The organism is Dactylosporangium sp. NPDC049742, from assembly GCF_040674675.1.
Taxonomy (GTDB): domain Bacteria; phylum Actinomycetota; class Actinomycetes; order Mycobacteriales; family Micromonosporaceae; genus Dactylosporangium; species Dactylosporangium maewongense.
In genome coordinates this window covers 114811-168488 of sequence record NZ_JBFANF010000008.1, presented here as the reverse complement: position 1 = coordinate 168488, position 53678 = coordinate 114811, and the positions used below count along the sequence as shown (strand labels likewise).

Genomic DNA, 53678 nt, shown 5'->3' with positions numbered 1-53678 from the left:
GGCTCCGGGGTGGCGGCGCGGTGCCGGTACGCCAGCGCGATCGCCGCCGTCAGCGCCACCTGCCGATCCGGATGGCCGAGCCGCCGCCGGAGGTGCGCGTCGACGGCCGGGTCGTCGACCGGCAGGTGGGCGAGGGTCAGGTTGGCGGCGGCGCTCACCGTCGCCAGCAGCGCCGCCACCGCCAGCGGGGTGGGCGGGAGCCACGCCAGGAGCCCGGCGGCCAGCTCCGCGACCGCCGGGTCCGCGTCACCCACCCAGCCGGTGACGGTCCCGGCGTGAGCGGCGAGGGCGTCGTAGGCGTCCCGGGCCCAGCGGTCGGCTCCCGCGTCGCCGGCCTCGTCGTCGCCCGCCTCGTCGTCGCCGGTGAGCCACAGGTTCAGCCGCAGCAGCTGCTCGTCGGTGACCCTGTCCGCCGCCGGGTACGCGGCGCGCGCGTCGAACGGCAGGGCGTCGTCGCGGTGGTCGCCGATCGCCACCCTCCTGAGCATCCGCAGGAGGTCGGCCCGCTCCGGGGTCGCCGGGTCGTCGGCGAGCGCGACCAGGAACGGCACGACGACGGCGCTGGCCTGCCACCGGGTGCCCTGGTGGTACAGGTGCGCGGACAGCTCGTTGCGGGCCCGGCCGCGGGTCTCCGGCTCGGCCGCCGTCAACGCCTCCAGCAGGGCGGGGACGTGCTCGGAGGTGCCGTCGCAGCCGTACACCCGCTCCCAGGCCACCCCGGTCACGCGGGGTAGTAGCCCTCGACGGCCGCCCGCGCCGCGTCGAGCAGGGCCGGCCCCTCCTGAGGGACCTGCGGGAAGCCGCCGGCGGGCTTCAGCGCGTCGAGCTGCCCGGCGGACAGGGCGTACACGACGCGGCCGAGGCCGGAGCGGTCGATGGCGCCGGTGCACATGCCGCAGGGCTGGCAGCTGGTGTACATCGTGGTGGCGGCGGCGTCCTCGGCGGTCAGGTGGCGCGCGGCCCAGCGGGCCAGCTTCAGCTCCGGGTGGGCGCTGATGTCGTCGTCGGACAGGACCGTGTTGTGCTCCTCGGCGAGGACCCGGCCGCCGGCGACGAGCAGCGACCCGAAGGGCGCCTCACCCGCCGCGCGGGCCTCGGCGGCGATCGCGATCGCCCGGCGCAGGAACCGCTCGTCGTCCGGTGTCACGACGCCTCCGGCAGGGTCATGGTGCCGCGGGCGACGACCAGGCCGGAGCCGCTCACCCGGACGCGGGGCCCGGCGACGGTCACGGTGATCCGGCTGGGCCGGCCCATCGAGTGCCCCTGCTCGACGACGACGGTGACCTCGCCCGGTGCTGCGTGCTCGCCCGCCAGCAGCGCGGCGAGGGGGCCGGCGGCGGTCCCGGTAGCCGGGTCCTCCGCGATGCCCATCGCCGGGTTGAAGAACCTCGCGTAGGCCGTGGCGTCCCTGTCCACGGTGTCGCCGGTGTACAGGTAGCAGCCCTCGCCCCCGACCTGCCGGAGCGCGGCGGTGAGCCGGGCGTCGTCGGGCGCGGCCCGGTCCACGGCGGCGCGGTCGCGGACCGGCACGAGCAGGTGCCCCGCGCCGGTGGAGACCACTTGGGCGGGCCGGTCGGCGACGAGGTCCTCCTCGCGCAGCCCGAGCGCGGCGGCCAGCCCGGCCCGGTCGCTGACGACGGCGCCGAAGACGGGCGGCGACTGTTCCATGGTCACCACCACCCGCCCGTCGTCGGTCCGCACGTGTACGGGCAGCACGTCCTCGCCGATCTCCTGCGTGAAGTCGCCACCGCCGTCGAGCCCGCCCGAGCCGGCGAGCCACAGCCAGGCGCCGAGGGCGTTGTGGCCGGCGCCGTACACCTCCTCCCCCGTCGGCGTGAAGGACCGCAGCCGCCGCGTCGCCCCCGGCCGCGTCGGCGACTGGACGAACGTGGTCTCCGACTGGTTGAACTCGCGGGCGATCGCCCGCATCTGCGGCTCGGTGAGCCCGTCGGCGTCGGTCACGAGGGTGAGCGGCGCGCCGGTGAGCGGGGCCGAGGCGAACACGTCGACATAGACGAACGAGGTTTCAGGCACACCTCGACGCTACGGCCCGCCGCCACCCGGGTGGAGGCCGTTTGTGCGGCATCGCGGGCGGTTCGCCGCAGGATCTGCGGTAGCCTGCCGCGATGACCGCACCCGGGCTCGACGAGGTGGACCGGCAGCTGCTCGCGGCGGTGCAGCGGGACGCCCGCGCGTCCCTGACGGCCCTCGCGGCCGCGATCCACCTGGGCGTGTCCGCGACGCGGGCCCGCCTGCGCGGCCTGGAGGAGCGGGGCGTCATCACCGGCTACACGGCCAGGGTCGACCCGGTCGCCTGCGGCCTGCCGCTGCGCGCGGTCGTGCGCATGAAGGTGCACGGCGCCCTGTACGACAAGGTCGCCGCCGTCCTGGACCGCGAGCCGCAGATCGTGCGCTGCGTCCGCGTGACCGGCGAGGCGTGCTACGTCGCCGAGATCGTCGCCGCCGACATGCCCGACCTCGCCCGCATCACCTCCGAGCTCGCCCGCGTCGGCTCCATCACCACCGACATGGTCTACGAGGTCGTCACCGACCGCGCGATCCCGGCCCGTTAGGTCTGGTCTTCCCGGGCGAGGCGGCGGCGGCCGGCGAAGCCGAGGTCTGCGCGGTGATACCAGGCGAGGTCCCGCTCGCCCTCCAGCCAGCACAGCAGCACCGGCACCCCGTCGAGATCGGACGGGAAGTCGAGCAGCAGCGGCGCCACCCCCTTCAGGTGCACCCCGCTCTGCTGCACCTCGGTCACCAGCTCGTCGAACCTGGCGGACCTGGCCTTCCACTCCGGCAGCCCACCCAGCGTCGTCGCGGCGCCGCCGGGTGCGAGCGCGGCCGCCAGCTCCGCCGCGTCCGCCCGCACGGCGACGAGCTCGTCGAGCAGCGGCCGGAGCTGGGCGAGCGCCGCCCGCGCCGCCGCCACTGTGTACAGACCCATGTGCCAAGTCTGGCACCGCCCACCCGCACCGGGTGAGCCGGACCGGGTCAGCCCGCGCCGGCCGTGTCCGGCGTGCGGGAGTGGTCGCCGGCCCGGGCGCGGACCACGACGACCGGGCGGTCGGACTTGTGCACGAGGGTGTCGGAGGTGCTGCCCAGCAGCAGCTCGCTGAGCTTGCGGTGCCCGTGCGCGCCGACCACGATGCCGGGGCTGTCGTGCTCCCGGGCCACGCGCAGCAGCGTGTCGGCGGGGGTCAGGTCGTCGGCGACGGCGAGCGCGGTGGCGGCGGTGAAGCCGGCCTCCCGGGCGAGCTGCGCGCCCTGCCGGGCGGTCTGCTTCGCCGACTCGTACGCGGCCTCGTCCATCTCGGCGGCGCTGCGCAGGTCCAGGGCGGCCGGTGGGAGCTCGAAGCCCGGCACGGGCAGCGTCATGGGTTCGAAGCGCCGCCCGGCCTCCCACACCGTGACGACGAGCGCCGGCTGCGGGCCGAGCAGGTCCGCCGCGTCGCGCACCGCCTGCCGTGCGGCCGAGGAGCCGTCGAAACCGAGGATCACCGGTCCTCCTGTGGTCACCGTTCCCACCGTACCGACGGATCCACCGCCCGCCGGGTGAGCCCGAGGTGGTCCGGCTCCTCGCCCGGGAAGCCGCCGACCGCGCGCTCGTCGACGCGCTCGCCGGCGGCCGCGAGTGGCGCGCGGGCGACCCGGTGCCGGAGCTGACCGTCACCGGCCCGGGCCCCGGCGGCGGCACGCACACCGTCGCCGCCCCGCTCACCAGCCGCGACGGGGTGCCGCTGCCGCCGGAGCAGTACGCCGCCCTGGCGGCGGCCTTCGGCACGAACCCGGCCGCCGCCGACGCGGTCGCATGGCTGCGTCGCTCGGCGGCGGCCCGGGTCGCCGGGATCACCCCCGCACTGTCCTGACGGAGAGCTTGGGGTCGGCGGCGATCGACGCCTCCGAGTAGCGGCAGTCGCGCAGCTGCTTGTTGCGGAACAGCAGCGTCTGGTCGGTGTAGTTGGGCGAGTACGGGTCGGTGGACTCGCTGTAGGTGAGGATGCAGCGCGCCGACGGGCCCGAGGACGTGTACGCGAGCGTCAGCAGGAAGCTGGTGCCGTAGTTCACGACGTACCCGCGGTCGGTGAGGTCGCTGCCCTCGGCGAAGGTGCCCGGGTTCATGAACGGCTCACGGGACGAGCCCGGGAACGGTTCGTACTGCGCCATGTTGGCGATGCCGACGTTCTCCGTCGAGCCGGGCACCGGGATCCGCTGGCCAGCCTTCACGGTGTACTGGACGGACTGCAGCTGCACGTTCAGCGGCAGGCCGACGGCGCGCATCCGCAGCATCGCGCGGGCGAGCCCGGTCAGCAGCGGCGCCGGGTCGGCCGGTGCGCCGCGCGGGGTGCGGCCGGGGTCCGCGGGGTTGAACGCCACGCCGAACAGCGGACCCGCGGTCGTGAGCGCGTCGGGGTGCTCGGCGAGGACCGCGCCGATCGTCTCCCGCCACAGCACCGCGCCGCGGCTCGGCAGGTCGAACAGCCGGTCCCAGGCGGCGAGCGCGGCGCAACCGGCGCTGATGTCGACCGGCGTGCCGTCCACGTTCACGGGCCGGGTGCCCTGCGCGCGGCAGGACGCCACCGTGTACCCGGCGAGCTCCGCGGCCGTCAGCGAGTCGCCGGAGAGGATGGCGGTGCCGAGGCCGGCGAGGTCGAAGCGGGCCGTGCCGTTGATGAGCCGCAGGTTCTGCCGCGACCGCGCCGACAGCGGCGTGCCCTCCGAGCCCTGCAGCGGCGAGAAGCCGGTCAGGAACACGTTCTGGTTCGGCACCCAGTGGCTGTCGTTGGAGTTGAAGACGTAGTCGCGCCGCTGCAGCTGCGGCTGCTGGGCGAACGGGATCAGCCCCGGCGAGCGCGCTCCCGGCTGCACGACCCATGCGTTGGCGCTGTCGCTGCCGTTCAGCGCGCCGAGCGGGTGGTTCGCCATCTCCGTCAGCGACGCCACGGACAGGTTCGGCGTCGGCGACGAGTCGGTGTACCAGGCGTTGCCGGCCGAGTCGGTCGCGATCGTGTTCACCCACGGGATGCCCTGGTCGCGGCCGATCGACGCGCGCAGGCTCGCGACGTCGGTGGCGCGGGCCATGTTCATCCACACCCGCAGCAGCCGGTCGTTGTCGATGTTGGCGTCGCGGTACGTGTACGCCGTCGTCGCCGTCCACCCGAACGCCGGGTCGATCGCCGACAGGTCCAGCACCGGCCCGTACCGGGTGAACCACATGGTGCGGGTGACGGTCTGCAGCGCGCCGCCCTGGTTGACCCGGATCGTCACCTGCTTCGACGTCATCGCCTCGGGCTGCCCGTCGACGAGGTACGTGGTCGGCGAGCCGGGGACGAGGTCGACGGAGTAGAACGTGAAGCGCGACCCCTCCGCGACCGTGTGCGTCCACGCGACCTTGTCGGTGAAGCCGATCTGCACCCCGGGGATGCCGCCGAGGCTCGCGCCGTACACGTTGAGACTCCCGGGGACGGTCAGCTGCGACTCCCAGAACTTGAGCTCGCCCTCCCACGGGAAGTGCGGGTTGCCGACCAGCATGCCCCGCCCGGTCTGGGTCTTGTCCGCGCCCAGCGCCCAGCCGTTGCTGGACAGGGCCTTCTGCTGCCGCAGCGCGGCCAGCCCGTCGGTGGTGACCTTCGGCGCGATCGCGAGCGCGGCGCTCACGCTCCCCGGCGGGGTGGCCGAGGCGATCGGGGCGAGCAGCGCGCCGCCGCTGGCCAGGAGCGCGATGTCGCGCTGGTACGCGAGGACGTCGACCGCGGAGATCGGCGCGATCCACGGCTGGCCGGCGCACCAGCCGGGCACCCTGGCTGGGCCGGCGGCGGCCAGGAACGCGTTGAAGCCGCGCACGTAGCCGTTGAGCACGTCGCGCTCCTCGGGCTGCAGCCTGGTGAGCTGCTCCCGGGCGCGGTCGACGAGGCCCAGCGACTGGTACGCGAAGTCGGTCGCCAGGTTGGCGCCGTCAGGCCCGGGGCCGAACCACCGCGACCGCTCGCTGCGGACCTTGACGACCTGGTCTGCGAGGTCGCAGAACCGGTCCTCGGCGTAGGCCCAGCCCTGCCCGAACGCGGCGCCGCCGACGCTGGTGGCCAGCACGTGCGGCACGCCGTAGCTCGTGCGCCTGATCACCGCGGTGTAGGCCCCGGAGGTGACGGTCTCCGCGGCGGCCGCGCCGGCGGGCACGCCGACGAACGCCGTCGCGAGCAGGCCTGCTGCCGATAACGATGTGAAGATCCGACGGACGCGGTGCACGGCTCCTCCGATGTGACGCAGCTGATTGACGGTGGCTCGAATCTGCGCTTTTCACCATGTGCAAGAAGACGCGTTTCAATGACGAATGCGGCGTTTCCCCCGGTCGCCGGGGGTGCGCGACACGTCAGGCCACCATATTGCAATCAGTGACCTTTGTACTACCGTCAATGCCGGATCTATCGAGATTCGCTGATCAACTCGGAAATTGATCGAATTCGCCGGTCCGCCGGTTCATGCTGGGCGGGTGGCCTTGCCGTCCAGCCACAGGGTGTCGCTGTCGTCGCGGTGGTTGCCGGTCGTGCCGACGTGCTTGCCGGGGATCTTCGGGCCGTTCTTGATCACGTGGACGAGCGCCATCGCGTGGCCGCGCCCGAGGTCGAAGTCCGCCTTCAGCCAGTCGACGATCGCGCCGGCCTTGACCCCGGGCGCGTCGAGGCCCCGGTCGGCGGCCAGGGCGAGCAGTTCCCGCGGGGTCTTGCCGGTCTTGGTCTCGATGTTGTCGAGGTACGCCTGGAACGACATGTCGGTCTCCTCTGTCACCGGCACGCTCACCGTGCCGCTACAGACGCGTCGAACGGCTCGCCGCGCTTTCGACATCCGCCCCGGAACTTTTTCCCCGGCCTCAGTCGTCGAGGTCGACCCCCTTCGCCACGGCCAGGGCGACCGCCTTCCTGGCCTGCTCAACGTCCGTGACGACGGGGGTCAGCAGCTTCGACAGGGCCTCGAGCGCGCCCCGGTCGGTCCCGTACGCGCAGAACATGCCGGCCTCCGGGTCGTAGGAGAACCGCCCGCCCAGGTCCGGCGCCTCGACGCTCACCAGCAGCCGCGCGATCGCCGCCCAGAAGTAGCCGTGCGGTTCGTGCCCCAGGGACTCGAGGGCGGTGTCGACCGGGGTGCTCCCGGCGTTCAGCAGCAGCGAGTACTTGCCCGGCGACGTCTCGATCAAGCGCAGAGGGTTCATCCGCACATCCTCGCAGGCGCCACCCGCGGGGTCAGAAGAGCTCGGCGAGCAGGGCGGCGGCGCGGGCGGCACCGTCGGCCGGCACGGCGCGGTAGGCGACCGGGCGGTCGATCTCCTCCGCGATCGCCGCCGCGAGCGAGTCGGGGGTGAGGGTGTCGTAGTCCATCCGCCGCCCGGCGCCGTGCCGGCGGAGCCGGTGCGTGACGTGGAACTGCTGCTCGAAGTGGTTGCGCAGCGGCACGTAGATGAACGGCCGCCCCGCCGCCGTCAGCTCCATGCACGTCGTGAGCCCGCCCTGCACCACCGCCAGGTCGCACGCGGCGAGGTGCCGGTCCAGCCCCGGCACGTACGGCAGGACGTCCAGGCCCGGCGGGGCCGCCACCGTGGCCGGGTCGATGCGGGGGCCGGCCACCAGGATCATCCGCAGGCCCGGCACCCGCCTGGCCGCCTCCGGGAACGCCGCGGCGACGAGCCGGAGCAGGTGCCCGCCGACCCCGGACCCGCCGACGGTGACCACGCAGACCCGCTCGCCGGGCCGGTACCCGAGCGATGCCCGCAACGCGCCCCGCTCCTCTCCAACTGCCGCGCCGGTGACGTAGCCGGCGTAGTCGTAGTGCTCGTCGGTCCAGTCCCGGATGCGGGGCAGTCCGGGCCCGAACGGCTCGTCGATGACGTCGCCGGGGTCGCCGACGAAGATGGACCGGTCGCGCAGGCGCGGGTACCGGTCGATGTGGCCGATCATCTCGGCGTTGTAGTCGGCGGCGACGAGGGCCTCCCGTTCGCCGCCGGACGGCATCGGCAGGAAGCCGACGAAGTCGGTGAGCCACGCGTACGCCGAACGCTTCAGCTCGGGGTTCTCGTGCAGGAAGTGGTCGACGTCCCACGCCTCGTCGCCGACGACGAGGTCGTAGCGCTCCGACTCCAGCAGGTCGTGGAACACCATGAAGTTGGCGACGAGGATCTCGTCCATCCTGCGCAGCGCCTCGAAACAGTGCAGGTCGTGCTCGCCGGACTCGCTCTCCACGTGCGCGGACTCGTTGGCCAGGAAACGGCTCGCGGGGTGGACGCGCTCGCCCGCGTCGGCGAGCATCCGGGTCACGGGGTCCTGGGTGAGCCAGTCGATCTCGACGCCGGGCCGCAGCTCGCGCAGCTTCGCGGCGATGGCGAGGTCGCGCCGGGCGTGGCCGAGACCGATCGGCGAGGACAGGTAGAGCACCCGGCGGGGCCGGGACTGCCAGCGGCACCATTCGCGGCGGGCCGGCGCCGCCGGGCGGAACCGCTCGGCGAACCCACGCACCAGCAGGTTGACCTGGACGGGGTCGCGGGCGAGCGGGATGTGGCCGCCGCCGTCGATGACCACCAGGTCGCCGCCGGTGAGCTCGGCGAGCGCCTGGCCGCGGGCCGGCGGGGCGACGCGGTCGTCGCTGCCGTGCAGCACCAGCACCGGGCCGCGCAACCGGCCGCACCAGTCCTCGATCTCCTCGCGCCCGGGCCGGTCGGCCTGGCTCTCGACGTCGAGCACGGCCCCGGTGGTTTCGAGGGCCCAGGCGACGCCGTCCTCGACCTGCTTCGTGGAGTGCGGCTCGCTGAAGCACTGCCCCATGAAGAACCAGGCGAAGTCCTCGTACCGCGACCGCCAGTACCGCCGGTTGTACTTGCGCCAGTGGCTCGCCGGGTCGGCGCCGAGCCGGGGCACCGCCGACGGTGGCAGGTCGGGCGCGGTCCGGTCGTCCAGCCCGCCGGAGGCCGCGCGGGCCTGCGAGAGCGGCGTGAGCGCGATCGAGGCGCCGATCGCGACCGTGCCGTGCACCCGCCCGGGATGCTCGGCGGCGAGCTCCAGCGCCCAGTTGACCGCGCGGGACAGCCCGACGACGACGGCCTGGTCCGTGCCGGTCGCGTCGAGCACGGCGAGCGCGTAGGCGACCTGCGCCGCCTGCCCGTACGCCCGCGGGGTCAGCGGCCGGTCGGACCGGCCGTTGCCGGGCCCGTCGTACGTGACGACGCGGAAGTGCCGGGCCAGGTACGGCACCTGCAGCTTCCAGACCCGCTTGTGCACCAGCGTCCACGTCGGCAGCAGCAGGATCGTCGGGCCGCCGGCGCCGTGCACCTCGAAGTGGACCTTGACGCCGTCGTGCTCGACGAACCCCTCGGCGTCGGCCTGTCGCGCCCGCATCGCCCGTACCCCTTCCTCAGCTTCCTCAGCGCACCGGGCGGGGCACGAAGCGCGGCACCCGGCGCAGGTAGTCCTCGTAGGGTTCGCCGAGCTGGACGCGCAGGTCGCGCTCCTCCAGGCGGACACCCACCATGATGTAGCCGGTCGACGCGAGGGCGAAGACCAGGCGCCCGACGCTCAGGTCCGGCGCCGCCCAGAACGCGATCAGGAAGCCGACCATGAGCGGGTGCCGGACGAGCCGGTAGACGAGCGGCTCGCGGAGGCCCGGCTCGGCGTAGTGCCGGTCGCGGGCGCGGGCCAGCACCTGGCGCAGGCCGAAGAGGTCGAAGTGGCCGACGGCGAACGTGCTGAACACCAGGATCGCCCAGCCGAGCGCGTAGACCGCCCAGAGGACGCCGCGGGCCCAGGCCGGGCCGACGGACCAGACGGTGGTGGGCAGCGGCTGCCACTGCCAGAACAGCAGGACCAGCACCGCGGTCGAGGCGAGGACGAAGGTGCTGCGCTCGATCGCGGCCGGGACGAAGCGGGTCCACCAGCGCTTGAACCACGGGCGGGCCATGACGCTGTGCTGGACGGCGAAGAGCGTCAGCAGCGTCGCGTCGACGAGCAGCGCCCGCCAGGCCGGGCCGGCGGTGCCGTCGTCGATGCCCTTGGGCACGCCGACGCCGGCCAGGAACCCGATCGCGTAGAGCAGCGCGGCGACGAAGGCCAGGTAGGCCGCCGCGCCGTAGCCGACCACCGAGATCTTGCGAATCATGGTGCCACCTCCCTTGTTCGGTCGACCGACCGATAATCAGCAAGGTAGCATTCGGTCGACCGACCGAACAAGCACGCATCGATTGGGGACGGTTTGAACACGCAGGGCCGCATCATCGAGGCGGCGCGGACGTGCCTGCTCGCGGACGGATACGCCGCGCTGTCCACCCGCCGGGTCGCCGAGCGGGCCGGAGTGCCGCTCAGCCAGATCCACTACCACTTCGGCGGGAAGCAGGGCGTCATCCTCGCCCTGCTCGACCATGAGAACCAGCAGCTCGTGGCGCGTCAGGTCCGCATGTACGGCGCCGAGACCCCCCTCTGGAAGCGCTACGAGCAGGCGTGCGACTTCCTCGACGACGACCTCGCCTCCGGCTATGTGCGGGTGCTGCAGGAGATGATCGCGGCCGGCTGGTCCGACCCGCAGGTGGCGGCGCGGGTGACGGCGATGCTGGAGGCGTGGTTCGCCGTGCTGGTGCAGGTGGCGACGGAGGCCGAGCAGCGGTTCGGGTCGCTCGGGCCGATGCGCCCGGGCGACGTCGCCGGGCTCATCGGCCTGTCGTTCCTCGGCGGTGAGGCCGTCGTCCTGCTCGGCAGCGAGGACTGGAGCGGGCGCGTCCGCGGCTGGCTGCGCAGCGTCGGCGACCTCATCCGCCACTTCGAGGAGGGCGACGTCAGCGGGCCGTCCCGAAGTTGATGCTGAAGTTCGCCGGGTTCGGGTCGGGGTCGTCCCGGCCGAACCGGGCCGGACGGTAGCCGCGCACGGCACCCGAGAGGTAGACGAACAGGGCGCCGACGAGCCACGGGTACAGGACCGAGACGAACATCAGCGGCAGCATCATCCCGGCGGGGAGCCAGACCATCAGGCTGGCCACCGCATAGACGGCCAGGCGCTTCAGGCCCCGGCTGAGCGGCTTGTCGCCCGGCGTGAGCCCCCTGAGCATGTTGATCAGCGACTTCACCAGCAGCACCAGGCCGACGAGGATCGCCAGCAGCGCGGCCTGGAAGGTGCGCGGGTCGAGGACGTCCACCTTCGCGTCGGACGCGTCGGCCTGGATCGCCTCGGCGAAGAGCGTGCGGGCGCCCCGCAGGTCCGCGCCGCCGAGGTCGGCCTGGGTGAGCGACGCGCCGGTGAAGTCGGCGCCGCGCAGGTCAGCCTTCGGCAGGTCGGCCTGGCCGAGGTCGGCGTCGGCGAACGACGCGTCGCGGGCGTCGACGAGGTCCAGGTGCGCCTGGGTGAGGTCGGCGCCGTCGAACCGGGCGCCGCGCAGGTTGGCGCCGGTCAGCGTGGCCTGCACCAGGTCCGTGTCGCGGAACGAGGCGCCGTGGGCGTCGATGCCGGACAGGTCCTCCTGGCCCAGGTCGAGGCCGTCGAGGACGGCGCCGTGCAGGTCGGCGCAGGTGAGGTCGGGCAGGCCCTCGGTGGTGGTGATGTGCTGCCCGGCGAGCTGCGCCCGGGTCTCGGGGCAGTCGGGCCCGCGGGTCGGCTCCGCGGCGGCGGGGGCGGCACCGACGAGCAGGGCGATGATCAGCAGGGCGCCCGCGGCGCGGGCGAGGCGGATGGTCGGCACGCACAACAGCATCGAGCGTCATGCACCCCCGCCGCCGCACTCCGTCTGGATCGCGACACGGTAGCGCCGGTCACGCCCGCCCGGGCGCTCTCATGACCACTTCAGGGATGCGCGGTGGGCCCAGTAGGCCGCGGGGGTCTCGGCGGGCGGGAGCGGGCCGGGGTCGGTCAGGTCCAGGGCGCGCAGGTTGGCGGCGAGCTGCGCGGTCGTGGCCGCGCCGGACAGCACCACGCCCGCCCACGGCTGGTGCAGCGCCGCGGCTATTGCCGCCGCGTCGCAGCCGGCGAGCCGCCCGTTCGCCAGGGACTCCTTGACGATGACGGTGCGGCCGTCCGCGTGCGCCTCGGCGAGGGCCGGCCCGGCGGACGGCTCCAGCGGGTTCCACGTCGCCTGCACGGTGCGGAACAGCGGCTCGCCGCCCACCTCGACGCGCAGCGCGGCCCGGATCGCGTCGGCCTGGCGCGGCCCGCTGGTGGACAGCCCGACGGTGACGCCGGTGGCGGCGAGGTCCGCGAGCCGCCGGTGCAGGGTGGCGTCGGTGAGCGCGGCGCTCTCCGGTGTCACGGAGTGGATCTGGTACAGGTCGAGCCGGTCCCCGAACAGCTCCAGGGTCTCGGCGACCTGCCGGTCGAACGTGGCGACGGAGTGGTCCTTCGCCTCGTGCACGGGCGCGTCGACCCGCCACCCGGCCGTGTACGTGTAGCCCCACTTCGACCCGGCGACGGCGCCCGCCTTCCCGGGCAGCCAGCCGGCGAGGAACTCCTCCGCCAGCCCGTAGGAGCGAGCCACGTCGAAATACCGGACCCCGGCGGCGTACGCGGCGTCGAGCAGCTCGTGGCTGCGGGCCCGCAGCGCCTCGACCGATCGGTCCGCGGGCAGGTCCCGCTCCCGGCCGAGGTTGATGTACCCGGGCCGCCCCACGGCGGCGAGCCCGAGCCCGATCCTGTTTTCCGGTGGCGCGAACGGCATGACCGATCATAGGCTGTGCCCATATCGGACCACGCGCCTGACGCCCTCGCCGGGCTCGACGACATCGACTGGCCACAGCTGTTGCACGCCTACGGAGCGGCCGGCGACGTGCCCCGCTGGCTGCGCGCGCTGCCCGACCCGGAGCACGCCCCCGCGGCGCTCGACGACCTGGACGCCGCCGTCTACCACCAGGGCGGTGCGGTGTACAGCGCCGGGGCCGCCGCCCTGCCGTTCCTGATCGCCCTGGCCTGCGATCCGGCGGTGCCGCACCGGGCGGCCGTGCTGGAGCTGGTCGGGCGGTTCGCGGCGCTGATGCACGAGATGCGCGAGCCGTGGCGCTCGGCGCCGTCGGCCGAGGAGTGCCGCGAGCACCTCCGCGCCGGGACCGGCCGGCTTCTCCGCCTGCTGTCCGACGCCGACCCCGCCGTCCGGCAGACCGCCGCCGGCGTGGCGGTCTCGCTGCGGAACGCGGCGGACGACGTGGTGTCAGCGCTGGGCCGGGCGGCTTCGGACGCCGAGGAGGCCGTGCGGGTGGCCGCCGTGCTCGCGCTCGGCGCTCTCGCGCCGTGGCTGGACCCGGCGGGCACGGCGCTCGCCGGAGTGCGGCGGCAGCTGGCGGCCGGACCGGAGTCACTGGCGCTGCTCGTGGCCCGCAACCGCCTGGCGCCGGGCAGTGTCGGTGCCGCACAGTTCGTCGCGGCGCTGTCCGATCCGGCGCTCGTGCCGGCGCTCTTCCCGGTCAACCTGGTGGTCTGGGTAGGCACCGAGATCGGCCAGGCCCCGTCAGCCAGGACGGACCGCACCGCGCTGGCGCGGCACATGCTCACCACCACCCTTCCGCGCTTCGCCCGGTCGGCGTCGCCGATGCAGGACGTCGGCGCGGCGATGCTGCGCTGGCGGTCGGTGACGGCGGACCTCGTGCCCGACATCGTCCGGCTGCTCGACGACCCGGTCGCGGAGCGGCGGGCCGCAGCCGCGCACCTGCTCGCCGCGGCCGGCGAGGTGAGCCGGCCGCACGCCCACCGGCTGGCGGCCACCGCCGGCGATCCGGACCCGGCCGCGCGGCGCTGTGCGGTGTGGGCCCTGGCCCGGCTGGGCGATCCGCGGGCCGTCGACCCGCTGGTCCGATCGGATCTGTTCGCCGTCAGCCGCTCGTACAGCTCCGGCGCCTCGTACGGCATGTGGAACGTCCCCGGGATCGCCGACGTGCTCACCCCGATGGCGGCGCACGCCGGGGCACTGCTGCCCGCGGTACGCCTGCGGTTGCGGGACGCCGCGGACAGACCGACGGTGTTCTCGCTGACCGAGGTGCTCGCCGCGTGGGGCGCCGCCGCCGCGCCGGCGGTGCCGGAGCTCGTCGCCCTCCTCGACACCCCACACGCGGCGCAGGCAGGCACCGCGCTCGCCGCGATCGGGCCCGCCGCCGGGTTCTCGGGCGGCGCGGGAGACCTTGCCGCGGCGCTGGCCAGGACGGCTGCCGCGGGCGGCCCCGGGGCCGCGAGCGCGGCACTGGCGCTGTTCCGTGTCGCCGGCGACCACGGCCCGCTCCTCGCCACGGTCACCGCCGAGCTGGACGGCGCGCAGGACGACAGCCCGATGGCGCGCTCCGGGCACATGCTGCTCGGCCGGCGGCTCGCCGCGCTGGGGTCGCTCGCCGAGCACCATGCCGGCCGGGTCTTCGCGCTCGTCACCCAGGACCCGCGGCGGTGGACCGGCTGGGAGTGTGTGGAGCTGGCCTACGCGCACCACCGCATGACCGGCGACGCCGAGCTCTGCCTGGACGTGTTCGCCGCCGCGCTGGCGCCGGTACGGCAAGGCCGGCAGTACTCCGTGACCCGGCAGGTCCTCCGCCACCTGGCGCGGGCCGGCGGCGCCGCGGAGCAACGGTTCGCCGCCGACCTCCGCACCGTCGTGACGCGCGACGAACGGCTTGCGGACAGCGCCGGCTGGCGGGGTGTCGCCGAGGACGACGAGGCCCGCGACCTTGCCCTCGCCGTGCTACGCCGCTGGGGTGCGGCGGCGCCGGATGAGCATGACGACGCCCACCACGCCGGCGGTTAGCGCCACCGCGCCGACGGCGAGGATCGTGGGCCAGATCGAGTAGCCGCCGGTCTTTCCGGTCGCGGGCTGGGCGACCGCCGCGGGTGCGGCGGCGGACGGCGGGGCGGCGTGCAGCTTGGCCGCCTCCTCCGGGGTGACGAGGTGGCCGACGGACGTCCCCGCCGGCAGGGCGAACCCCCAGTCGAGCAGCATCGTGCCCTGCTTCCACGCGCGGGCGGGCACGATCTCGGCGCCCATGACGGTGACGACGAGCCGCCGGCCGTTGCGCTGGGCGGCGCCGACGTACGTGTGCCGGGCCTCGTCGGTGAAGCCGGTCTTGCCGCCGATCGCGCCCTGGTAGCTGGTGAGGAGCTTGTTCTCGTTCTGGATCTGGAAGCCCTTCGGGTCCTTCGGCGGCTGCGCGGGCCACTGGTAGGCAAGGGTGGTGTCGTACGTGATGAAGTCCGGCCGGGCGAAGTCGGCGCGGGCGATGAGGGCCAGGTCGTAGGCGCTGGTGAGCTGGTCGGGGGCGTCGAGCCCGGACGGGGTGACGGCGTGGGTGTCGTCGGCGCCGAGCCGGCGCGCCTCGGCGTTCATCGCGTCGATCGTGGCGGCCACCCCGCCCTCCCCACCGGCGACGCGGGCGAGGGCGTTGGCGGTGTCGTTGCCGGACTGCAGCAGCAGCCCGAGCCACAGCGTCGACACCGGGTACTTCCCGCCGACGATCATGCCGACGGCGGAGCTGTCCTTGGGCAGGTCGAGGTCCTCGGCGGTCGCCTCGACGACCTGCGCGGGGTCCAGCTTCGGCAGGGCGGTCGCGGCGAGCAGCAGCTTCTGCACGCTCGCCGGCCGGCGGCGCAGGTGCGGCGCGCACGCGCCGAGGACCTCGCCGGTGTCGAGGTCGGCGACGATCCACGACATGGCCGACAGCGTCGGCGGCGCCGCCGTCCCGGCCGCCACGGCCAGGCCGGTCGTGCCGAGCTGGTCCCCGCCGACGGCCTGGGCCGCGGGGTCCAGCACGGGCGACGGCGGCGTCGGCGGGATGGTGGGGATCGAGGCGTACGGGCAGGGCACCACCGCGGGAGGCGCCGCACCGAGCACCGGCGCGGGCCACGCCAACAACCCCGCGCTCACCACGGCCGCCACCAGACCCGTCGCTCTCATGGCGGGCAGACTAACGCTCCGCAGCGAGGTCCGCCCGGGCACCACCGCCCATCACGATCAACACCACCCCGAAGACCAGCTTGCCGACGGCCTGGCCGATCCGGTGCGGCGCCGGGCGAGCCGGTCCGGCGGCAGCGGCCCGCGGGTCCGCACGACGGCGCCCGGCCTCACCCGCGAATCCCAGCGGCTCGCCGGCGGTCAGCGGCCCGAACAGCGCGAGCCCGGCGACGATCAGGTGGAGCCCCCATGGCCTGCCGCCCATGAGCGGTCAGTGTCCATGGCCGCGGCGTGGGCGGCGAGGACGTCGACGGCGACGGCCACGGCCGGGCGGGCGGCGGCGCTGTCCCGCCACAGGGCGAACACCCGCCTGGCCGGCTGGGGGTCGATCGGCACCAGCCGGACCCCCGCCGGCACGGGGTCGCGGCCGAGCCGCGGGATGACGGCCGCGCCGAGACCGGCGGCGACGAGCGCCAGCTGCGTCGAGTGCTCCGACGCGGTGTGCCGGATCCGGGCCTGGGCGCCGTGCCGGCGCAGGGTGGCGGCGAGCCAGTCGTGGCAGATCTGGCCCGTGCTCCAGCCGATCCAGTCGTCGCCGGCCAGGTCGGTGACGGCGACCGCGGACCGCCCCGCGAGCGGGTGGCCGGCGGGCAGCGCCACGTCGAACGGGTCGTCCAGCAGGTGCCGGCGGGACAGGCCGTCCGGGACGCCGAGGACGTCGTCGGACCAGTCCTGCACGACGGCGACGTCCAGGTGGCCGCGGCGCAGCGCGGCGACCGCCGCGTCGGGCTCCCGCTCCGACAGCGACACGTCCAGGTCGGGGAAGCGGCCGGTCAGCTCGGCGAGGACGCCGGGCAGCAGCCCCCGGGCGGCGGTCGCGAACGCGGCGACGGCGAGCGGCCCGGCGACGACGCCGCGGTGCTCGGCGAGGCCCGCCTCGACCCGCTCGACCAGGTTGAGCACGTCGGCGGCGCTGCGGGCGAGGACGGCGCCGGCCTCGGTGACCCGGATGCCGCGGCCCTGCCGCTCGACGAGGCGCTGGCCGACCTCCCGCTCCAGCCGGGCCATCTGCTGCGACACGGCCGACGTGGTCACGTGCAGCGCGGCGGCGGCCCCGCCGACCGAGCCGGTCGTCCAGATGGTGTGCAGCACGCGGAGGCGCTCCAGGTTCAACACCGTAGCGATGCTACGCGATCAGGTGAAGAACCTTTCACTTGTCCTTACCAGTCGCGAACCGCAGGGTGGACCGCATGGAGACAACCTTTGCCATCGGCGGCGACATGAAGGTCCACCGGCTCGGGTTCGGCGCGATGCGGCTCACCGGCCCGCCCGCGTCACCGGAGCGGGAGACCGCCCTGACCGTCGCCCGCCGGGCCGTCGAGCTCGGCGTCACGCTCGTCGACACCGCCGACTCCTACGACCTGGGTGCCAACGAGGAGCTCGTCGCCGAGGCGCTGCACCCCTACCGGGACGGCGTCGTCGTCGCCACCAAGGGCGGGCAGGTCAACCTCGGCCGGGAGTGGATCCCGCTGGGCCGTCCCGAGTACCTGCGCCAGCAGGCCGAGCTGAGCCTGCGGCGGCTGAAGGTCGACCGCATCGACCTGTACCAACTCCACCGCGTCGACCCCAAGGTGCCCCTCGCGGACCAGATCGGGGCGCTGCGGCAGCTGCGCGACGAGGGGAAGGTGCGGCACGTCGGGCTGTCGGAGGTGACCGTCGAGCAGCTCGCCGAGGCGTCGCGGATCATGCCGATCGCCAGCGTGCAGAACCGCTACAACCTCACCGACCGCGCCGCCGATCCGGTGCTGGAGCACTGCGAGCGGCACGGCATCGCGTTCCTGCCGTGGCTGCCGGTCGCACCCCTGAGCAGGGGCTCCGACACCAGCGGCGACGCCGTCAGCCGGGTCGCCGGACGGCTCGGCGCGACCCGGACGCAGGTCGCCCTGGCCTGGCTGCTGCACCGCTCCCCCGTCGTGCTGCCGATCCCCGGCACGTCCCGGCTCGCCCACCTCGAGGAGAACGTCGCCGCCGCCGGCATCACGCTCGGCCCGGCCGACCTGGACGAGCTCGAGTAGGCTCCCTGCCGTGGTCAGGGTCGGGATCGCGGTCTTCGTGTGCCGCGGCGGCAGGTTCCTCATGGGGCGCCGCCGCGGCGCGCACGGCGCCGGCACGTGGTCGGTGCCGGGCGGGCACCTCGAGTTCGGCGAGTCGTTCGAAGACACCGCGGTCCGCGAGGTCCTCGAGGAGACCGGCGTCCAGATCACCAACGTCCGGTTCGGCGCCGTCACCAACGACGTCTTCACCGACGAGGACCGGCACTACGTCACCGTCTGGATGCTCGCCGACCATCTCGCGGGCGAGCCGGCGATCCTCGAGCCCGACAAGTGCGTGAGCCTCGCCTGGCACGACCTCGACGACCTCCCCGAGCCGCTCTTCCTGCCCTGGCGGCAGCTGCGGGAGTCGCCGCTGTTCGACGCGATCCGCCGGGAGCTCAACGCGACACGGTGAAGGCCACCGGGCCGACCCGCAGGACCCCGTCGTCGAGCGGCTCGCAGCGCACACCGCCCTTGCCCCGCAACGCCTTCCACGCGCCCGGCCCGATGGTCACGTCCATCCAGGCGCACGGGTGCGCGGCCCGCCGCACCCGCAGCCGGACCGGCCCGTCGCCGCTGTCGAGGGTCAGCACCGCGCCGACCAGCTCGTCGACGGCGATCCCGGCGACCATGATGTTGCGCCGCACCTGCGTCAGCCCCGCCCCGCCGGGCAGCGACTCCCGCGCGATGACGGTGACGCTCGCCTCCCGGTGCGCCGGCCTGCCGAAGTACCGGTCGCCGACGACCCCCAGCCCGGCCCGGATCCGGATCTCGTCGACCAGCTCACCGGCGGGTGCCGGCAGCGGACCGTCGGCGGGGCGCCCCACGTACCGGTGCGACGGCGACGACAGCAGCTCCACGATCTCCGCCATGGCGGCAGTCTGCCACTGCCCGCGGCCCTTGCCGGATCCACTGCCGGGTGGGTCCGCTGCCGGGTCCGCTGCCGGGTCTCAGGGGGCGACCGGGGCCGATCCCTGATGCCGGCCAGGGTCCCGCTGACGCACGCTTGAGATACAACGCGATCACGCGACGAAGGAGCGAGACGATGGAAAGCGTGCACCAGTCGATGCGGCAACAGGGCCTGGTCCGGCCGGCGCAGGGCCGGGTGCCCGGCGGCGTGTGCGCCGGGCTCGGACGGCGCTTCGGCATCGACCCCTGGCCGGCGCGGCTGCTGTTCATCCTGATCCTGCTGCTGATCCCCGGCAGCCAGATCCTGATCTACCCGATCCTGTGGATCATCATGCCGGCCGAGCCGGTGACCGCGACGCCGCCCGTCGATGTCTGGGCGAAGACCACTCACTAAGATCAACCGGCATGTCCAGCGAATGGCGTGCCAGGCTCACCCCCGCGTTCGAGGCGCTGCTCGGCGCCCCGCTGTCCGACCACCCGGAGGACGCGACCTACGCCATCTACGCGTGGGGCAACTTCCTCCGTGAGACCGACCTCGACCGGCTGCCCGCGTGGCTCGACCCCGCGGCCCTGCGCGGCGACACCGTCCTGGCGCACCCGCACCTGGCGATGAACGACGAAGGGCCGCTGCGGGTCGACGCGGCCGGTTCACTGTTCGACATTCCATCGGCGGATGGATTGCTGGAGGGCCGCGACCTCCAGCTGCCCCCTGCGGAGGACTGGCGCGTCGCGTACGTGCGGCTCGCCTCCGACGGCACGCTCTTCGACGCGATGCGCGTCGCCACCCAGGTCGGCGACGGCCCCGAGGACCTGTTCGAGTTCGAGTTCGACGCCGACGAGGAGTGGGAGGCCGCCCTCGGCGAGGCCGGCGTCGACGACGAGCTGCTCGCTCACCTGCGCTGGTGCTGCGCCGACGGCACCGCCGGCATGGTCTTCAACGGCACCGGCCCGTTCAAGGTGCCCCGCGGCACCGTCGTCGCGTCGTGGTCCGACGAGGCCGGCTTCCAGTGGGACATGGCCGTCGTCAGGCTCTAGGAGCTCCCGCCGGCTCAGCCGCCGCGCTCAGCCGCCGCCCTCGCCGCGCTCGGTCGCGGTCTGCGCGGAGTGGACCGGGTCGCTGGAGTCGGGCTTGCGGTCGAACGGCAGCCCCGGCGCGTCCGCCTCCCCGCCCCGCCCGAGCGTCGTGCGCGCCCCCACGGCCGACGCGTTCGGGCGGTCCGGGTCGTCGATCGCGCCGGCGCCCGCGGTGCCGGGCGTGCCGGTGGTGCCCATCGTGGCGTTCTCGTCCGTCTTCTCGTCGCTCATACCTCCCGCATACCCACTGGCGGGCCCGCGTCCCATCGCACGGCAGTGCAGGATCGGTGCATGGACATCAGCGCGCGGTTCGGCGTCGGCGACGGGTACGCGGTGTACCGGGGACCGGCGGCGGACAGCGCCCCGCACCGCCACGCCGCGTTTCAGGTGGCGATCGCCGCGCGGGGCGAGGTGCGGCTGGTGGACGCCGCCGGCACCGAGCACCGGGGTGCGGTGCTGGTGGTGGCGCCGATGGTGCGGCACAGGATGCTCGCGACGGCGCACCTCGTCACGTTCTTCGTCGAGCCGCAGTGCGTCTTCGCCGGTCGGTTGCGGCGGCGGTACGGTGGAGGCATCGCGCACGCGGCCGAGCTGCACGCCATGAGCGAGGGCGACCTCGGCCCGGCGAGCGTGTGCCCGGCCGGCGGGATCGACCCGCGACTGCTGCGGGTCATGGACACGCTGCGCGGCGACGCGCCGCCGATGGCCGACCTGGCCGCTTCTGTCGGCCTGTCCCCGCAGCGGCTGCGCGCCCTCGCCCAGGCGCAGCTGGGCATGCCGCTGGCCCGCTGGCGCGGGTGGGCACGGCTGCGCCGGGCGGCGGAGGCGCTGCAGCGGGGCCGGTCACCGGCCGACGCGGCCGCCGAGGCGGGCTTCACCGACCAGGCCCACCTGACCCGCCGGATGCGCGAGATGATCGGCCTGACCCCCGCCGTGGCCGTCGCCGCCCTCGCCGGTCCGGTGCCCCGTCAGGGGCGGCGCGCGACGTAGAGCGAGATCGATCCGGTGACCGTGGGCACCACCTCCGCCTCGCGGACGTCGCCGAACCCGGCACCGGCGATCAGCTCGGGCAGGACGCCGTCTGCGTTGGGCTGGGTGTCGGCCTTGCCGTCGGCGAGCTGTACGGTCCGGAACGCCAGGCGCATCGCCCGTGTCCGCTGCAGCCCGTAGTCCGCGACGACCAGCCGGCCGCCGGGGCGCAGGACCGCGTGCATCGAGGCGAGGATCGCCCGCTTCATCGGGATCGGGCACTGGTGGAGCACGAGAGTGGACACCGCTGTGTCGACGGATCCGGCGCCCAGCAACGGCACCAACTGGTCGCCCAGCCCTTGCTCCCACCGCACCGCCGCACCCGCCCCTTCGGCGGCGGCCTTGCGTTCGGCGGCGGCCAGGACCGAAGGGTCGGGGTCGACGCCGACGATCGCGGCGCGGGGCTCGGCGCGGGCCAGGAGCAGCGCGAGGGAGCCGGTCCCGCAACCGACGTCGACGACGGTCCCGCCGGGGCGGGGCGACGCGTACGTGACGACCAGCGGCCGCCAGCGGCGCTCGCGGGTCAGTGCGACCACCGGGTCGTAGAACCTCGTCGGCGCCAGGCGGCCGAGCGCGGGCGTGAAGTCATCGCTCATGCCCGGCAGTCTCCGTCGGGCGGCACCGACGCGGCTTGCACCGAACGCTCGCCGCGGACGAAGGGCGCCGGCGCCAAAGAAGGGACACCAGCGCCCCCGGGGGCTACTCGCCGGCGGGCACCTGGTTCTTGACGTCGTCGTAGCCGGCCTTCGCCGGCGGCTCGCCGGGCGCGTAGATCACCCGGATCACGCCCGTCGGGAAGACCTCCGTCGCCGTCACCTTCAGGTGGTACGGGGCGTCACCCTCGTCGAACAGCCGGCGGCCCTTGCGCGCCGCCACCGGGTGCACCAGCAGGCGCACCTCGTCGACCAGACCGCCGGCGAGCAGCTGCTGCACCACGGAGATCGAGCCGGGGATGAGGATGCCCTTGACGCCGGGGTCGGCCTTGAGCGCCGTGACGGCCTCGACGAGGTCGCCGGCGATCAGCTCGGAGTTGCGCCACGTGAACTCCAGCGGCTGCCGCGACACGACCACCTTGCGCACGTCGCCGAGCTGCTTGGCGAACCCGGCGTCCTCGCCGCCCGCGGCCTCCCGCTCGGGCCACGCCCCGGCGAAGCTGTCGTAGGTCTCGCGGCCGATCAGCAGCACGTCGGAGGTGTCGTAGTCCTCGCCGACGCAGCGGCCCATGTTGTCGTCGAAGTAGGGGAAGTGCCAGTCGGGGTCGATCTCAGCCACGCCGTCGGCCGAGATGAACAACGTGGAGATGACCTTCGCCATCGCGGTGATCCCTTCGAGTCGGTGACCGGGTCAGCCTAGTCCGAACCAGAAGTTACCGACGGGTATGTCTGGAGTGTCGGAGTTCGGTGCCGATCCGCCGTGATGTGAGTGGGTTCCGGGACGTCCGGGTGGGAACGCGGCTCCTCGCCAGCGGCATGGTCACGATGGTGCTGGTGCTCGGCGTCGCCACGCTCGGCTATGCCGTCACACTGAGCCAGCAGGACAAGGCCGCCGCGGCCGCCGACGCCCAGCGGGCGGTCGGCGCGGCGCTGCAGGTCAAGTTCCGCAGCGCGGACCTCAACGGCTGGCAGACGGCCTACGCGTTCGACGTCGCCCGCGAGGGCCCCGCCGCCGCCACCGACTCGTCCGGCAGCCGCAAGGCGTTCCTGGACTCGGCGGCCGCGTTCGAGCGGGAGCTCGGTTCGCTCGACGAATGGCGTACCGACGCCATCATCAACGAACAGATCACCCTGATGCGTCAGACGTTCGCCGACTTCATGAAGGTCGACCAGCAGATCGTCGCGCTCTACCGGTCGGGCACCGCGCAGGACCGCGCCGCGGCGGACGCCCTCATCCTCGGGGCCGAGATCGACCTCTTCACCCGGATCGCCAAGGCCGGCGACGACACGGTCGCGGAGGCACGGGCGCAGGCGCGGCGCAGCAACGAGCGGCTCGACGACGCCGGAGCGACCGCCCGCCGGTGGATCCTCACCATCAGCGCCCTCGCCCTGGCGCTGACCGCCGCCAGCCTGTGGCTGCTGCGCTCGTCGATCCTGCCGCCGCTGCGGGCCGTCGCGTCGGTCCTCGCCGGGGTGGCCGACGGCGACCTCACCCGCACGGCCGTCGTGCGCGGCCGCGACGAGTTCGGCGAGATGGCCGCCGGGCTCAACCGCGCCAACGAACGCACCCGCAACGTGGTCACCGCGATCTCCGAGCACTCCCGCGCGGTGGCCGCCAGCGCCGAGGAGCTGTCCGCGACGACCCAGCAGATCGCGGCCGCGGCCGTGGAGGCGGGCACCCAGTCCGACCTCGTCGCCGGGTCCGCGGAGGAGGTGTCGCACAACGTGCAGACCGTGGCGGCCGGCGCGGAGCAGATGAACATGTCGGTCCGCGAGATCGCCAGCAACGCCGGTCAGGCCGCGAGCGTCTCCAGCACCGCCGTCGACTCCGCCCGCGCCGCCACCGGCACCGTCAACGCGCTCGGCGCCGCCTCCAACGAGATCAACGCCGTGCTGAAGGTCATCACCGCGATCGCCGAGCAGACCAACCTTCTCGCCCTGAACGCCACGATCGAGGCGGCCCGCGCGGGCGCGGCGGGCAAGGGCTTCGCCGTGGTCGCCGCCGAGGTCAAGGACCTCGCGGAGGAGACGGCGCGGGCGACCGGCGACATCGCCGGCCGCATCCAGGCCATCCAGGGCGGCGTCACCGACGCCACCTCGGCGATCGCCGCGATCGCCGAGGTGATCGACCAGGTCAACAGCTACCAGCAGACGATCGCCACCGCCGTCGAGCAGCAGACCAGCACCACCGCCGAGATCGGCCGCAACATCACCGAGGCGGCCGAGGGCGCCGGCGTCATCGCGAGCAACATCAGCAGCATCGCCGTCGCCGCCAACGAGACCAGCCGCGGCGTGACGGAGGTCCGCACCGCCACCCACGACCTGGCCCAGCTCGCCTCCGAGCTGCAGTCGCTGGCCGGCCAGTTCCGCGTCTGACGGCCAGCGCCTCAGGCGATGCTCATCGACCCGGTCGTCCCGGTGACCCGCCAGCCGTCGCCGCTCTGGTACTGCACGACGTAGGTCAGCCAGGTCGCGCCGAGGCAGGCGACGAACCCGTTGACGCCGACGGTGACCCGGCGCGCGTCCCCGACCGGCTGGCCCAGCGTGATCAGGATCGCGTCGTCCTTGACCCGCGCGCAGCTCTCCTTGTGCTCGAGCACGGTCTCGCGGTCGGCGACGAACACGACCTTCGTCGCCGGCGCCAGCGCCTCGGCGATCTGCTGCTGGGTCGCGGCCGGGATCGGCACGCCGCCGGTCTGCTTCCCGCTCGGGTCGGCGGCGTCGCCGAACGTGTGGTCCATGACGTACACCGTCGGGAACGCCCGCTCGGGGAACGAGTTCTCCGACGGCGTGCCGAGATACCGCCGCAGCACCTGCACCGCGATGTCGCCGGCCGGTGTCGCCGCCGGTGTCCCCGCCTGTGTCCCCGCCTGTGTCGTTGCGGGCGCCCCCGCCACGAGATCCGGCGGCACCTGCCGGGCGCAGCCCGCCGCCACCAACAGAAGTCCGAGCATCGCCCCCATGACCTGCCTGCCGCTCCTCATGCCGTTCTGACGGCTCGTCGGCGGTGGTGGTTCCCGCGAGTTCAGTACGGGTTGCCGGTCCCCGGCAGCCGGCCCCGGAGCAGGCCGCCGGTGCGACCCGGAAGCAGGCGGCCGGCGGACATCGGCGGGCTCTTCGTGTGCGCCCTGGCCGCCATGCCGTCGACGAGCTCGCGCAGCGCCGCGACCGCGTCGACCGACGGGTGCCAGCCGAGCTCGGTGGTGGCCCGCTCGCTCGACATCAGCGGCGCGCTCAGGGCCAGCTGCACCCAGCCCGCGTCGACGGGTTGCAGGCGCAGCCACCAGGAGAGCGCGGCGCCGCCCCGCAGCAGCACGCCCGGCACCGGCACCGTCCGGCCGTGGAAGTGCTCGGCGGCGACCCGCGGGGTGAGGACCGGGTCCGTCGCGAGGTTGAACGCGCCGCGAACGTCCGAGGTGAGCGCCCGCGCGTACGCGTCGGCGACGTCGTCGGCGTGGACCGCCTGCAGCCGCAGCCGCGGGTTGTCCGGCACGATCGGCAGCCGGCCGAAGCGCAGCAGGCGGGTCGGCGCGAGCGGGCCGAGGAAGTACCGGGCGATCTCGGTGCCGGCGTCCCGCTGGAAGATCAGGCCGGGCCGCACCCGCACGATCCGCAGCCACGGGTCGGTGCGCTCAACCGTGTCGAGCATGCCTTCGACGACGACCTTGTCCCGGCTGTACGACGACGCCGCCACCCCGGTCTTCGGCCAGTCCTCGCCGACGAGCCGGTCCTTCGGCCCGGGCGCGTAGACGCCGACGGACGAGGCGACGACGAGCGCCGGCACGCCCGCCCGGACGGCGGCGCCGATGACGGCCCGGCTGCCGTCGACGTTGGTGCGGCGCAGCACCTGGCGGTCGTGGCTCGGCTGGATCTGCCAGGCGAGGTGCACGACCGCGTCGGCGTCGGCGAACACGGGCTCGAGCCGGTGGGTGGCACCCTTCGCGCCGATGTCGCACTGGTACCAGTCGACGCCGGTGTACGGTGCGCCCGCCGCCGGCCCCGGCAGCCGGCGGGCCACGCCGGCGAGGTCGTGCGTGCCGTCCTGGTGCAGGCGGCGCAGCAGCGCGGTCCCGGCGTTGCCGGTGGCGCCGACGATGACGATGCGCATGCCGTGCTCCCCCTGTCCGTCTACGGCCCGGCCGGTTCCGCGTACGGCCGGGCGGTTCCGTTACGGCCGGGCGGTTCCGTGCGGCCGGCCGCCTTCGTTACGGCCGGGCCGCCTCCAGCAGGCCGCCGCGGACCCGGGTGCGCAGCAGGACCTGGTCGGAGCCCGCCGGCCCGTGCACGGCGTGCCCGTCGGCGAGCGCGAACACGCTGCCGTGCCACGGGCACTGGACGCACACCTGCCCGTTGACGTCGACGGTGCGCCCGTCGGTCAGCGGGCCGCCCCGGTGCGCGCACTCGCCCACCATCACGCTGAAGCGGTCGCTCTCGCGGTACACGAGCACGGTCGTGTCGCCGAACGCCCTCGTGCCGACCTTCCGGTCCGCGAAGCTGTCGACGGCGTCGACGGTGCGCCACTCCCGCGGTACACGAGGCAACGCCGCAGCCGCGTGGTTGACCCCGGCCGCCTGGGCGAACGCCAGGTGCCCGCCGAGATACGCGCTCGTCCCGGCGACGCCCAGCCCCGCGAACGACAGCGCCCGCCCGCGCCGGTGGTCGCCGCGCAGTCGCGCCACGATCGACGCGGTGAAGAGGCCGACCGCGACGGTGTTCGCGGCCGCGTGCACCAGCGCGACCCGGCGCTGCTCCCGCGACAGGGTGCCGAAGTCGGCGGCGCCGGTCGCGACCGACGGCAGCGTCCCGGCGGTGCCGGCGACGAGCAGCGCGGTCGCGGCGGGCTCGGTGCCGGGCAGCAGGTCGAGCACGGCCGCGCTCATCCACGCGCCGACCGGGAGCTGCACCATCGCCGGGTGCGCCGGATGCCCCAGCTGCCGTCCGTGCAGTGCCTCGCCGACCCGCCCCTTGCCCACCGTGGCGAGCACGACCCGCCGGACGGCGTCGCCGATCCGGTCGAGCCAACGGGCGTTCTCCAGCCTGGCCAGCACACGCATGCCGGTCCCATGCCCGGCACGGGTCCGCCGAAACACCGGGCCCGTGCAAGGATCGACGGATGCCGAAGCTGCCCGGGATGCCCGAGGCGCTGCGGGTGCGGGACTTCAGGCTGCTGTGGACGGGCCGGTTCGTCAGCCTGCTCGGCAGCTGGCTGCTGACCGTCGCCGTCCCCGCGCACGTCCTGCAGATCACCGGCTCGCTCATGGCCACCGGTCTCACCCTCGCCGCGGAGTACCTGCCGGTGCTGCTGCTCGGGCCGCTCGCCGGGGTGCTCAGCGACCGCTGGGACCGCCGCCGGGTCATGCTCACCACCGACGTGGTCCGCGCCGCCGCGGTCGCCACGATGCTCCTCGCCGACTCCCCCGGCACCGTGTGGATCGTGTACGCCGCCCTCGCCGCCGAGAGCACCGGATCGGTCCTGTTCCGCCCGGCCGCACAGGCGTACACGCCCGCCGTCGTCGGCACCGGTACCCGCCTCAGCAGCGCCAACGCGCTCACCGCCGGCACCGACGGCGTCGTCCGGCTCGTCGGCGCCCCGCTCGGCGCCGTCCTGCTCCTGGCCTACGGCTTCCCCGTGCTCATCTGGGCCGACGTCGCCACCTACCTGTGCTCGGCCGTGGCCATCTTCCTCACCACCCGCCGCCCCGGCGCGCGACCATCCCGGACGACAGTCGCGGCGATCCGCGAGGAGCTGCGGCACGGCCTGCGCACCATCCGCGGCGACCGGATGACCCGGTGGCTGCTGGTCGTCAGCACGCTCTTCACGCTCGCCAACGGCTCCCTCAGCGCCCTGCTCGTCCCGCTCGGCGTCACCGAGCTCGGCGGCCCCCGCCAGGCCGGCCTGGTCGTCTCGGCGCTCGGGGCCGGGTTCCTGCTCGGCGCCCCGCTCATCAGGCTGCTGGTCGACCGGGTCCAGCCGCGGCACCTGTACGCGCTGAGCCTGCTCTGCACCGCCGCCGGATTCCTCGCGCTGTTCACCGCCGACGGCCTGCCCGTCGCCGTGCCCGCCGCCGTCGGTATCGGCGTCTCCGGCTCGATGACCTGGGCGGTGCCGCAGACCACGGTGCAGCGCACCCTCCCCAACGCCGTCCTCGGCCGGGTGAGCGCCGTCTTCCTCAGCGGCGAGGCCCTCGCCACGCTGATCGGCGCGGTCGCCGGCCCGGCGCTCGCCCAGGCCGCCGGCCTCACCGCGCTGGCCGTCCTCGCCGGCGCCGTCACCGTCGCCACCGCCGCGCTCGCCCTGCTGTTCCTGCCGAGGCTGCCCGCCCTGGTGCCGGCGCCCTGAAGGTCGGTGCCGGCCTCGTGAGGTTTCGTGCCGGCCTCGTGAGGTTTCGTGCCGGCCCCGTGAGGTCTGGTGCCGGCGTCCTGAGACGACGCGCGCCCCGCGGCCGGCCGGGGCCGGTGGCGGGGCGCGGGGGTGTCTTCGCCGTCAGGCGGTCATCGCGTCGAGCGCCTTCTTCAGCGCCTTCGGCTGGGTCGGCTTCTTCGGCGCGCTGGGCCGCAGCTCCTCCATGCGGGCGCCGATCTCCTGCAGCTGGTTGCGACCGAGGCCCGCCCGGACCTTCGGGAACCACTCCTGCTCCTCCTCGTCGATGTGGTGCGTCACGCTCTCGATGAGCACCGTCACCTTCGCGTCGAAGTGCTCGTCGTCCGGGCTCATCGTGGCGAGCTCGAAGCACAGCACGTCCGCGACGTGATGCTCCTCGTACGACTCCAGCACGTCGTCCTCGACGTCCGGCAGCAGCTTGCGGACCTCCGGGTACATGACCTCGTTCTCGAGGTACGTGTGGACGGTCAGCTCCTCCAGGATCTTGCCGACGATCTCGGCCTTGCGCCGCTTCGCCGCGTCCCCCACCGACTGGAACTCCTTGAAGAGCCGCTTGACGGTCTTGTGGTCCTCTTTGAGCACAACGATCGCGTCGGTCGACACGAGCCCCTCCAAACGTGGACGTACCTGGCTAACACTGTTATGGCTACCCTTCTTTGCACTTCCGCAAACGACCCCGGGACCGGCCCACCGACACCACGAGCAGCTTCCGGACCACGAGAATCGCGGCCGCGGCCGCGAGCGGCCGCCAGTCCGTCCCGACGGAGAGCCGCAGCATCCCGCCCGCGAGCCAGAAGTCCAGCGCCACCCCCAGCGCGCCCCGCAGGTCCCGCCCGAGCGCGAACGTCACCCACCCCGCAACCACCCCCGCCGCGACACACCCCAGCGCCGCGTACTCCACCAGCACCCGCATCACCGCGCGGCCGCGTCCTTCCCCCGGGCGAGCTCCTCCCGCTCCTCCTTGATCTCGCGGCCGAGGAAGTAGTTCAGGCCCGTACGAATCGCCGCGATGGCGGCAAGCTCCCCGATCTCCCGCAGCGTCGGAGCGATCGCCGTCCGCAGGATGTCCCCGGCGAGCTGAAACTCCAGCCCCAACGCCAGAAACCTCCCCAGCCCCAACCTGACCTGCGTGAACCCTTCAACCCGCCGAGTCCGCACAGCCACCACCACGAACCGCACGAACGCCACCACCGCCCCGGCGAAGATGACCACCGCACCGGCCGCCTCGACCACCCGCACCATCAGGTCGACCACACCCGACAGCCCCGCCTCGCCGAACTCCAGCTCCACCCGCCCCTTCTGCCCACCCCACCGCCACACAACCACCCCCGCCCACGCCCCACCGGACCCGACGCAGGGAACTCAACCCGGGACAGCACCCCTGCGGACACCGCCTGGAAACACCGCCCGGACAGCACCGCCCGCCGACGCAGCCCGGGAACCCAATCCAGACCGCACACCCCGTGGACAAGACCGAGGAACACCGATCGGCAACACGACCCGGGCACCAGATCCTGGAGACACGACCCGCGGCACTGTCGGCGATCGTGTGCTCAGGGCAGGTCCGGCGGACACGTGCGGACACGGTCCAGCCCGGACACGCCCTGGACGACACCGCGACGCCGCCCACCGGCCCGGGCCGCGGACACCGGCCGCCGACCTGGGCCGGACGGCGGCGCGGTGGCGGAGGGGGTCAGAGGCGGCGCAGGACGCTGACGACGCGGCCGAGGATGGTGGCCTCGTCGCCCGGGATGATGTCGTACGCAGGGTTGCGGGGCAAGAGGTCGACATGGCCGTCGTCGCGGCGGCGGTAGACCTTGACGGTGGCCTCGCCGTCGATCATCGCGGCGACGATGTCGCCGTTGTCGGCGACCGGCTGGCGGCGGACCACGACGAAGTCGCCGTCGCAGATGGCGGCCTCGATCATCGAGTCGCCCTTGACCCGGAGGGCGAACAGGCTGCCGTGGCCGACGAGCGAGGACGGCAGGGTCAGCTCGTCGTCGGCCTGCTCCTCGGCGAGGATCGGCTGACCGGCGGCGATCGCACCGAGCACCGGCACACTGACCCCGGCGTCACGGTGGATGGTGCCCGACGCGCCATGGGCACCGGCCCGCCCGCCGGGCCTGGCCCGGGTCCGGCCCCCAGCCCGGACGTCGCTCACGTCGTCGACTTGGCCGCCCTCGGCACGATCGTCGCTCCGGGTCCCGGACCGGAGGTCATCCGCCACCCCGGCCCAGGGACCGAGCCGGACGTCAGCGCCACCGCGGCGGCCCCCGGCACCGTCATCAACACGAGCACCGGACCGCACGTCACCCGCGAGCCCAGCCCAAGGACCGAACCGAACCCCAGCCCCGCCAACACCGCCAACCCCGGCCCCGCCAGCGCCACGAATCTTGACACTGCCAGCGCCGCCGACCCCGCCAGCCCGGGCACCGTCGGCACCGCGAGCGCCGGCACCGTCGTCGCCACGAGCAGCGGACCACGCATCGCCCGCGACCCCGGGCCAAGGACCGAGCCGGACGTCAGCGCCGCCGTCACCACGGCCCGCCCCAGCGCGACCGTCGCCGTCGACACCCGGCCCGACCCCGCCCGCGGCACCGGAGCCAGCGCCGGGCTGAGCGTCGCCCGACTCGGCGCGCACGCCCTCCCTGGCGTCCATCGCCCGGGGCCAGCGGCCGTCGCGGCGCAGATAACCGAGGCGCTCCAACGACTTGAGATGGTGCGACACCGACGACGTCGAGACCAGGCCGACGGCCGCGCCGATCTCACGCACCGTGGGTGGATAGCCGTGCTCCTCGACCCAGCCGCGGATCACGGTCAGAACGCGCTGCTGCCGGTCACTGAGTCCACTGTCCACCATGCGATCACCATACGCCAATATTCGATCACCTGTACGAGAATCACCCTACCGGCGGGGTGCGACAAAAAGGCTCTGGACCGAGCGCCCGATGGGGCCGTGCTGGTCGTGCAGGGCGGTGTCGGCGAGGCCGATGCCGGCGGGGTCGATGGAGGTGGCCGAGCGCAGGCACACCCATTCCCCGATCGGGTGCCGCAGCAGGTGCACGGTCAGGTCGGCGTTGACGAAGAGGAAGCTGCGCAGCTCCAGCTCGTTGCTGATCCCGTTGCCCGAGTCGGCGGCGACCAGGACGCGGGTCAGCGGGCTGGGCTCCTCACCGTCCACAAGGGACTCGTTCATGCGCAGCCAGGCGGTCGCCGGGCCGCGTTCCAGGAACGAGCCCTCGGAGAAGCGGAAGTCCATCGCCGTGTGGTAGCCGACGTCGTGGGTCGTCGGGTAGAGCGGCTTGACGGTGGCGCCGTCGAGGTGGACGGTCGGGGGCGGGACCGCGGCGGGCACCACGTCCGCCCCGGCGCGGATCAGCAGCGCGGTGCAGCGCATGTACGGCTCGATCGCCGCCTCGACGAGCACGACACTGCGCCCCTGCCGGACGATCCGCGCATCCACGGACAGCTCGGCGATCGGGACCGGCTTGGCGATCTCGAAGGTCAGCCGGGCGACCCGCATGCCGGGCGGTGCAACCTGCTCCACCGCCCGGCCGAGCAGCGCCGCCGGCGGTCCGGCGTGCTGCGATCCCGCGTCCCACGGCCCCCGCGTGTGTGCTGTCGAAGCGAACCGGCCGGAGCCCAGCGGAAGGTAGAACGCCATCGGGACATCGTAGATCGACGCCGGCCGACAGCCCGCCGGCGGCGCAGCCGCGAGGGACTCACTCGCTCCGGGCGGTCTCCGGCCCGGTGATGCGCCGCAGCAGCGGGAACGTCGCGGCGATGATGGCCAGGGACATCAGCAGCGCACCGGCGACGATCGCGGCGTAGGTCGGTGACGGCAGGTGCAGCGTGTAGTCCATCTGCGCCTTCAGGAACAGTTGCGCGCCCAGCAGCCCGGCCCCGATCGCGAGGGCGGCGGCGGCCAGCAACGGCACCGCGCTCTCCAGGGCGACGACCCGTCGCAGCACCGCCAGCGGTACACCGGTGAGCCGCAGCAGGCTGAAGGGCCGTTTGCGATCGGTGAGACCGGCGATGACGGCGACCGCGAGGCTGCATCCGGCGATCGGCAGGCTCGCGAAGATGATCACGGCCGCGAGCTGCTCGAAGCCGGCGAGCTGCGAGTTCTGGTCCTCGGCGCGGTCCCGTTCGGTGAACGGCTGGACCCGCAGGTCGGGAAACGCGCGCTCCAACGCGGTGCGGGCCCGCTCGAGGGTGGCGGTGGCGCCGTCGGTACTGGTGACGACCGCCGCCACGGGCAGCTCGGCCAACTGTTCCTCGGTCACGGGCGCCGCCGACCAGACGATGCCGGCGCCGTGCGTGGTGCGCCACCCCAGCAGATCCTCGTGGACCCAGGCGACCGTCGCCCCGTCGGCGCAGCGGCCGTATTCGGGCGCCCGGGCGAGATCGGCGCACAGGGCGAGGCCGGCGTAGCCGCCGTCGCGCTCGGGGTTGCCCCGCACGACCGTGACGGAGCGGACCCCGGGCTGCGCCGTCACGGCGGCGAGGACCGGCTCGGGGATGCTCTGCGGGTCGCGTTCGAACATCGTGACCAGCGTGCTGGCGGAGAGCGCGTCGACGTGCCGGCCGCGCTCCTCGGAAATGGTGTGGATGATGCCGACGGACGTGGTGGTGACGAAGAGGCCGATGACGACGCCGCTGATCGCCCGGAAGGCGGCCGACGGGTTGTCGCTCATGCGTCGGGCGGCGATGAGGGTCGCGGGCCGCTGCGCCCGGCGGGCGAGCAACCGGGCGCCGACCATCGTCAGCCACGGCCCGGCGATCACCAGGCCGACCATGATGAGCAGCAGCCCCGGCAGGAAGACCGCGACCTGCTTGTTGGAGCTGTCCGGCACCCGGCCGATGAAGAACGCGAGCTCGCCGATGCCGAGCAGCAGCGGGAGCAGGCGGAACCAGCGGGGCGGCTTCGGCGTGACACGGCGCACGACCCCGAGCGGGGAGATGCGGACCCGGCGCAGCGCCACCCGGGCGGCGACCGCGGCGGCTACGGGCACGCCGAGCGCGACCGCCACGCCCATCAGCGGGCCGAGGGTCACGTCGTCGGGCTGGAACGGCAGGCCGGTGAACGGAATCCCGGCGACCTGCTCGCGCAGCGCGAGGTAGAGCCCGAACCCGGCGACCGTGCCGAGCAGCGCGGCGACGGTCGACTCGACGGCGGCCACGACGGAGATCTGCCGGGGCGTGCCGCCGATGAGGCGCATCGCGGCGAAGCGCTGCTCCCGCCGGGCGGCGCTGAGCCGGGTCGCGGTGCCGATGAAGATGAGCACCGGGAAGAGCAGCCCGCCGGCGACGACGGACAGGATCAGGTCGAGCGCGGCGACGGGAAGTCCGGTCGCGTGGGTGGGGAAGCCGCTGACGCGGCGGGCGCCGTACAGCTGCGAAACGAACTCAGGGGTGCCGCCGACGACGACGGTGAGACTGCCGGGCGAGGGCAGCGCGGCGTCGCCGATGAACCCCGCACGGTGGCCGGCGAAGCGGTCGCCGAGCTGGTCGGCGGGGGTCGAGTCGATCAGGTCGGCGAGGGCCGGCGAGACGTAGTACTCCCCCGGCCCGGGCAGCCGCGGCAGCCCCCTGGGGACGGGCGCACCGGCGGTGAGCGCGGCGACGTCGACCCTGGAGATGGACTGGCCGTCGAAGAACTCGCCACCGCGCTCGGCCCACCACAGCGGGCCGTCGTCGGCGGGGATCTGCGCGTCGAGGGCGGCCAGCCGGGCGACCTGCCCGTCGACCGCGTTGACGCCGGCGAGGGTGCTCAGCAGCAGCCACACGCCGAGCGCGACCGCGCCGGCCATGACGGCCAGCCTGACCGCGGCCTCGCGGCCGCTCGCGAGGGTGAGGCGCAGCCCGAACCGGATCACGACGCGCTCCTGGCGAGGGCGTGGACGCGGCCGTCGCGGACGACGACCTGGCGGTCGGCGTACGCCGCGACGCGGGCCTCGTGGGTGACGAGGACGACGGTCGTGCCCTGCGCCCGGGCGGAGTCGACCAAGAGGTCCATGACCTGCTCGCCGGTGAGCGAGTCGAGGGAGCCCGTCGGCTCGTCGGCGAACAGGACGCGGGGCTTGGCGACCAGCGCCCGGGCGAGGGCGATGCGCTGCGCCTGGCCGCCGGACAGCTCGCCGGAGCGGCGCTGCTCGAGGCCTTCCAGGCCGAGCCGGGCGAACCAGGGCCGGGCCTGTGCGACGGCGGCGGCGCGGCGGGCGCCGCCGAGCAGCAGCGGGAGCGCGATGTTGTCCTCGGCGGTCAGCTCCGGCACGAGCTGGCCGAACTGGAACACGAACCCGAACCGGTCGCGGCGCAGGGTGCTGCGGCGGGTCTCGTCGAGCCGGTCGATGCGGGCGCCGTCGAAGTGGATCTCGCCCTCGTCGGGGACGAGGATGCCGGCGAGGCAGTGCAGCAGCGTCGACTTGCCGGAGCCGCTGGGGCCCATCACGGCGACGATCTCGCCCTCTTCGACGGCGAGGGTGGCGCCGCGCAGCGCCGGTGTCTGACCGAACGACAGCTGTACGTCACGGGCCTCGATCATCGAGGTCATCGCTGGATCTCCTTGGTGAGTGCGTCGAGGCGAGCGACCGTCGTCTCGATCCAGTGCAGGTCGGCCTCGAGGTGGTACAGGCCGTGGTCGGCGAGCATCGCGTCGACGAGGTTGCCGGCGCGCTTGATCTCGGTCAGCTGCTGCATGCGGCGAAGGTGGGCGCTGCGCTGCATGTCCAGGTAGTCCTCGGCGGAGCGGCCCAGCATCAGCGACAGCACGACCTTGGCGAACAGCACCGTCTGCAGGTGCGGCTCGGGCTCGACGGGCTCGGCGAGCCACGCGTCGACCTCGGTGGCGCCGGCGTCGGTGATGACGTACCGCTTGCGGTCGGGCCCCTCCCCCGGCTCGACGTCGCTGATGACGACCTTGCCGTCGCGGGCGAGGCGGCCGAGGGTCGCGTAGACCTGCCCGAACGACAGCGGCTTGCCGCGGCCGAAGAAGGTGTCGTAGTCGCGCTTGAGGTCATAGCCATGGCTGGGCTCGCGCTCCAGGAGCCCGAGCAGCGTGAGGGGAACGCTCATGCCGACCACCATACGCCGAGAGTATACGCCGCGTATATACCCTCAGCGTAGGTCTCGATAGGTTGCGGACCGTAGCTAGCCGTATCCGATCCGTCATGGCACGGTTGGCCTGGGTAGGGCGGCACAACCGAACGGGGATCAGCTTTGGACACGAACTACGCGCGGGTGTTCCAGCACACCGGCGCGGTCGACAAGTACGAGCACGTCACCTACGCACCCGGCAGCTACGCGTCGCGGATCAACGAGCGGCAGCGGGCGTACCTGCGGGCCCTGGTCCGGCGGTCGTTCCCGAACCAGCGACCGGACCAGCGATCGGACCAGCGACCGGACCAGCGACCGGACCAGCGACCGAACCAGGGACCGGACCAGCGGCCGGTCCAGCACGATTTCGCCTGCGGCACCGGCCGGGCGATCCGCAGCCTGCACGGGCTCGTCCGGGAGGCCCACGGCTACGACACGTCCACCGACATGCTCGCCAAGGCCGCCGAGGTCGGCACCCGGGCGCAGCTGCACGCGATCCCGGCCGACGGCCCCGTGCCGCAGCCCGCACCGGCGGACGGACCGGCGCTCGTCACCGTGTTCCGGCTGCTGCTCAACGTCGACGACACCGTCCGCGACCGGGCCCTCGCGTTCGCGGCCAAGGCCCTGCCCGACCCCGGCGCCGGGCTGCTCGTCATCGAGAACCACGGCAACGCCAACTCGCTGCGGCACCTGCGGGCACACCGGCTGCGGGGGCAGCGGTGGTTCGCCGAGCTGTCGCACGACGACGTCGACCGGCTGCTGGCCAGGCACGGGTTCGAGACCGTGGAGCGCCGCGGCTTCTCGATGGTGACGCAGGGTTGGTACGAGCGGCGCGGGCTCGACCGGATCGCGCGGGGCGTCGACTCGGCGGCGAGCGTGCTGCCCGGCACCGACCGGTACGCGGTGAACGTCGTCTACGTGGCGCGCCGCCTGCCCCGCTGAGCCGGATTGCCACGACGGTGGCGGCGGGGGCACCATGGTGCGCGTGCCGCCACCTGCCGCTTCCCGCCCGCCGCCGCAGGTTCTCGAAGCGGTCCTCGAGCGGCTCACGTACGCGAACGAGGAGACCGGCTACACCGTCGCCCGCGTCGCCACCGGGCGCGGCACCGACCTGCTGACCGTCGTCGGTGCCCTGCTCGGGGCGCAGCCCGGAGAGAGCCTGCGGATGCGGGGCTGGTGGTCGTCGCATCCGCAGTACGGGCGGCAGTTCGAGGTCGTCTCCTACACCACCGTGCTGCCCGCCACGATCCAGGGCATCCGCCGCTATCTCGGCTCCGGGCTCATCAAGGGGATCGGCCCGGTGTTCGCCGAACGCATCGTCGAGCACTTCGGCCTCGACACGCTCACCGTCATCGAGGAGCACCCCGAGCGCCTCGTCGAGGTGCCCGGCCTGGGGCCGAAGCGCACCGCGAAGATCACCGCGGCGTGGCAGGAGCAGAAGGTCATCAAGGAGGTGATGGTCTTCCTCCAGGGCGTCGGCGTGTCGACGTCGATCGCGGTGCGCGTCTACAAGCAGTACGGCGACAAGTCCATCGACGTGGTGAAGACCGAGCCCTACCGGCTGGCCACCGACGTGTGGGGCATCGGGTTCAAGACCGCCGACGCGATCGCCCAGGCCGTCGGCATCCCGCACGACAGCCCGGAGCGGGTGAAGGCCGGACTCCAGTACACCCTCTCCGAGGCCACCGACAACGGGCACTGCTTCCTGCCCGCCGCGCAGCTGGTCGCCGACGCCACCAAGATCCTCGACGTGCCCGCGGACCTCGCCACCCGCTGCCTCGACGAGCTCGTCACGGAGGAAGGGGTGGTGCGCGAGACGGTCCCCGGCAACGACGGACCGGCCGTGTACCTGGTGCCGTTCCACCGCGCGGAGCAGTCCCTGGCCAACGCGCTGCTGACCCTGCTGCGGGGGCGGGGCGACCGGATGCCGCACTTCCACGGCGTCGACTGGACCCGCGCGCTGGCCTGGCTTCGCTCGCGCACCGGCGCCGACCTGGCGCCCGAGCAGGAGCAGGCGGTCCGGCTGGCGCTCACCTCGAAGGTCGCGGTGCTCACCGGCGGGCCGGGCTGCGGCAAGAGCTTCACCGTCCGGTCGGTCGTCGAGCTCGCCGCCGCGAAGAAGGCGAAGATCCTGCTGGTCGCCCCGACCGGCCGGGCCGCCAAACGCCTGTCCGAGCTGACCGGGCAGCCCGCCGCGACCGTACACCGGCTGCTGAAGCTCCAGCCCGGCGGCGACGCCAGCTTCGACCGGGACAACCCCCTCGACGTCGATCTCCTCGTCGTGGACGAGGTGTCCATGCTCGACCTCATCCTCGCCAACAAGCTGGTCAAGGCGGTGCCGCCCGGCGCGCACCTGCTCCTCGTCGGCGACGTCGACCAGCTGCCGTCCGTCGGCGCCGGCGCCGTGCTGCGCGACGTCCTCGATGCGGAGGCCGTTCCGCGGGTACGCCTCACGCAGGTCTTCCGGCAGGCCGCCGACTCCGGCGTCGTCACCAACGCGCACCGGATCAACGCCGGCCTGCCGCCGGTGGTGCAGGGCATGCGCGACTTCTTCCTCTTCCCGTGCGACGACACCGAGGCCGCGGCGCAGCTCACCGTCGACGTGGTGCACCAGCGGATCCCGGCGAAGTTCGGCCTCGACCCGCGCCGCGACGTGCAGGTCCTCGCCCCGATGCACCGCGGCCCAGCGGGCGCCGGCGCGCTCAACGCCCTGCTGCAGGAGCGCCTCACCCCGTCCCGCGACGGCCAGCCGGAGCGCCGCGCCGGCGGCCGGGTGTTCCGCATCGGCGACAAGGTCACACAGATCCGCAACAACTACGAGAAGGGCCAGGCCGGCGTCTTCAACGGCACCCTCGGCGTCGTCACCGCCCTCGACCCCGACGAGCAGACCCTCACCGTCCGCACCGACGAGGACGAGTCCATCGACTACGACTTCGACGAGCTCGACGAGCTGCAGCACGCGTACGCGATGACCATCCACCGCTCCCAGGGCTCCGAGTACCCCGCCGTGGTGATCCCCCTGACCACGAGCGCCTGGATGATGCTGCAACGCAACCTGCTCTACACCGCCGTCACCCGCGCCAAGCGCCTCGTCGTGCTGGTCGGCTCACGCCGCGCCCTCGCCGCCGCGGTCCGCACCGTCGGCAGCGGCCGCCACACCGCCCTCACCCACCGCCTCAGCCCCTGACCCGTTCAGCTTCGCCAGCAAACGCGGGTGAGCAGGCACACCGCCCGGTGGGGACAGCGCTGAGCACCCCCGGGCGTGCTGGCAAGCGGCGGTCAGAGCTCAGCAGCAGGGCGTCGCCTCGCCGTGATTGCGCGGTGCACGGCGGCGGCGGTCATGAGGGCCGCCGCGGTCACGCCGAGGAGGCGCGCGGAGACCACCGCCGGTTGGGGCACGGCTGGCAGGAAGCCCACGTACCGGCGGCGGGGCTGCGGGGCGAGCGCGGCCGCCGCGGTGCCGGCCACACCGACCGCGGCCGCGGTGCCCCAGAAGGCCCCGGGCCGCCGCTGCACGTGCGGCGCCGGGCCGTGCCACGCGGCGATCCGGCGGGTGCGGCCCAGCCTCGCCGACATGGCGAGCCACGCAACGGCGCCCACCGCGCTGGAGGCCAGGTGCAGCGGCACCCACGCCGGCACCCCGGGCAGCACCTCCCGGGCCAGGCGCGGCAGACCGACCCTGGTGCCGGTCACCGTGTCGTGGGTCAGGTGGTCCCACGCGACGTGGCTGGCGGCGCCGATGAGCGCCGAGCCGGCCGTGACCCACCACGGGTGCCTGGCCCGGGCGAGGGCGCCGTAGTCGTGGACGGCGAACGGGCCGAGGCCCGGCAGGTGCGCGGCGACCTCCGGCGCCGCCCGGCGCACCAGCAGAGTCGCCGCGGTCGTGACGGGCACCGACGCGAGCACGCCCCACCACGTGTGGCCCTTGGTGAACGGCGGCCGGCAGTGCATCGCGTACGGCAGGTCGGGCGCGGCCGAGCCGATGACCAGGGCGACCCCGTCGAACCACGCGGGCCGCCACAGCTTCAGCGGCAGGACGGCGGCGGCGTGCGAAGGGAAGGTGGCCGGCATGATCGCGACTGTAGCCGGGTCCGCCGCGGTTCAGGTGCCGCAGCGGGCCAGCCCGGCGCGGACCTTGGCGCGGACCACCCGGGTCGCGGACTCGGTCACCCGGGCGGCGAACGCGGGGTCACCCTTCGCGGCGGTCAGGAGCGCCTCGGTCCACGGGCCGGCGTCGGACAGCTTCACCGACAGGGCCATGTCGCCGCCGGCCTTGATGAAGCGGACGGCGCGCTGGCCGAGCGGGATCGAGGCGACCGCGGTGGCGGCGCCGAGGTCGTCGGAGAGCACGAGGCCGTCGAAGCCGAGCTTCTGGCGCAGCAGGCCGGTGACGATCGGCTCGGAGAACGCGGCGACGTTGGCCGGGTCCAGCTTCGGGTACGTCGCCGAGGAGATCATGACCGCCGCCGAGCCGGCCGCGATGCCGCTGGTGAAGGGCTGCAGGGCCGGGTCGTCGGCGGTGGTGATGTCGTCGCGGGCGCCGGTGGAGGTGTCGGTGTTGACGCGGACGCGGCCGAGGCCCGGGAAGTGCTTGAGCGTGGCGAGCACGCCGGCGCCCTGCATCGCGGTCACGACGGTGGCGACGTCGGCGGCGGCGGGTTCGGGGGTCGCGCCGTACTGGCGGTCGAAGCCGCCGATCGGCGGGTTGGCCTTGCCGACGGAGGCCGGGACGACGTCCGCGACCGGAGCCAGGTCGATGGTGACGCCGATGGCCTTGAGCCGGCCGACCCACTCGGCGGTGTTGGCCTTCAGCGTCGCGTCGTCCTGTTTGCCCTGGTTGACCGCGGACGGGATGGGCGGGAAGTCGGCGCCCTTCAGCGTCTGGACCTGCCCGCCCTCCTGGTCGACGCCGATCTGCAGGCCGAGCCCCGACTTGGCCGCGGCCGCCTGCAGCTGCTCGATCGACTGGCGCAGCGACGCCGCCGACGCCGTGCTGCGGCCGGCCAGGAAGATGCCGCCCAGCTGGTACCGCTGAATCGCCTGGACGGCGTTGAGCGGCGTCCCGATCGGCGTGCCGATCATGAGAAGCTGACCGACCTGCTGCTCCAGGGTGAGCTTCGCGACCAGCGCGGCGGCACAGTCACCGCTCGGCGAGGCGGACGGCGACACCGGGGCATGCGTGCCGGCACCAGCGGGCGTGCGGGCGTCGGATGCCGGTGTACCGCGACCGGCCGCGACGAACCACAGCGCCGCCCCGGCCGCGACGAGCACCACGGCGGCGACGGCGACGGTCCACCTGGGGAACGGGCCGATCCGGCCACGATGGCGAGCCATGGGCCGCTCCGTCCGTGGGGTTCGCAGGATGCCCGACCCGATGGACGTTACCCGGCCCGCACCGGCCGCCCCCCGCCAGCCCGCGGCGGACCGGGCCGGCCGCCGGAGCGGGGCGACCGGAAGCCAGGCAGCCGGACGCCGGTGCCCGTGGGAGCTGAGCGACCGGCGGCCAGGCGGCCGGAGGTGGGTCAGCCCGCGGCGGAGCGGGGCATGCGGTGGTCGGGCAGCTGGTGCAGCCACAGGGCGAGGGCCCGGACGGTCTCCCGCTCGAACGCGGCCTTCGCGCGGGTCACGGCGGCCGCGCCGGCCACGTCGTCGGCGAGCGCGTGCATGCGGGCGCGGGTGACGGCGAGCCCGCTGCGGATGAACATGTCGAAGGTCGCCTCGTCGGCGGACTCCACGGCGAGCATGCCGCGCACGTACACGTCCTCGATGCTGACGTCCGGGGGCAGGGCGCACAGCCAGGTCCGCTGGCGCTGCCGGCCGGCGGCGGTGAGCGAGCAGGTGCGCCGGTTGCTGCTGGCCATGCGGGCCGGGACGGCGGTGTCGACCCGCAGGAAGCCGGCCCGCTCCAGCCGCGTCACGGACGCCATCACGCGGACGATGTCCATCCGCCGGGCGCTGCCGAAGATCTCGTCGTGGCGCCGCATGAGCTCCCACGCGCTGCTGTCACGGCCGCCCAGCAGGGCGAGCAGCACGTCGTCGAGCACCAATGCCAGGCACCTCCCGCCGAACTTCTACACGACGTAGAAGTTAGCAGAGGTCACGCCTCGGGGTGCTCCCGCAGCAGCGCGCGGAGGGTCTGCTCGTCGCGGTCGTCGAGGGTGCCGACGAACCGGCGCAGCACCGTCGCCCGGTCGGGCTCCTCGGCGAGCAGGCGGCTCATCCGCTCCGCGACCAGCCCGGCCGCGTCGCGGAGCGCCCCGTAGCGGAACGCACGGCCGTCGCGGTGCCTGGTGACGGAGCCCTTCTCGTGCAGCCGGGTCAGGGTGGTCACCACGGCGCTGTACGACAGCGCGCCGTCGGGATCGAGCAGGTCGCGGACCTCGCCCGGGGTGAGCGGCCCGGCGGCGGCGCCGAGGACGGTGATCACCTGCGCCTCGAGCTGTCCGGGCCGGCGCCGGCGGTCTCCCGGAGGCGGTGGTGTACTCATCGCGACGACTCTATCCAGCCGCGGACGGCCGCCGCTGACCCGATCTGGCTAGAGTGCGAGGGGCACGGACACCGCGCGGGGGGAGGCACATGTTCGATCATTTCGTGTGGTCGGTGCTCGTGGTGCCGCCGCTGGTCCTGCTCGTCGTGCGACTGCTCGCCGACCGGCTACCGCCCGCCGGCGCGGCCCGTGCCGTCGCCTGGTCCGCGGCCGTGGTCGCCGCCGCCAGCACCGTCAACCTGCTGCTGTTCACGCTGAAGGCGCTCGCCCAGGTGCCGGCCGTCGCCGGCGTGTTCGGCTGGTCGGCGACGGTCGTCACGGCCGACACCGCCGCGGAGCCGTGGGCGCCGTGGCTCAGCGTCGCGCTGCTGGCCGCCGTCGTCGTCTCCGTCACCCGCCGCTGGCGCCACCACCGCGACGTCCTCGCGCTCGGCCGGTCCGCCGGCGACGGCACGGCGCTCGTCGTGCTGCCCGACGCGGAGGCGAAGGCGTTCGCGGTCCCCGGCCGGCCCGGTTACGTCGTGGTCACCACCGGTATGCGGTCGCTGCTGACCGACCGGCAGTTCGACGCACTGCTCGCGCACGAGCAGGCGCACCTCGCCGGCCGGCACCACCGGCTGGCCCGGCTGGCGGGCACGGCCGCCGCCGCCCACCCGGCGCTGTGGTGGGTCGCGAAGCACGTCGACTACCTCCTCGAACGGGCCGCCGACGAGCACGCCGCCGTCGAGGTGGGCAGCCGTCGCACGGTCGCGCACGCCATCGGCGCGGCCGCGCTGGCGAGCTCCGGTGCCGGCGCGACCCCGGCCGGATCGGGCTGGTCGGTGCTGCACGTCGCGATCCCGCAGGGCATCGTGCCGCGCCGGGTGTCGCTGCTGCTGACCCCGCGCACCTGGCCCGCCGCGGGGCTGCTGAGCCTGCTGCCCGCCGCGCTGGCCGCGTTCAGCGTCGTCTGGTCGGTCGAGGCCGCCATCGACCTGGTCGAGCTGCTCATGGCGGCCAGCGGGCGCTGATCGGGCCCGCGACCCGGCCCGGGGCGACGCCGAGCGGTCCGCGCCGGCGCCAGCACCGACGGGCTCGGAAACCCGGGTAAGTGATTCCGGGCCCTGAAGCGTTCATGGGGCGTGGGGCACATGGAGTTCACCGAGTTCTACCGGTCGGAGCGCGACCGGTGCCTGCGGGCCGTGCTCGCCGGCGTCGCGGACCGCCAGGTCGCCGAGGACCTGGTGGCCGAGGCGTTCACCCGGGCGTGGATGTCGTGGCACAAGGTGCGGCGACATCCGGCGCCGCGGGCCTGGGTGGTGCGCACCGCGCTCAACCTGCGGGTGTCGTGGTGGCGCCGGCACCGCCGCGAGGTCGACCTCGGCGACGGGCCCGTGGACGCCGCCGTCGGTACCGGCGAGCCCGGCGGCGGCCTCGACCCGGCGCTGCTACGGCTGCTGCGCGCCCTGCCGCCCCGGCAGCGGGAGGTCATCGCGTTCCGGGTCTTCCTCGACCTCGACACCGCCGCCACCGCCAAGGCCCTGGGCATGGCCCCGGGCACCGTCACCGCGCACCTGTCCCGGGCGATCGCGACGCTGCGCGGCCATCTCGTCGTCAACCACAGCCAGGAGCAGTCATGAACAGTCAGGAGCAGTCATGAACGACCACGACACCGACGTCCTCGACACCCTGCGGGGCTCGCTCGACGCGGTCACGATGGGCACGCCCGTCGATGACATCGTGAGCACCGGCCGGGCCCGCCGCAACCGCCGACGGCTGGCGACCGTCGCCGCCGGCACCGTGGCGGTGGCCGGCGTCGCGCTCGGCGTGGCGAGCCTCGCCAACCCCCCGGCGGGACCCCCGGCCACGGCACCCGGCGCGAACGCGGCCGGCGAGGTGCACGTCCGGACGGTCGCCTACACCGTCGACTCCCGGGCCGACGGCACGGTCCAGGTGACCTGGACCAAGCAGCAGTGGTTCGAGGATCCCGCCGGCCTGGAGGCGGCCCTGCGGCAGGCCGGCTTCCCGGTGGTCGTCAAGGTCGGCGAGTTCTGCGCCGGCCCGGGCGACGACCTGACGCTGGTGCGCGGCTCCGGCCCCGGCGTCAGGGACGTCGTGCGACCCCTGCCGGGCGCCGACGCGACGTTCGTCTTCGACGCCTCGGCCCTGCCGCCCGGCAAGCAGCTGTTCATGGGGTACCTGAACCCCGCCCAGCTGGAGGTCACGGGCGGCTCCCCCGGCGTGGTCGAGCGCCTGGTGCCCATCGACACGCCGCTGACCTGCACCACCGTGGCCCCGCCGCGGGAGGGCCCCCGGGCCGGCAGCGAGGAGATCCCGTCGGCAAAGCCGGCCAAGCCGACCAAGTAGCCCCACTCAGCGACTGCCCCGGCGCCGGTTGGTGCCGGGGCAGTCGTGCGTCCTTGACACCTTCGGCCCGCCATGACCATCATTGTACTAAGCACTTAGTGGATTGAGGCTCTGGTGATCGACTTCCAGCTCGACGACCGGTCCGGCGTCGCCACCTACTTGCAGCTGGCGCAGCAGGTGCGGCACGCGCTGCGGCTGGGGCTGCTGGAGCCCGGGGACAAGCTGCCGACCGCGAAAGAGGTCGTGGCGAAGCTCGCGATCAACCCCAACACGGTCCTGAAGGCCTACCGCGAGCTGGAGCGCGAAGGCCTGCTGGTGGTCCGGCAGGGGCTCGGCACGTTCGTCCGCACGACGCTCGGCCCGAAGGACCGGGCCGAGCAGGCGGAGCAGGCCGAGCTGCAGCAGCGCCTCGCCGACTGGGTGCGCGCGGCCAGGCAGGCCGGGCTGGTCGACGACGACATCGAAGCCATGTACCGCGCGGTGATGCGGCACGACACGGAGGGACTGCATGACACCCGCACTGGAAGCTGAGGGACTCGGCCGCCGCTACGGGCGGAAGTGGGCGCTGCGCGACTGCACGCTGTCGCTGCCCGCCGGTCAGGTGATCGGCCTCGTCGGCCCCAACGGCGCCGGCAAGACCACGCTGCTGAGCCTGGCCGTCGGCCTGCTCCGCCCGACCGAGGGGTCGGTGCGGATCCTGGGCCGCCCGCCGCGCTCGCCGGGCACGGTCGCCGAGGTCGGGTTCGTCGCGCAGGACAAGCCGCTGTACCGCAATCTGACCGTCGCCGAGACGCTGCGCATGGGCGCCTGGCTCAACCCGGGCTGGGACCCACGGGCGGCGACGGAGCGGATCGAGCGGATCGGCATCCCACCCGGGCAGAAGGTCGGCCGGCTCTCCGGCGGGCAGCGCTCGCAGCTCGCCCTCGCGGTCGCGCTGGGCAAGCGGCCCCGGCTGCTGCTGCTCGACGAGCCGGTCGCCGACCTCGACCCGATCGCCCGGCGCGACTTCCTGCGGACACTGATGGCGGAGGTCGCCGAGTCCGGCGTGACCGTCGTGCTGTCCTCGCACCTGCTCGCCGACGTCGAGCGGACCTGCGAGTTCCTGGTGCTGCTGAGCACCTCGCACGTCCAGCTCGCCGACGACACCGAGACGCTGCTGGCGCAGCACCGGATGGTCACCGGCCCGCGGGCCGCGGCACCGGCGCTGACCGCGGCGCACACCGCCGTGCAGGCCGACTACACCGACCGCCAGGCCAGCCTCATCGTGCGTGCCCGCGGGCCGATCGACGAGCGGGTCTGGACGGTGCGACCGGTCTCCCTCGAGGAGCTGGCGCTGGCCTACATGACGGCGGTGGCGGCATGACGAGACTCGCGTGGCGGCTGGCCCGGCCCAACATCCTGTCATCCGCGCTGCTGCTCGCCGCCGTCGCGGTGTTCGCGGTGCTGACGCGCCGGGCGATGACCGGGTTCATGCACGACTCCGGGCTCGACGCTTGCCTCGCCGGCGGCGGCGACTGCGGCGACCTCGTGCAGGCGTTCGACCTGCGGTTCGACGCGGTGACCACCGCGGTCAAGCTGCTCAACGTCGTGCCGATGCTCATCGGGGTCTTCTGGGGCGGGCCACTCATCGCCCGGGAGCTGGAGCAGGGCACGCACCGCCTGGTGTGGACGCAGTCGCACGGGCGCGGCCGGTGGCTCGCCGCGCGGCTCGGGCTGCACCTGGCCGGCGCCGCCGCCGTCGCCGCGACCTTCACCGAGCTGATGACGTGGTGGTTCGAGCCGATCGAGCGGATCCGGGTGCAGGGCACCGTCATGTACGGCCGGCTCGACCCCAACGTGTTCGACTTCCGGGGCATCGTCCCCGTCGCGTACGCCGTCTTCGCGTTCGCCGTCGGCGCCGCGGCCGGGGCGCTCCTGCGCCGGACCGTCCCCGCGATGGCGGTCACCCTGGTCACGTACCTGGTGACGACCCTGCTCGTGCGGGTGTGGCGGGAGCACTTCATGGCGCCGCTGCGGTCCCGGTACGCGTTCGGCGCCGCCGACCCGCGGGCCGGCAAGGGCGACTGGGTGCTGGGGCACGACACCGTGAACGCCGCCGGCGTCCTGAGCCCGCTGTCGGAGGTGCCCGCGGCGTGCGCGGCACAGGCCGACCGCGCCGCGACCGACGCGTGCCTCGGCGGTCTCGGGTACGAGTGGGCCGACACGTACCAGCCGATCGAACGCTTCTGGACGTTCCAGCTCATCGAGTCGGGCATCTTCGTCGGGCTGGCCGCCGCGGCGCTCGGCCTGGCCGTCTGGTGGGTGGTTCGCAGGCTCGCGTAACCGTTCGATCTGTCCTACCATCCAAATGTCCTACATTTGGAGGTCGGAGTGCTGTCGAGCCCGCAACGGGCCGTGCCCCTCGCCACGCAGGTCGCCGGTCAGTTCAAGCAACTGATCGCGGCCGGTGACTGGCCGGTCGGCTCCCGGATCCCGCCCGAGCACCGGCTCACCGAGCAGCTCGGCGTCAGTCGCAACACCGTCCGGGAGGCGTTGAGCGCGCTCGTACACCTCGGACTCCTCGAAGCGCGTCCCGGCGACGGCACCTACGTGCGCGCCGACAGCGAGCTGCAGGTGTCCCTCGGCCGGCGGGTCGCGGAGGCCGACCCCGACGACGCCTTCGAGGTGCGGGCGCTGCTGGAGCACCGCGGGTCGCGCCGGGCCGCCCTGCACGCCACCGCCGAGGACGTCGCCCACCTGCGCGAGCTGCTCGACCGGCGGGACGCCGCCCGGACCGGCGACCTGGCGGGCTTCGTCGAGGCCGACTTCGCGTTCCACCGCGCGGTCGTCATCGCCGGCGGCAACCCGCTGCTCGCGGAGTTGTACCAGCACCTGAGCCCCGTCATCACGCAGACGATCAGCGACAGCGCCGGGCTGGACCACGACAGCACCGTGCACGACCTGCACCACCACCTGGTCGACGCGATCGAGGCCGGTGACCCCGACGCCGCCGAGGCGTGCAGCGTCGCGCTGGTCGCCGAGGGCCGCGACATCCTGCGCGGGAGCGCGTCGTGACCGCCACCCTCGCGCCCGTGCGGGCCCGCACCGGGCTGCTCGTGGTCGGCATCCTGCTGATCGCCACCAACCTGCGGGCCGCGCTGACGTCCGTCGGGCCGGTGCTCGACGACGTGCGCGCCGACCTCGGGCTGACCGCGACCGCCGCCGGCGTGCTGACCGCGCTGCCGCTGCTCGCGTTCGCGGGATTCTCGCCGGTCGCGCCGCTGGTGGCGCGGCGGCTCGGGCTGGAGCGCACCCTCGGCCTCGGCCTCGCGGTGCTCGCCGCCGGCATCGTGCTGCGGTCGGTGCCCGTCGCCGGCGGGATCTGGGCCGGCACGGTCGCCATCGGCGCGGCGATCGCGTTCTTCAACGTGCTGCTGCCCAGCCTGGTCAAGCGGGACTTCCCGGACCGGGTCGCGCAGCTGTCCGGCGGCTACTCCGCGACGCAGAGCATCGTCGCGGCGATCGCGTCCGGCGTCGCCGTGCCCATCGCGGGCCAGTCCACCGCCGGCTGGCGGATCGCGCTCGGCTGCTGGGTCGGGCTCACGGTCGTCGCCGCCGCCGTCTGGCTGCCCCGGCTGCGCACCCGCCCGGCGGGCCCCGACGGCGGCGCCGGCGCGACCGTCGCGCACCGCTCGCCGTGGCGCAGCCCGATCGGCTGGCAGGTGACGCTGTTCATGGGCCTGCAGTCGCTGGTCTTCTACGTGATGGTCGCCTGGCTGCCGAGCATCGAGCAGGACCACGGGGTCAGCGCCACGACCGCCGGCTGGCACCTGTTCGTGTACCTGATCGCCGCGGTCGTGGCGAACCTCGCCGCCCCGCACCTCATGCGCCGCCTGCCCGACCAGCGGTTCGTCGCGCTGCTGTGCGCCGCGGTGATCCTGCTCGGCGTCGGCGGGCTGCTGCTCGCGCCCGGCCTGTCCGTCGTGTGGCTGGTGAGTGCCGGCCTCGGTGCGGGCCTGTCGCTCGTGCTGTGCCTGTCGCTGTTCAGCCTGCGTGCCGTCGACCACCGCCAGGCCGCGGCCCTGTCGGGGATGGCGCAGTCGATCGGCTACCTCCTGGCCGCGTGCGGCCCCGTCCTCATCGGCGCGCTGCGCGACGCGAGCGGCTCGTGGACGTTGCCCTTGGCGACGATGTGCGCACTGATCGCGGTGATGGGTGGCTTCGCCGTCCTCGCCGGCCGGGACAGGGTGATCGGCTGACCCGGCGGCCGACCCGGCAACCGAGACGGGCCGCCCGTAACAGGATCGGTCGACCGGGCGGCCGGCGGTGCCGTGGTGAAAGCCGCCGGAGTGGCACAGTTCGTCGATGGACACGGCGCCCGGCGGCTGTCCCACCCGGCGCCGATCGGATACGGTCGTGCGGGTGTCCGCGAAGCGTCTGACGCTGCCCGCCCGGGTCAAGGCCCTCACCGTGCCGCTGCCCCCGGGCAAGACCATCCGGCCCGACCTCGACGACGACGAGCCGGCGGTGCTCTGGCTGAGCAAGACGTCCCCGCCGCCGGGGCTGTGGGAGGAGCTGCGCGCCGCACACCCCGCCACCGGACTGTGGCCCCTGCTGCTGACGCACCTCGACGGCGACCCGTGCCGGCCGTGGATCGAGGGTGAGCTCGTCCCCGACGACATGTCCGACCCCGCGGACCACGACCCGGCGGCGCTGCTGCCGAAGTGGTGGGCGGAGACCGGCGACGGACGCGGCCCGTGGCCGGGGCTGGCACCCGCGGCGGGCGTGGACCCCGCCGACGCCGACGCGACCGCCGACCGGGAGGCGGCCGCGCTCGTCGCGTCCCGCCGGCCGTGGCGGCTCGGCCTGGTCGCCGCCGGTCGCGGCGCCGACGCGCTCACCGTCGTCGGCTGGGACGGCCCCGCCAACCACACCGACGACACCGCCCACATCAGCGCGGTCCTGCGCAGCTGGGAGGAGCGCTTCGGGGTCCGGGTCGTCGGGGTCGGCTTCGCCGAGCTGTTCCTGAGCGTCGCCGCGCCACCGTCCACGGTGGACGAGGCATTGACGGTCGCCGCGGAGCACGTCGCCTTCTGCCCCGACACCGTGTGGGGCGGCACCGACCTGCCCGGCTACGCGGCGGGCCTCGTCGGCGCGCCCGCCTGGCACTTCTGGTGGGACTGACCGCCCGCTGTGCGGGTCGGCGACGTGCATCGTTCGCCTTGTATTTCCCCACGGTTCACCGGCGTCTCCGAGGCTGCGAAGGAATCAAGCAGACTTCTTTGGAGCGTGCCAGCGTGACTGTTTCTCGCCGTCAAGTTCTCAGTGGTACGGCCGCGGCGGGCGTCGGCCTGACCGTCGCCGGTGCCCTGCCGACCCTCGCCGAGCCCGCCCTCGCGCACGAGGAGCACCGGCCGTCCTCCGGCGGGCGCCCGTTCCCGCCGCTGAAGGACGACCCGAACGGCATCCTCGCGCTGCCCGAGGGCTTCTCCTACACGATCGTCACCCGCGAGGGCAGCACGGAGATGAACGGCAACCAGGGCAAGACGCCCGGTTACCACGACGGCACGGGCGTCGTCGCCGCCGGCCACAACAAGCTCACGATCATCCAGAACCACGAGCTCAACCCGCACACCATCGCGTACGGCGTGCCGCACATCGAGGGCACCGTGTACGACCCGGGCGCCCCGAACGCGGGCGGCTGCACGGTCATCACCACCGACGGGCAGGGCCGGCGCACCGGCGAGTGGGTCGGCATCTCCGGCACGCTGCGCAACTGCGCGGGCGGCGTGACCCCGTGGGGCACCTGGCTGACCTGCGAGGAGACCACCGCCAACGCCGGCGCCACCTGGACCGCCGGCGGCCAGACCGGCACCTACCAGAAGGCCCACGGCTACGTCTTCGAGGTCTTCCCGGCCGAGTCCAAGAAGCAGCTGCCCAAGGCGATCAAGGCGTTCGGCCGGTACGACCACGAGGCCCTCGCCGTCGACCCGGACCTCAAGCACGTCTACCTGTCCGAGGACGCCAGCAGCCCCAACGGCCTGTTCTACCGCTGGCGCTCGACCGACGGCAAGCGCCTCGGCGCGGGCATCGCCAACTCGCTGGCCGACGACGCCGGCAAGCTCGAGGCGATGCAGATCCGCCTCGACGACGGCAGCATCCTGCCCGACGTCGCGTACCTCACCTCCGCCCAGATCGGCCGCCCGTTCAAGGTGACCTGGCTCGAGGTGCCGGACCGCGACGCGACCACCAAGCCGGTCCGCACCCAGTTCGCCGACGGCACGGTCACCCGGGGCAAGAAGTTCGAGGGCGTCTGGAGCACCCGCAAGGGCTGCTACATCGTCAACAGCTTCGCCTTCGGCGCCAACGACCTGCCCGCCGACGCGACCAAGCACGACGGCATGGTGTGGTTCTACGACTACTCCGACCAGACCATCACCCTGGTCACGTACTTCCCGCACAACTCCGCCGCCGAGGGCGAAGGCCCGGCGCCGAAGTACGCCGACATGACCTTCGACGGGCCCGACAACGTCACGGTCACCCCGTGGGGCACCCTCGTCCTCGCCGAGGACGGCGTCCGCGCCTCGCACGTGCTGAGCTCCGTCCCCGGCGGCCCGACCTACGCGATCGCCCGGAACATGCTCAGCAACGGCACCTCCAACGGCGCCCCGACCTACTCCGAGTTCACCGGCCCGACGTTCTCCCCGGACGGCAAGGTCCTGTTCGTCAACATCCAGGTCCCCGGCATCACCCTGGCCATCACCGGCCCGTGGGGCCGTTACCTCGGCTGACCAGCACTCCGGGGCCCCGGCGGAATCCGGGGCCCCGGAGTGAATTTCCACCGTCGCGTGGCGTGCGGTGCCGGCGGTCGCGCAAGCTTGGGCCGACGGAAGGGGCCGGCGTGCGGCGGATCGTGGACGGCTTGTGGGAGCTGCGGTTCGGTTACGTGCACGCGCACCTCGTCGAGGCCGGCGACGGCCTGGTGCTCATCGACACCGGGCTGCCGCGCCGGGCCGGACGGCTGGCGCTCGCGGTCCGGGAGACCGGGCACGACCTCGCCGACCTGCACACCATCCTGACCACGCATCGGCACCCCGACCACACCGGCTCGCTCGCCGACCTGCGGCAGCGGACCGGGGCGCGGGTCGTCGCGCACCGGCAGGACGTCCCGGTCATCACGGGTGAGCAGGCGCCGCCCGTACACCATTGGCTGATGCGACTGTCGGCGCGGATGCTGAAGGCCGACCCCGCGCCGGTCGACCTGGTCCTCGACGGGGACGGCCCGACCGGGGTCCCCGGCATCACCGCCGTGCACACGCCCGGGCACACGCCGGGACACGTGTCGTTCCTGCTCGACCGCGCCGGCGGGGTCCTGTTCGCCGGTGACGCGGCGGGCTCGATGTTCGGCCGGGTCCGGGCGTCGCCGCGGCTGACCAACGCCGACCAGGCCCTGGCGGTGCGCAGCGCCGCCCGCCTCGCCGAGCTCGACTTCCAGGTCGCGGTCTTCGGCCACGGCGCCGCGGTCCGGGGCGACGCGGTGTCCCGGTTCCGGGACTTCGCCGCCCGGCTGCGCTGAACGCCGGTCAGACGAACGAGTCGAGGGCCTCGCGGATCAGGGTGCGCATCGTGTCGCTGCCGGTGTGGCCGGAGTCCTCGACGACCGTCAGCGTGGCGTCCGGCCAGCGCTCGGCGAGCAGCCACGCCGTCTCCAGCGGGCTGCTGATGTCGAACCGGCCGTGCAGCAGCACGCCGCGGATCCCGGCGAGCCGGTCGGCGTCGCGGATCAGGACGCCCTCCTCCAGCCAGGCGGCGTTGGCGAAGTAGTGGGTGCAGATGCGCACCATGGCGAGCTTCGCGTCGTCGGGGCGGCCGCTGTACGCGTCGGGCACGCCGTTCGGTTCGAGCGAGACGGCGGTGTCCTCCCACGCGCACCACGCCTGCGCCGCGGCGGCCCGCACGGCCGGGTCGGGCGAGCCCATCAGCCGCGCATAGGCCGCGATCAGGTCGCCCGCGCTCGCACGTGCCGGCGTCCGGTCACTCACCGGTGCCACGTGGTCGCGGAACGCGGCCCACTGCGCCGGGAAGAAGCGACCGACGCCCTCGTAGAGCCAGTCGCGTTCGCGGCGGCGGGTGGAGGTCACGCCGTCGATGACGATGCCGGCGACGCGGTGCGGGTGACGTTCGGCGTATGCGAGGATCAGCGTCGACCCCCACGACCCACCGAACAGCAGCCACCGGTCGATCCCGAGGTGCTCGCGCAGCCGCTCCATGTCGGCGACGAGGTGGTCCGTCGTGTTGTGCCGCAGGTCGGCGTCCAAGGTGGACGCGTGCGGCGTGCTGCGCCCGCAGTTGCGCTGGTCGAACTGCACGATCCGGTAGCGCTCCGGGTCGAAGTAGCGCCGGGTCCGCGGGCTGCTGCCGGAGCCCGGCCCGCCGTGGACGACGGCGGCGGGCAGCCCGGCCGGGTTGCCGCTGACGGACCAGTGCACGAGGTTGCCGTCGCCGACGTCGAGCATGCCCTCGTCGTGCGGCTCGATGGGTGGGTACATGCCGAGCAGAATACAACAGCGCTGTTATATTAGTGCTGTGACATTCCTCGGCAGCCGGCTGCGGCACCTGCTCGAACTGCTCGACGGCGACGTCGCGGGCGTCTACGCGGACCTCGGCCTGCCCGACATCCGGCCCAGGTTCGCCCCGGTCGTGCGCACCCTGGCCCGGCAGGGGCCGGGCACGATCCGCGACCTGGCCGCCGCGATCGGCGTCACCCACTCGGCGGCGAGCCAGACCGTCGCGGAGATGGCCCGGCAGGACCTGGTGCGCCTGGAGCCCGGCGCCGACGCCAGGCAGCGCATCGTCCACCTCACCGACCGGGCGGCCCGACTCATGCCGGCGATCGAGGCGGAGATGGCGGCGACCGACGCGGCCGCCGAGGCGTTCGACGCGCAGCTGCCGTACCCGTTGAGCCGCCTCGTCGAGGAGGCCATCGCCCTGCTCGAGCAGCGCCCGATGCGCGACCGGATCGGCGAGGTGGTGGTGGACGGGAAGCCGTGACCGCCGCGACTCAGGCCGAGGCGGACGCGGCGGCCGCGGACTGGGCCTCCCACATGGTGACGACGACGCCGAGGACGAAGACCTGCACCGGCAGCGGGAGGCCCGGCAGGTCGACCTCGACGTCACTGCCCCAGAAGCTGGTCTTGCGGACCGAGCCGACCTTGCGGCCACCCGCGTACAGGTCCTGGGCCTGGCTCCACACCGAGGCGCGCTGGAACTGGTACGTGACGCCGCCCGCGGCGACCGTCCACTGCTTGCGGCCGACCCGGTCGGCGGCGACGACGGACTCGCCCGCCTTGTCCTGCATCACGAAGCGGCTGCCCCACGCGTTGCCACGGACGAGGAACGACTGGCCGGCGACGGTCAGCTGGCCGCCACTGCGCCAGACCCCGCCCTCCCACGCGGCGACGGCGTGGCCCTGTTGCGTGACTGTATAGCGCGCCCGCCAGACGCTGGTCCGCTTCGCGATCAGCATGTATCGAGGGTAGCCACTCAGCCGTCGTACGAGCCCGCGGTGCGCAGGTCTTGAGCGTCTCTTGAGTGCGCGCGCTGCTCGACGACGCGCGGGTCCCCGGCACCGGGGGGCGGTGGCTCGACGGTCGGGGCCACCGTCGAGCCCAGGACGCTCAGCAGCGCCGGGGCGAGCAGGGACCGGACGATGAACGCGTCGATGAACACGCCGACCGCGAGGGCGAAGGCGAGT

At 74.1% G+C, this 53678-nt stretch carries 62 protein-coding genes and 2 pseudogenes (2 of these 64 only partly in view); 25 read left to right on the top strand and 39 right to left on the bottom strand.

Annotated features, from left to right (window positions below):
* The 3 genes in view from AB0J72_RS13615 to AB0J72_RS13605 are tightly spaced (each overlapping or abutting the next) and all read right to left on the bottom strand, a layout consistent with a single transcriptional unit that may run on beyond the window.
* Positions 1-725: the 5' portion of a hypothetical protein gene (locus tag AB0J72_RS13615; protein ID WP_363398376.1), read on the bottom strand. The gene continues 124 nt to the left of window position 1, outside the view; the window shows 725 of its 849 coding nt (coding positions 1-725); the start codon lies at positions 723-725; the stop codon falls past the left edge of the window.
* The gene (locus AB0J72_RS13610) at positions 722-1147 is read right to left on the bottom strand and encodes a nucleoside deaminase (protein ID WP_363398374.1); all 426 of its coding nucleotides are present in this window, start codon (positions 1145-1147) and stop codon (positions 722-724) included. Before AB0J72_RS13610 ends, AB0J72_RS13615 begins: the two co-directional genes overlap by 4 nt.
* Positions 1144-2034, bottom strand: coding sequence for a PhzF family phenazine biosynthesis protein (locus tag AB0J72_RS13605; protein ID WP_363398372.1), 891 nt, complete (start codon positions 2032-2034; stop codon positions 1144-1146). Before AB0J72_RS13605 ends, AB0J72_RS13610 begins: the two co-directional genes overlap by 4 nt.
* Positions 2035-2126: 92 nt before the next feature.
* On the opposite strand from AB0J72_RS13605, the gene AB0J72_RS13600 reads away from it, so the two are divergent.
* Complete coding sequence (locus AB0J72_RS13600; RefSeq protein WP_363398370.1) at positions 2127-2573, top strand: Lrp/AsnC family transcriptional regulator; 447 nt, start codon at positions 2127-2129, stop codon at positions 2571-2573.
* Here AB0J72_RS13600 and AB0J72_RS13595 read toward each other — a convergent pair.
* Together AB0J72_RS13595 and AB0J72_RS13590 are read right to left on the bottom strand one after the other, a co-directional pair.
* Entirely contained in the window at positions 2570-2947 is a 378-nt protein-coding gene (locus tag AB0J72_RS13595) for a DUF2203 domain-containing protein (protein ID WP_363398368.1), read from the bottom strand. The genes AB0J72_RS13600 and AB0J72_RS13595 overlap by 4 nt on opposite strands.
* 47 nt (positions 2948-2994) lie before the next feature.
* Positions 2995-3519 carry a universal stress protein gene (locus AB0J72_RS13590; RefSeq protein ID WP_363398366.1) on the bottom strand — a complete coding sequence of 175 codons (525 nt, stop codon included), beginning with the start codon at positions 3517-3519 and terminating at the stop codon, positions 2995-2997.
* Positions 3520-3566: 47 nt separating this feature from the next.
* On the opposite strand from AB0J72_RS13590, the gene AB0J72_RS13585 reads away from it, so the two are divergent.
* Complete coding sequence (locus AB0J72_RS13585; RefSeq protein ID WP_363398364.1) at positions 3567-3869, top strand: hypothetical protein; 303 nt, start codon at positions 3567-3569, stop codon at positions 3867-3869.
* On the opposite strand, the gene AB0J72_RS13580 is transcribed toward AB0J72_RS13585, so the two are convergent.
* The 5 genes from AB0J72_RS13580 to mddA all read right to left on the bottom strand — a co-directional run bounded on the left by AB0J72_RS13580 (position 3850) and on the right by mddA (position 10137).
* A complete protein-coding gene (locus AB0J72_RS13580) occupies positions 3850-6246 on the bottom strand; it encodes a penicillin acylase family protein (protein WP_363398362.1) in 2397 nt (798 codons plus the stop codon). The two genes, AB0J72_RS13585 and AB0J72_RS13580, sit on opposite strands and share 20 nt — an antisense overlap.
* Positions 6247-6477: 231 nt before the next feature.
* Complete coding sequence (locus AB0J72_RS13575) at positions 6478-6786, bottom strand: DUF4287 domain-containing protein (protein WP_363398360.1); 309 nt, start codon at positions 6784-6786, stop codon at positions 6478-6480.
* 82 nt (positions 6787-6868) lie between these two features.
* Positions 6869-7207, bottom strand: coding sequence for an Imm51 family immunity protein (locus AB0J72_RS13570; protein WP_363398358.1), 339 nt, complete (start codon positions 7205-7207; stop codon positions 6869-6871).
* A 31-nt stretch (positions 7208-7238) separates the two neighbouring features.
* Entirely contained in the window at positions 7239-9380 is a 2142-nt protein-coding gene (locus AB0J72_RS13565; protein ID WP_363398356.1) for an alpha/beta fold hydrolase, read from the bottom strand.
* 25 nt (positions 9381-9405) lie between these two features.
* A complete protein-coding gene (gene mddA / locus AB0J72_RS13560) occupies positions 9406-10137 on the bottom strand; it encodes a methanethiol S-methyltransferase (protein WP_363398354.1) in 732 nt (243 codons plus the stop codon).
* A gap of 93 nt (positions 10138-10230) precedes the next feature.
* Here mddA and AB0J72_RS13555 point away from each other — a divergent pair, with 93 nt between their 5' ends.
* Entirely contained in the window at positions 10231-10830 is a 600-nt protein-coding gene (locus AB0J72_RS13555) for a TetR/AcrR family transcriptional regulator (protein ID WP_360563441.1), read from the top strand.
* On the opposite strand, the gene AB0J72_RS13550 is transcribed toward AB0J72_RS13555, so the two are convergent.
* Both AB0J72_RS13550 and AB0J72_RS13545 read right to left on the bottom strand, forming a co-directional pair.
* The gene (locus AB0J72_RS13550) at positions 10808-11704 is read right to left on the bottom strand and encodes a pentapeptide repeat-containing protein (RefSeq protein WP_363398352.1); all 897 of its coding nucleotides are present in this window, start codon (positions 11702-11704) and stop codon (positions 10808-10810) included. The genes AB0J72_RS13555 and AB0J72_RS13550 overlap by 23 nt on opposite strands.
* 90 nt (positions 11705-11794) lie before the next feature.
* Positions 11795-12673 carry an aldo/keto reductase gene (locus tag AB0J72_RS13545; protein ID WP_363398350.1) on the bottom strand — a complete coding sequence of 293 codons (879 nt, stop codon included), beginning with the start codon at positions 12671-12673 and terminating at the stop codon, positions 11795-11797.
* A 15-nt stretch (positions 12674-12688) separates the two neighbouring features.
* Here AB0J72_RS13545 and AB0J72_RS13540 point away from each other — a divergent pair, with 15 nt between their 5' ends.
* Positions 12689-14734, top strand: coding sequence for a HEAT repeat domain-containing protein (locus AB0J72_RS13540; RefSeq protein ID WP_363398348.1), 2046 nt, complete (start codon positions 12689-12691; stop codon positions 14732-14734).
* On the opposite strand, the gene AB0J72_RS13535 is transcribed toward AB0J72_RS13540, so the two are convergent.
* Genes AB0J72_RS13535 through AB0J72_RS13525 form a run of 3 tightly spaced genes read right to left on the bottom strand, consistent with a single transcriptional unit; the run spans position 14672 to position 17050 of the window.
* Positions 14672-15877 (bottom strand): D-alanyl-D-alanine carboxypeptidase, encoded by a 1206-nt coding sequence (locus AB0J72_RS13535; RefSeq protein ID WP_363398347.1) that lies wholly within the window; start codon positions 15875-15877, stop codon positions 14672-14674. The two genes, AB0J72_RS13540 and AB0J72_RS13535, sit on opposite strands and share 63 nt — an antisense overlap.
* A gap of 10 nt (positions 15878-15887) precedes the next feature.
* The gene (locus AB0J72_RS13530) at positions 15888-16139 is read right to left on the bottom strand and encodes a hypothetical protein (protein ID WP_363398345.1); all 252 of its coding nucleotides are present in this window, start codon (positions 16137-16139) and stop codon (positions 15888-15890) included.
* Complete coding sequence (locus tag AB0J72_RS13525) at positions 16109-17050, bottom strand: LysR family transcriptional regulator (RefSeq protein ID WP_363398343.1); 942 nt, start codon at positions 17048-17050, stop codon at positions 16109-16111. Before AB0J72_RS13525 ends, AB0J72_RS13530 begins: the two co-directional genes overlap by 31 nt.
* 74 nt (positions 17051-17124) lie before the next feature.
* On the opposite strand from AB0J72_RS13525, the gene AB0J72_RS13520 reads away from it, so the two are divergent.
* Both AB0J72_RS13520 and AB0J72_RS13515 read left to right on the top strand, forming a co-directional pair.
* Positions 17125-17949, top strand: coding sequence for an aldo/keto reductase (locus tag AB0J72_RS13520; protein ID WP_363398341.1), 825 nt, complete (start codon positions 17125-17127; stop codon positions 17947-17949).
* A 10-nt stretch (positions 17950-17959) separates the two neighbouring features.
* A complete protein-coding gene (locus tag AB0J72_RS13515; protein ID WP_363398339.1) occupies positions 17960-18382 on the top strand; it encodes an NUDIX hydrolase in 423 nt (140 codons plus the stop codon).
* On the opposite strand, the gene AB0J72_RS13510 is transcribed toward AB0J72_RS13515, so the two are convergent.
* Positions 18366-18839 carry a molybdenum cofactor biosysynthesis protein gene (locus AB0J72_RS13510; RefSeq protein ID WP_363398337.1) on the bottom strand — a complete coding sequence of 158 codons (474 nt, stop codon included), beginning with the start codon at positions 18837-18839 and terminating at the stop codon, positions 18366-18368. The two genes, AB0J72_RS13515 and AB0J72_RS13510, sit on opposite strands and share 17 nt — an antisense overlap.
* 173 nt (positions 18840-19012) lie before the next feature.
* On the opposite strand from AB0J72_RS13510, the gene AB0J72_RS13505 reads away from it, so the two are divergent.
* Both AB0J72_RS13505 and AB0J72_RS13500 read left to right on the top strand, forming a co-directional pair.
* Entirely contained in the window at positions 19013-19270 is a 258-nt protein-coding gene (locus AB0J72_RS13505; RefSeq protein WP_363398335.1) for a PspC domain-containing protein, read from the top strand.
* An 11-nt stretch (positions 19271-19281) separates the two neighbouring features.
* Positions 19282-19911: a hypothetical protein gene (locus AB0J72_RS13500; protein WP_363398333.1), complete on the top strand. Its 630-nt coding sequence runs from the start codon at positions 19282-19284 to the stop codon at positions 19909-19911.
* 27 nt (positions 19912-19938) lie between these two features.
* Here the strand turns inward: AB0J72_RS13500 and AB0J72_RS13495 are convergent, their stop codons facing one another.
* Positions 19939-20181: a hypothetical protein gene (locus AB0J72_RS13495; RefSeq protein WP_363398331.1), complete on the bottom strand. Its 243-nt coding sequence runs from the start codon at positions 20179-20181 to the stop codon at positions 19939-19941.
* Positions 20182-20241: 60 nt separating this feature from the next.
* On the opposite strand from AB0J72_RS13495, the gene AB0J72_RS13490 reads away from it, so the two are divergent.
* Complete coding sequence (locus AB0J72_RS13490) at positions 20242-20940, top strand: helix-turn-helix domain-containing protein (protein ID WP_363398329.1); 699 nt, start codon at positions 20242-20244, stop codon at positions 20938-20940.
* Here the strand turns inward: AB0J72_RS13490 and AB0J72_RS13485 are convergent.
* Both AB0J72_RS13485 and AB0J72_RS13480 read right to left on the bottom strand, forming a co-directional pair.
* Positions 20919-21575 carry a class I SAM-dependent methyltransferase gene (locus tag AB0J72_RS13485; RefSeq protein WP_363398327.1) on the bottom strand — a complete coding sequence of 219 codons (657 nt, stop codon included), beginning with the start codon at positions 21573-21575 and terminating at the stop codon, positions 20919-20921. The genes AB0J72_RS13490 and AB0J72_RS13485 overlap by 22 nt on opposite strands.
* Positions 21576-21678: 103 nt before the next feature.
* Positions 21679-22293, bottom strand: coding sequence for a dihydrofolate reductase family protein (locus AB0J72_RS13480; RefSeq protein ID WP_363398325.1), 615 nt, complete (start codon positions 22291-22293; stop codon positions 21679-21681).
* Positions 22294-22421: 128 nt separating this feature from the next.
* Here AB0J72_RS13480 and AB0J72_RS13475 point away from each other — a divergent pair, with 128 nt between their 5' ends.
* Positions 22422-24008 carry a methyl-accepting chemotaxis protein gene (locus AB0J72_RS13475; protein WP_363398323.1) on the top strand — a complete coding sequence of 529 codons (1587 nt, stop codon included), beginning with the start codon at positions 22422-22424 and terminating at the stop codon, positions 24006-24008.
* 11 nt (positions 24009-24019) lie between these two features.
* Here the strand turns inward: AB0J72_RS13475 and AB0J72_RS13470 are convergent, their stop codons facing one another.
* The 3 genes from AB0J72_RS13470 to AB0J72_RS13460 all read right to left on the bottom strand — a co-directional run bounded on the left by AB0J72_RS13470 (position 24020) and on the right by AB0J72_RS13460 (position 26686).
* Entirely contained in the window at positions 24020-24586 is a 567-nt protein-coding gene (locus AB0J72_RS13470; RefSeq protein ID WP_363398321.1) for a hypothetical protein, read from the bottom strand.
* Between the two features lie 71 nt (positions 24587-24657).
* Entirely contained in the window at positions 24658-25740 is a 1083-nt protein-coding gene (locus AB0J72_RS13465; protein ID WP_363398319.1) for an NAD-dependent epimerase/dehydratase family protein, read from the bottom strand.
* A gap of 97 nt (positions 25741-25837) precedes the next feature.
* Positions 25838-26686, bottom strand: a complete 849-nt coding sequence (locus AB0J72_RS13460) for a Rieske 2Fe-2S domain-containing protein (protein ID WP_363398317.1) — start codon at positions 26684-26686, stop codon at positions 25838-25840.
* Between the two features lie 59 nt (positions 26687-26745).
* Here AB0J72_RS13460 and AB0J72_RS13455 point away from each other — a divergent pair, with 59 nt between their 5' ends.
* Positions 26746-27972: an MFS transporter gene (locus tag AB0J72_RS13455; protein ID WP_363398315.1), complete on the top strand. Its 1227-nt coding sequence runs from the start codon at positions 26746-26748 to the stop codon at positions 27970-27972.
* Between the two features lie 144 nt (positions 27973-28116).
* Here AB0J72_RS13455 and AB0J72_RS13450 read toward each other — a convergent pair whose 3' ends face one another.
* The 10 genes and pseudogenes from AB0J72_RS13450 to AB0J72_RS13405 form a co-directional block, all read right to left on the bottom strand.
* A complete protein-coding gene (locus AB0J72_RS13450) occupies positions 28117-28617 on the bottom strand; it encodes a hemerythrin domain-containing protein (RefSeq protein WP_344510642.1) in 501 nt (166 codons plus the stop codon).
* A gap of 43 nt (positions 28618-28660) precedes the next feature.
* On the bottom strand, positions 28661-28930 hold the full coding sequence (locus AB0J72_RS13445; protein ID WP_363398313.1) for a hypothetical protein: 270 nt from the start codon (positions 28928-28930) through the stop codon (positions 28661-28663).
* The gene (locus AB0J72_RS13440) at positions 28927-29256 is read right to left on the bottom strand and encodes a DUF1622 domain-containing protein (RefSeq protein WP_363398524.1); all 330 of its coding nucleotides are present in this window, start codon (positions 29254-29256) and stop codon (positions 28927-28929) included. The genes AB0J72_RS13445 and AB0J72_RS13440 overlap by 4 nt, the downstream gene beginning before the upstream one ends.
* 451 nt (positions 29257-29707) lie before the next feature.
* Positions 29708-30073: pseudogene (gene lexA / locus AB0J72_RS13435) on the bottom strand (transcriptional repressor LexA); the annotation flags it as partial.
* A 98-nt stretch (positions 30074-30171) separates the two neighbouring features.
* Positions 30172-30588, bottom strand: coding sequence for a hypothetical protein (locus AB0J72_RS13430; protein WP_363398532.1), 417 nt, complete (start codon positions 30586-30588; stop codon positions 30172-30174).
* Between the two features lie 73 nt (positions 30589-30661).
* Positions 30662-30874, bottom strand: a pseudogene (locus AB0J72_RS13425) (helix-turn-helix domain-containing protein); the annotation flags it as partial.
* A 45-nt stretch (positions 30875-30919) separates the two neighbouring features.
* Entirely contained in the window at positions 30920-31678 is a 759-nt protein-coding gene (locus tag AB0J72_RS13420; RefSeq protein WP_363398311.1) for a thioesterase family protein, read from the bottom strand.
* Positions 31679-31736: 58 nt separating this feature from the next.
* Positions 31737-33893, bottom strand: coding sequence for an FtsX-like permease family protein (locus AB0J72_RS13415; protein WP_363398309.1), 2157 nt, complete (start codon positions 33891-33893; stop codon positions 31737-31739).
* Positions 33890-34570 (bottom strand): ABC transporter ATP-binding protein, encoded by a 681-nt coding sequence (locus AB0J72_RS13410; protein WP_363398307.1) that lies wholly within the window; start codon positions 34568-34570, stop codon positions 33890-33892. The genes AB0J72_RS13415 and AB0J72_RS13410 overlap by 4 nt, the downstream gene beginning before the upstream one ends.
* Positions 34567-35091: a PadR family transcriptional regulator gene (locus tag AB0J72_RS13405; protein ID WP_363398305.1), complete on the bottom strand. Its 525-nt coding sequence runs from the start codon at positions 35089-35091 to the stop codon at positions 34567-34569. The genes AB0J72_RS13410 and AB0J72_RS13405 overlap by 4 nt, the downstream gene beginning before the upstream one ends.
* A 144-nt stretch (positions 35092-35235) precedes the next feature.
* Between AB0J72_RS13405 and AB0J72_RS13400 the strand changes: the two genes are divergently transcribed.
* A complete protein-coding gene (locus AB0J72_RS13400) occupies positions 35236-36054 on the top strand; it encodes a class I SAM-dependent methyltransferase (RefSeq protein ID WP_363398303.1) in 819 nt (272 codons plus the stop codon).
* Between the two features lie 43 nt (positions 36055-36097).
* The gene (locus tag AB0J72_RS13395) at positions 36098-38299 is read left to right on the top strand and encodes an ATP-dependent RecD-like DNA helicase (RefSeq protein ID WP_363398301.1); all 2202 of its coding nucleotides are present in this window, start codon (positions 36098-36100) and stop codon (positions 38297-38299) included.
* A 92-nt stretch (positions 38300-38391) separates the two neighbouring features.
* Here the strand turns inward: AB0J72_RS13395 and AB0J72_RS13390 are convergent, their stop codons facing one another.
* From AB0J72_RS13390 to AB0J72_RS13375, 4 genes are all read right to left on the bottom strand, one after another.
* Positions 38392-39183: a DUF4184 family protein gene (locus AB0J72_RS13390; protein ID WP_363398299.1), complete on the bottom strand. Its 792-nt coding sequence runs from the start codon at positions 39181-39183 to the stop codon at positions 38392-38394.
* Between the two features lie 30 nt (positions 39184-39213).
* The gene (locus AB0J72_RS13385; protein ID WP_363398297.1) at positions 39214-40446 is read right to left on the bottom strand and encodes a glycoside hydrolase family 3 N-terminal domain-containing protein; all 1233 of its coding nucleotides are present in this window, start codon (positions 40444-40446) and stop codon (positions 39214-39216) included.
* A 188-nt stretch (positions 40447-40634) separates the two neighbouring features.
* The gene (locus tag AB0J72_RS13380; protein WP_363398295.1) at positions 40635-41156 is read right to left on the bottom strand and encodes a PadR family transcriptional regulator; all 522 of its coding nucleotides are present in this window, start codon (positions 41154-41156) and stop codon (positions 40635-40637) included.
* Between the two features lie 53 nt (positions 41157-41209).
* A complete protein-coding gene (locus AB0J72_RS13375; protein ID WP_363398293.1) occupies positions 41210-41599 on the bottom strand; it encodes a BlaI/MecI/CopY family transcriptional regulator in 390 nt (129 codons plus the stop codon).
* 89 nt (positions 41600-41688) lie between these two features.
* On the opposite strand from AB0J72_RS13375, the gene AB0J72_RS13370 reads away from it, so the two are divergent.
* From AB0J72_RS13370 to AB0J72_RS13320, 11 genes are all read left to right on the top strand, one after another.
* Complete coding sequence (locus AB0J72_RS13370; RefSeq protein WP_363398291.1) at positions 41689-42609, top strand: M56 family metallopeptidase; 921 nt, start codon at positions 41689-41691, stop codon at positions 42607-42609.
* Positions 42610-42729: 120 nt separating this feature from the next.
* Complete coding sequence (locus AB0J72_RS13365; RefSeq protein WP_354891959.1) at positions 42730-43218, top strand: sigma factor-like helix-turn-helix DNA-binding protein; 489 nt, start codon at positions 42730-42732, stop codon at positions 43216-43218.
* A 16-nt stretch (positions 43219-43234) separates the two neighbouring features.
* Positions 43235-43945: a hypothetical protein gene (locus tag AB0J72_RS13360; RefSeq protein WP_363398289.1), complete on the top strand. Its 711-nt coding sequence runs from the start codon at positions 43235-43237 to the stop codon at positions 43943-43945.
* A 114-nt stretch (positions 43946-44059) separates the two neighbouring features.
* Positions 44060-44476, top strand: a complete 417-nt coding sequence (locus AB0J72_RS13355) for a GntR family transcriptional regulator (RefSeq protein WP_344510672.1) — start codon at positions 44060-44062, stop codon at positions 44474-44476.
* The gene (locus AB0J72_RS13350) at positions 44454-45308 is read left to right on the top strand and encodes an ABC transporter ATP-binding protein (protein ID WP_363398287.1); all 855 of its coding nucleotides are present in this window, start codon (positions 44454-44456) and stop codon (positions 45306-45308) included. Before AB0J72_RS13355 ends, AB0J72_RS13350 begins: the two co-directional genes overlap by 23 nt.
* Positions 45305-46267 (top strand): hypothetical protein, encoded by a 963-nt coding sequence (locus AB0J72_RS13345; protein ID WP_363398285.1) that lies wholly within the window; start codon positions 45305-45307, stop codon positions 46265-46267. The genes AB0J72_RS13350 and AB0J72_RS13345 overlap by 4 nt, the downstream gene beginning before the upstream one ends.
* A gap of 36 nt (positions 46268-46303) precedes the next feature.
* A complete protein-coding gene (locus tag AB0J72_RS13340; protein ID WP_363398283.1) occupies positions 46304-46999 on the top strand; it encodes a FadR/GntR family transcriptional regulator in 696 nt (231 codons plus the stop codon).
* The gene (locus AB0J72_RS13335) at positions 46996-48183 is read left to right on the top strand and encodes an MFS transporter (protein ID WP_363398281.1); all 1188 of its coding nucleotides are present in this window, start codon (positions 46996-46998) and stop codon (positions 48181-48183) included. The genes AB0J72_RS13340 and AB0J72_RS13335 overlap by 4 nt, the downstream gene beginning before the upstream one ends.
* Positions 48184-48346: 163 nt before the next feature.
* The gene (locus tag AB0J72_RS13330; RefSeq protein ID WP_363398279.1) at positions 48347-49108 is read left to right on the top strand and encodes a DUF4253 domain-containing protein; all 762 of its coding nucleotides are present in this window, start codon (positions 48347-48349) and stop codon (positions 49106-49108) included.
* Positions 49109-49221: 113 nt separating this feature from the next.
* On the top strand, positions 49222-50715 hold the full coding sequence (locus AB0J72_RS13325; RefSeq protein ID WP_363398277.1) for an alkaline phosphatase PhoX: 1494 nt from the start codon (positions 49222-49224) through the stop codon (positions 50713-50715).
* A 110-nt stretch (positions 50716-50825) separates the two neighbouring features.
* Complete coding sequence (locus tag AB0J72_RS13320; protein ID WP_363398275.1) at positions 50826-51500, top strand: MBL fold metallo-hydrolase; 675 nt, start codon at positions 50826-50828, stop codon at positions 51498-51500.
* A 7-nt stretch (positions 51501-51507) separates the two neighbouring features.
* Here the strand turns inward: AB0J72_RS13320 and pip are convergent, their stop codons facing one another.
* Positions 51508-52473, bottom strand: coding sequence for a prolyl aminopeptidase (pip, locus tag AB0J72_RS13315; protein ID WP_363398273.1), 966 nt, complete (start codon positions 52471-52473; stop codon positions 51508-51510).
* Between the two features lie 37 nt (positions 52474-52510).
* Between pip and AB0J72_RS13310 the strand changes: the two genes are divergently transcribed.
* Positions 52511-52975, top strand: coding sequence for a MarR family transcriptional regulator (locus tag AB0J72_RS13310; RefSeq protein ID WP_363398271.1), 465 nt, complete (start codon positions 52511-52513; stop codon positions 52973-52975).
* A gap of 10 nt (positions 52976-52985) precedes the next feature.
* Here AB0J72_RS13310 and AB0J72_RS13305 read toward each other — a convergent pair whose 3' ends face one another.
* Complete coding sequence (locus AB0J72_RS13305; protein ID WP_363398269.1) at positions 52986-53450, bottom strand: hypothetical protein; 465 nt, start codon at positions 53448-53450, stop codon at positions 52986-52988.
* Positions 53451-53467: 17 nt separating this feature from the next.
* Positions 53468-53678, bottom strand: the 3' portion of a protein-coding gene (locus tag AB0J72_RS13300; protein WP_363398267.1) for an MMPL family transporter. 2084 nt of this gene lie beyond the right edge of the window; 211 of the gene's 2295 nt are visible here — the last part of the coding sequence; the start codon falls outside the window, past its right edge; its stop codon occupies positions 53468-53470.

What these genes read in the sequence shown, in the direction of transcription:
- AB0J72_RS13600 (WP_363398370.1), top strand. Translation starts at nt 2,127, where the DNA reads ATGACCGCACCCGGGCTCGACGAGGTGGACCGGCAGCTGCTCGCGGCG.
- AB0J72_RS13595 (WP_363398368.1), bottom strand. Translation starts at nt 2,947, where the DNA reads ATGGGTCTGTACACAGTGGCGGCGGCGCGGGCGGCGCTCGCCCAGCTC.
- AB0J72_RS13570 (WP_363398358.1), bottom strand. Translation starts at nt 7,207, where the DNA reads ATGAACCCTCTGCGCTTGATCGAGACGTCGCCGGGCAAGTACTCGCTG.
- AB0J72_RS13565 (WP_363398356.1), bottom strand. Translation starts at nt 9,380, where the DNA reads ATGCGGGCGCGACAGGCCGACGCCGAGGGGTTCGTCGAGCACGACGGC.
- mddA (WP_363398354.1), bottom strand. Translation starts at nt 10,137, where the DNA reads ATGATTCGCAAGATCTCGGTGGTCGGCTACGGCGCGGCGGCCTACCTG.
- AB0J72_RS13545 (WP_363398350.1), bottom strand. Translation starts at nt 12,673, where the DNA reads ATGCCGTTCGCGCCACCGGAAAACAGGATCGGGCTCGGGCTCGCCGCC.
- AB0J72_RS13535 (WP_363398347.1), bottom strand. Translation starts at nt 15,877, where the DNA reads ATGAGAGCGACGGGTCTGGTGGCGGCCGTGGTGAGCGCGGGGTTGTTG.
- AB0J72_RS13530 (WP_363398345.1), bottom strand. Translation starts at nt 16,139, where the DNA reads ATGGGCGGCAGGCCATGGGGGCTCCACCTGATCGTCGCCGGGCTCGCG.
- AB0J72_RS13520 (WP_363398341.1), top strand. Translation starts at nt 17,125, where the DNA reads ATGGAGACAACCTTTGCCATCGGCGGCGACATGAAGGTCCACCGGCTC.
- AB0J72_RS13510 (WP_363398337.1), bottom strand. Translation starts at nt 18,839, where the DNA reads ATGGCGGAGATCGTGGAGCTGCTGTCGTCGCCGTCGCACCGGTACGTG.
- AB0J72_RS13505 (WP_363398335.1), top strand. Translation starts at nt 19,013, where the DNA reads ATGGAAAGCGTGCACCAGTCGATGCGGCAACAGGGCCTGGTCCGGCCG.
- AB0J72_RS13500 (WP_363398333.1), top strand. Translation starts at nt 19,282, where the DNA reads ATGTCCAGCGAATGGCGTGCCAGGCTCACCCCCGCGTTCGAGGCGCTG.
- AB0J72_RS13495 (WP_363398331.1), bottom strand. Translation starts at nt 20,181, where the DNA reads ATGAGCGACGAGAAGACGGACGAGAACGCCACGATGGGCACCACCGGC.
- AB0J72_RS13490 (WP_363398329.1), top strand. Translation starts at nt 20,242, where the DNA reads ATGGACATCAGCGCGCGGTTCGGCGTCGGCGACGGGTACGCGGTGTAC.
- AB0J72_RS13485 (WP_363398327.1), bottom strand. Translation starts at nt 21,575, where the DNA reads ATGAGCGATGACTTCACGCCCGCGCTCGGCCGCCTGGCGCCGACGAGG.
- AB0J72_RS13480 (WP_363398325.1), bottom strand. Translation starts at nt 22,293, where the DNA reads ATGGCGAAGGTCATCTCCACGTTGTTCATCTCGGCCGACGGCGTGGCT.
- AB0J72_RS13470 (WP_363398321.1), bottom strand. Translation starts at nt 24,586, where the DNA reads ATGCTCGGACTTCTGTTGGTGGCGGCGGGCTGCGCCCGGCAGGTGCCG.
- AB0J72_RS13465 (WP_363398319.1), bottom strand. Translation starts at nt 25,740, where the DNA reads ATGCGCATCGTCATCGTCGGCGCCACCGGCAACGCCGGGACCGCGCTG.
- AB0J72_RS13460 (WP_363398317.1), bottom strand. Translation starts at nt 26,686, where the DNA reads ATGCGTGTGCTGGCCAGGCTGGAGAACGCCCGTTGGCTCGACCGGATC.
- AB0J72_RS13455 (WP_363398315.1), top strand. Translation starts at nt 26,746, where the DNA reads ATGCCGAAGCTGCCCGGGATGCCCGAGGCGCTGCGGGTGCGGGACTTC.
- AB0J72_RS13440 (WP_363398524.1), bottom strand. Translation starts at nt 29,256, where the DNA reads ATGGTGCGGGTGGTCGAGGCGGCCGGTGCGGTGGTCATCTTCGCCGGG.
- AB0J72_RS13420 (WP_363398311.1), bottom strand. Translation starts at nt 31,678, where the DNA reads ATGGCGTTCTACCTTCCGCTGGGCTCCGGCCGGTTCGCTTCGACAGCA.
- AB0J72_RS13410 (WP_363398307.1), bottom strand. Translation starts at nt 34,570, where the DNA reads ATGACCTCGATGATCGAGGCCCGTGACGTACAGCTGTCGTTCGGTCAG.
- AB0J72_RS13405 (WP_363398305.1), bottom strand. Translation starts at nt 35,091, where the DNA reads ATGAGCGTTCCCCTCACGCTGCTCGGGCTCCTGGAGCGCGAGCCCAGC.
- AB0J72_RS13390 (WP_363398299.1), bottom strand. Translation starts at nt 39,183, where the DNA reads ATGCCGGCCACCTTCCCTTCGCACGCCGCCGCCGTCCTGCCGCTGAAG.
- AB0J72_RS13385 (WP_363398297.1), bottom strand. Translation starts at nt 40,446, where the DNA reads ATGGCTCGCCATCGTGGCCGGATCGGCCCGTTCCCCAGGTGGACCGTC.
- AB0J72_RS13375 (WP_363398293.1), bottom strand. Translation starts at nt 41,599, where the DNA reads ATGAGTACACCACCGCCTCCGGGAGACCGCCGGCGCCGGCCCGGACAG.
- AB0J72_RS13370 (WP_363398291.1), top strand. Translation starts at nt 41,689, where the DNA reads ATGTTCGATCATTTCGTGTGGTCGGTGCTCGTGGTGCCGCCGCTGGTC.
- AB0J72_RS13365 (WP_354891959.1), top strand. Translation starts at nt 42,730, where the DNA reads ATGGAGTTCACCGAGTTCTACCGGTCGGAGCGCGACCGGTGCCTGCGG.
- AB0J72_RS13360 (WP_363398289.1), top strand. Translation starts at nt 43,235, where the DNA reads ATGAACGACCACGACACCGACGTCCTCGACACCCTGCGGGGCTCGCTC.
- AB0J72_RS13350 (WP_363398287.1), top strand. Translation starts at nt 44,454, where the DNA reads ATGACACCCGCACTGGAAGCTGAGGGACTCGGCCGCCGCTACGGGCGG.
- AB0J72_RS13345 (WP_363398285.1), top strand. Translation starts at nt 45,305, where the DNA reads ATGACGAGACTCGCGTGGCGGCTGGCCCGGCCCAACATCCTGTCATCC.
- pip (WP_363398273.1), bottom strand. Translation starts at nt 52,473, where the DNA reads ATGTACCCACCCATCGAGCCGCACGACGAGGGCATGCTCGACGTCGGC.
- AB0J72_RS13305 (WP_363398269.1), bottom strand. Translation starts at nt 53,450, where the DNA reads ATGCTGATCGCGAAGCGGACCAGCGTCTGGCGGGCGCGCTATACAGTC.